The sequence below is a fragment of the Escherichia sp. E4385 genome (genome assembly GCF_963883145.1).
GTDB lineage: Bacteria > Pseudomonadota > Gammaproteobacteria > Enterobacterales > Enterobacteriaceae > Escherichia.
In genome coordinates this window covers 57,672-115,084 of the sequence record NZ_CAWOOJ010000009.1, presented here as the reverse complement: position 1 = coordinate 115,084, position 57,413 = coordinate 57,672, and the positions used below count along the sequence as shown (strand labels likewise).

At 50.8% G+C, this 57,413-nt stretch carries 56 protein-coding genes (2 of these 56 cut by a window edge); 33 read left to right on the top strand and 23 right to left on the bottom strand.

The window, feature by feature from the left end:
* The 3 genes from parC to ftsP all read left to right on the top strand — a co-directional run.
* Window positions 1-1,380 carry the 3' portion of a DNA topoisomerase IV subunit A gene (gene parC, locus AACS80_RS08570; RefSeq protein ID WP_130261289.1) on the top strand. 870 nt of this gene lie to the left of the window's left edge, so 1,380 of the gene's 2,250 nt are visible here — the last part of the coding sequence; its start codon lies beyond the left edge, outside the window; the stop codon is at window positions 1,378-1,380.
* A 234-nt stretch (window positions 1,381-1,614) separates the two neighbouring features.
* Window positions 1,615-2,352: a 1-acylglycerol-3-phosphate O-acyltransferase gene (gene plsC, locus AACS80_RS08565; protein ID WP_000965725.1), complete on the top strand. Its 738-nt coding sequence runs from the start codon at window positions 1,615-1,617 to the stop codon at window positions 2,350-2,352.
* Window positions 2,353-2,424: 72 nt separating this feature from the next.
* Entirely contained in the window at window positions 2,425-3,837 is a 1,413-nt protein-coding gene (ftsP, locus tag AACS80_RS08560) for a cell division protein FtsP (RefSeq protein ID WP_130210333.1), read from the top strand.
* A 91-nt stretch (window positions 3,838-3,928) separates the two neighbouring features.
* Here the strand turns inward: ftsP and AACS80_RS08555 are convergent, their stop codons facing one another.
* From AACS80_RS08555 to AACS80_RS08525, 7 genes are all read right to left on the bottom strand, one after another.
* Window positions 3,929-5,233, bottom strand: coding sequence for a TRAP transporter large permease (locus tag AACS80_RS08555; protein ID WP_130210331.1), 1,305 nt, complete (start codon window positions 5,231-5,233; stop codon window positions 3,929-3,931).
* Window positions 5,234-5,243: 10 nt separating this feature from the next.
* Window positions 5,244-5,726 (bottom strand): TRAP transporter small permease, encoded by a 483-nt coding sequence (locus tag AACS80_RS08550; protein WP_130210329.1) that lies wholly within the window; start codon window positions 5,724-5,726, stop codon window positions 5,244-5,246.
* A gap of 41 nt (window positions 5,727-5,767) precedes the next feature.
* A complete protein-coding gene (locus AACS80_RS08545) occupies window positions 5,768-6,751 on the bottom strand; it encodes a TRAP transporter substrate-binding protein (protein WP_135410460.1) in 984 nt (327 codons plus the stop codon).
* A 72-nt stretch (window positions 6,752-6,823) separates the two neighbouring features.
* On the bottom strand, window positions 6,824-7,834 hold the full coding sequence (locus tag AACS80_RS08540; RefSeq protein ID WP_130210325.1) for an Ldh family oxidoreductase: 1,011 nt from the start codon (window positions 7,832-7,834) through the stop codon (window positions 6,824-6,826).
* 10 nt (window positions 7,835-7,844) lie between these two features.
* Window positions 7,845-8,861, bottom strand: a complete 1,017-nt coding sequence (locus tag AACS80_RS08535) for a zinc-binding alcohol dehydrogenase family protein (protein ID WP_130210323.1) — start codon at window positions 8,859-8,861, stop codon at window positions 7,845-7,847.
* Window positions 8,858-10,330, bottom strand: a complete 1,473-nt coding sequence (locus tag AACS80_RS08530; protein WP_138183747.1) for a mannitol dehydrogenase family protein — start codon at window positions 10,328-10,330, stop codon at window positions 8,858-8,860. The genes AACS80_RS08535 and AACS80_RS08530 overlap by 4 nt, the downstream gene beginning before the upstream one ends.
* A gap of 376 nt (window positions 10,331-10,706) precedes the next feature.
* Complete coding sequence (locus AACS80_RS08525; RefSeq protein WP_130210319.1) at window positions 10,707-11,456, bottom strand: FadR/GntR family transcriptional regulator; 750 nt, start codon at window positions 11,454-11,456, stop codon at window positions 10,707-10,709.
* 249 nt (window positions 11,457-11,705) lie between these two features.
* Here AACS80_RS08525 and AACS80_RS08520 point away from each other — a divergent pair, with 249 nt between their 5' ends.
* Window positions 11,706-13,925 carry a YgiQ family radical SAM protein gene (locus tag AACS80_RS08520; RefSeq protein WP_000095187.1) on the top strand — a complete coding sequence of 740 codons (2,220 nt, stop codon included), beginning with the start codon at window positions 11,706-11,708 and terminating at the stop codon, window positions 13,923-13,925.
* 41 nt (window positions 13,926-13,966) lie between these two features.
* Here AACS80_RS08520 and yqhH read toward each other — a convergent pair whose 3' ends face one another.
* The 5 genes from yqhH to yqhD all read right to left on the bottom strand — a co-directional run bounded on the left by yqhH (window position 13,967) and on the right by yqhD (window position 17,790).
* The gene (gene yqhH / locus AACS80_RS08515; protein ID WP_130210313.1) at window positions 13,967-14,224 is read right to left on the bottom strand and encodes a lipoprotein YqhH; all 258 of its coding nucleotides are present in this window, start codon (window positions 14,222-14,224) and stop codon (window positions 13,967-13,969) included.
* Window positions 14,225-14,285: 61 nt separating this feature from the next.
* Window positions 14,286-14,534: an LPP leucine zipper domain-containing protein gene (locus AACS80_RS08510; protein WP_130210311.1), complete on the bottom strand. Its 249-nt coding sequence runs from the start codon at window positions 14,532-14,534 to the stop codon at window positions 14,286-14,288.
* 35 nt (window positions 14,535-14,569) lie between these two features.
* Window positions 14,570-15,496 carry a YbjP/YqhG family protein gene (locus AACS80_RS08505; RefSeq protein ID WP_135410458.1) on the bottom strand — a complete coding sequence of 309 codons (927 nt, stop codon included), beginning with the start codon at window positions 15,494-15,496 and terminating at the stop codon, window positions 14,570-14,572.
* A 199-nt stretch (window positions 15,497-15,695) separates the two neighbouring features.
* On the bottom strand, window positions 15,696-16,523 hold the full coding sequence (gene dkgA, locus AACS80_RS08500) for a 2,5-didehydrogluconate reductase DkgA (RefSeq protein ID WP_130259449.1): 828 nt from the start codon (window positions 16,521-16,523) through the stop codon (window positions 15,696-15,698).
* A gap of 103 nt (window positions 16,524-16,626) precedes the next feature.
* A complete protein-coding gene (gene yqhD / locus AACS80_RS08495) occupies window positions 16,627-17,790 on the bottom strand; it encodes an alcohol dehydrogenase (protein WP_130208043.1) in 1,164 nt (387 codons plus the stop codon).
* A gap of 193 nt (window positions 17,791-17,983) precedes the next feature.
* On the opposite strand from yqhD, the gene yqhC reads away from it, so the two are divergent.
* Window positions 17,984-18,883, top strand: a complete 900-nt coding sequence (gene yqhC / locus AACS80_RS08490) for a DNA-binding transcriptional regulator YqhC (protein WP_138158408.1) — start codon at window positions 17,984-17,986, stop codon at window positions 18,881-18,883.
* Between the two features lie 39 nt (window positions 18,884-18,922).
* On the opposite strand, the gene yghB is transcribed toward yqhC, so the two are convergent.
* Complete coding sequence (yghB, locus tag AACS80_RS08485; protein ID WP_064529651.1) at window positions 18,923-19,582, bottom strand: DedA family general envelope maintenance protein YghB; 660 nt, start codon at window positions 19,580-19,582, stop codon at window positions 18,923-18,925.
* Window positions 19,583-19,720: 138 nt separating this feature from the next.
* Window positions 19,721-20,908, bottom strand: a complete 1,188-nt coding sequence (gene metC / locus AACS80_RS08480) for a cystathionine beta-lyase (RefSeq protein WP_130208039.1) — start codon at window positions 20,906-20,908, stop codon at window positions 19,721-19,723.
* 251 nt (window positions 20,909-21,159) lie between these two features.
* Between metC and exbB the strand changes: the two genes are divergently transcribed.
* A complete protein-coding gene (exbB, locus tag AACS80_RS08475; RefSeq protein WP_130208037.1) occupies window positions 21,160-21,894 on the top strand; it encodes a tol-pal system-associated acyl-CoA thioesterase in 735 nt (244 codons plus the stop codon).
* Window positions 21,895-21,900: 6 nt separating this feature from the next.
* On the top strand, window positions 21,901-22,326 hold the full coding sequence (gene exbD / locus AACS80_RS08470; protein WP_130208035.1) for a TonB system transport protein ExbD: 426 nt from the start codon (window positions 21,901-21,903) through the stop codon (window positions 22,324-22,326).
* A 158-nt stretch (window positions 22,327-22,484) separates the two neighbouring features.
* Here the strand turns inward: exbD and yghA are convergent, their stop codons facing one another.
* Entirely contained in the window at window positions 22,485-23,369 is an 885-nt protein-coding gene (yghA, locus tag AACS80_RS08465; RefSeq protein WP_131162512.1) for an NADP(+)-dependent aldehyde reductase, read from the bottom strand.
* A 190-nt stretch (window positions 23,370-23,559) separates the two neighbouring features.
* Here yghA and AACS80_RS08460 point away from each other — a divergent pair, with 190 nt between their 5' ends.
* Window positions 23,560-24,054 (top strand): TIGR00645 family protein, encoded by a 495-nt coding sequence (locus AACS80_RS08460; RefSeq protein WP_000439331.1) that lies wholly within the window; start codon window positions 23,560-23,562, stop codon window positions 24,052-24,054.
* Between the two features lie 39 nt (window positions 24,055-24,093).
* On the opposite strand, the gene gpr is transcribed toward AACS80_RS08460, so the two are convergent.
* Complete coding sequence (gene gpr, locus AACS80_RS08455) at window positions 24,094-25,134, bottom strand: L-glyceraldehyde 3-phosphate reductase (protein WP_135410457.1); 1,041 nt, start codon at window positions 25,132-25,134, stop codon at window positions 24,094-24,096.
* A 156-nt stretch (window positions 25,135-25,290) separates the two neighbouring features.
* On the opposite strand from gpr, the gene yghX reads away from it, so the two are divergent.
* The 10 genes from yghX to hybG all read left to right on the top strand — a co-directional run bounded on the left by yghX (window position 25,291) and on the right by hybG (window position 33,318).
* Window positions 25,291-26,178 carry a YghX family hydrolase gene (yghX, locus tag AACS80_RS08450; protein WP_130208029.1) on the top strand — a complete coding sequence of 296 codons (888 nt, stop codon included), beginning with the start codon at window positions 25,291-25,293 and terminating at the stop codon, window positions 26,176-26,178.
* 118 nt (window positions 26,179-26,296) lie between these two features.
* Entirely contained in the window at window positions 26,297-26,584 is a 288-nt protein-coding gene (yghW, locus tag AACS80_RS08445) for a DUF2623 family protein YghW (RefSeq protein ID WP_001059136.1), read from the top strand.
* A gap of 188 nt (window positions 26,585-26,772) precedes the next feature.
* The gene (gene hybO / locus AACS80_RS08440) at window positions 26,773-27,891 is read left to right on the top strand and encodes a hydrogenase 2 small subunit (protein ID WP_130208025.1); all 1,119 of its coding nucleotides are present in this window, start codon (window positions 26,773-26,775) and stop codon (window positions 27,889-27,891) included.
* Between the two features lie 2 nt (window positions 27,892-27,893).
* Window positions 27,894-28,880, top strand: coding sequence for a hydrogenase 2 operon protein HybA (gene hybA / locus AACS80_RS08435; RefSeq protein WP_001081870.1), 987 nt, complete (start codon window positions 27,894-27,896; stop codon window positions 28,878-28,880).
* On the top strand, window positions 28,870-30,048 hold the full coding sequence (gene hybB, locus AACS80_RS08430; protein WP_000017694.1) for a Ni/Fe-hydrogenase cytochrome b subunit: 1,179 nt from the start codon (window positions 28,870-28,872) through the stop codon (window positions 30,046-30,048). Before hybA ends, hybB begins: the two co-directional genes overlap by 11 nt.
* Window positions 30,045-31,748: a hydrogenase 2 large subunit gene (gene hybC, locus AACS80_RS08425; RefSeq protein WP_000083065.1), complete on the top strand. Its 1,704-nt coding sequence runs from the start codon at window positions 30,045-30,047 to the stop codon at window positions 31,746-31,748. The genes hybB and hybC overlap by 4 nt, the downstream gene beginning before the upstream one ends.
* Window positions 31,748-32,242: a HyaD/HybD family hydrogenase maturation endopeptidase gene (locus AACS80_RS08420; RefSeq protein ID WP_001221940.1), complete on the top strand. Its 495-nt coding sequence runs from the start codon at window positions 31,748-31,750 to the stop codon at window positions 32,240-32,242. The genes hybC and AACS80_RS08420 overlap by 1 nt, the downstream gene beginning before the upstream one ends.
* On the top strand, window positions 32,235-32,723 hold the full coding sequence (gene hybE / locus AACS80_RS08415) for a hydrogenase-2 assembly chaperone (protein WP_000134014.1): 489 nt from the start codon (window positions 32,235-32,237) through the stop codon (window positions 32,721-32,723). Before AACS80_RS08420 ends, hybE begins: the two co-directional genes overlap by 8 nt.
* Window positions 32,716-33,057, top strand: a complete 342-nt coding sequence (gene hypA / locus AACS80_RS08410) for a hydrogenase maturation nickel metallochaperone HypA (RefSeq protein ID WP_000544956.1) — start codon at window positions 32,716-32,718, stop codon at window positions 33,055-33,057. The genes hybE and hypA overlap by 8 nt, the downstream gene beginning before the upstream one ends.
* A gap of 12 nt (window positions 33,058-33,069) precedes the next feature.
* Window positions 33,070-33,318: a hydrogenase maturation factor HybG gene (gene hybG / locus AACS80_RS08405; RefSeq protein WP_000334896.1), complete on the top strand. Its 249-nt coding sequence runs from the start codon at window positions 33,070-33,072 to the stop codon at window positions 33,316-33,318.
* A 123-nt stretch (window positions 33,319-33,441) separates the two neighbouring features.
* Here the strand turns inward: hybG and yghU are convergent, their stop codons facing one another.
* The gene (gene yghU, locus AACS80_RS08400) at window positions 33,442-34,308 is read right to left on the bottom strand and encodes a glutathione-dependent disulfide-bond oxidoreductase (RefSeq protein WP_131162508.1); all 867 of its coding nucleotides are present in this window, start codon (window positions 34,306-34,308) and stop codon (window positions 33,442-33,444) included.
* A 204-nt stretch (window positions 34,309-34,512) separates the two neighbouring features.
* Here yghU and gss point away from each other — a divergent pair, with 204 nt between their 5' ends.
* Both gss and pitB read left to right on the top strand, forming a co-directional pair.
* The gene (gene gss / locus AACS80_RS08395; RefSeq protein ID WP_130208023.1) at window positions 34,513-36,372 is read left to right on the top strand and encodes a bifunctional glutathionylspermidine amidase/synthase; all 1,860 of its coding nucleotides are present in this window, start codon (window positions 34,513-34,515) and stop codon (window positions 36,370-36,372) included.
* Window positions 36,373-36,674: 302 nt separating this feature from the next.
* Window positions 36,675-38,174: an inorganic phosphate transporter PitB gene (gene pitB / locus AACS80_RS08390; protein ID WP_130208021.1), complete on the top strand. Its 1,500-nt coding sequence runs from the start codon at window positions 36,675-36,677 to the stop codon at window positions 38,172-38,174.
* 47 nt (window positions 38,175-38,221) lie between these two features.
* Here pitB and AACS80_RS08385 read toward each other — a convergent pair whose 3' ends face one another.
* A complete protein-coding gene (locus tag AACS80_RS08385) occupies window positions 38,222-38,914 on the bottom strand; it encodes a dTMP kinase (protein ID WP_130208019.1) in 693 nt (230 codons plus the stop codon).
* A gap of 173 nt (window positions 38,915-39,087) precedes the next feature.
* Here AACS80_RS08385 and AACS80_RS08380 point away from each other — a divergent pair, with 173 nt between their 5' ends.
* Genes AACS80_RS08380 through lptG form a run of 7 tightly spaced genes read left to right on the top strand, consistent with a single transcriptional unit; the run spans window position 39,088 to window position 45,557 of the window.
* The gene (locus tag AACS80_RS08380) at window positions 39,088-39,801 is read left to right on the top strand and encodes a dTMP kinase (RefSeq protein ID WP_130259443.1); all 714 of its coding nucleotides are present in this window, start codon (window positions 39,088-39,090) and stop codon (window positions 39,799-39,801) included.
* 31 nt (window positions 39,802-39,832) lie between these two features.
* Window positions 39,833-40,591: a hypothetical protein gene (locus AACS80_RS08375; protein WP_064529665.1), complete on the top strand. Its 759-nt coding sequence runs from the start codon at window positions 39,833-39,835 to the stop codon at window positions 40,589-40,591.
* Window positions 40,592-40,637: 46 nt separating this feature from the next.
* A complete protein-coding gene (locus AACS80_RS08370; protein WP_130223985.1) occupies window positions 40,638-41,990 on the top strand; it encodes a lipopolysaccharide biosynthesis protein in 1,353 nt (450 codons plus the stop codon).
* Window positions 41,987-42,811, top strand: coding sequence for a hypothetical protein (locus AACS80_RS08365; protein WP_130257998.1), 825 nt, complete (start codon window positions 41,987-41,989; stop codon window positions 42,809-42,811). The genes AACS80_RS08370 and AACS80_RS08365 overlap by 4 nt, the downstream gene beginning before the upstream one ends.
* Window positions 42,812-42,822: 11 nt before the next feature.
* Entirely contained in the window at window positions 42,823-43,380 is a 558-nt protein-coding gene (locus AACS80_RS08360) for a YtfJ family protein (RefSeq protein ID WP_130258130.1), read from the top strand.
* Between the two features lie 30 nt (window positions 43,381-43,410).
* Window positions 43,411-44,481 (top strand): LPS export ABC transporter permease LptF, encoded by a 1,071-nt coding sequence (gene lptF / locus AACS80_RS08355; protein ID WP_135410456.1) that lies wholly within the window; start codon window positions 43,411-43,413, stop codon window positions 44,479-44,481.
* Complete coding sequence (gene lptG, locus AACS80_RS08350; protein ID WP_138183746.1) at window positions 44,478-45,557, top strand: LPS export ABC transporter permease LptG; 1,080 nt, start codon at window positions 44,478-44,480, stop codon at window positions 45,555-45,557. Before lptF ends, lptG begins: the two co-directional genes overlap by 4 nt.
* A gap of 36 nt (window positions 45,558-45,593) precedes the next feature.
* Here lptG and spt read toward each other — a convergent pair whose 3' ends face one another.
* Genes spt through AACS80_RS08330 form a run of 4 tightly spaced genes read right to left on the bottom strand, consistent with a single transcriptional unit; the run spans window position 45,594 to window position 49,678 of the window.
* Window positions 45,594-46,766, bottom strand: coding sequence for a serine palmitoyltransferase (gene spt, locus AACS80_RS08345; protein ID WP_135492282.1), 1,173 nt, complete (start codon window positions 46,764-46,766; stop codon window positions 45,594-45,596).
* Window positions 46,766-47,014, bottom strand: a complete 249-nt coding sequence (locus AACS80_RS08340; protein WP_001697422.1) for an acyl carrier protein — start codon at window positions 47,012-47,014, stop codon at window positions 46,766-46,768. Before AACS80_RS08340 ends, spt begins: the two co-directional genes overlap by 1 nt.
* Before the next feature lie 31 nt (window positions 47,015-47,045).
* Window positions 47,046-47,960, bottom strand: a complete 915-nt coding sequence (locus AACS80_RS08335; RefSeq protein WP_135492283.1) for an NAD-dependent epimerase/dehydratase family protein — start codon at window positions 47,958-47,960, stop codon at window positions 47,046-47,048.
* A complete protein-coding gene (locus tag AACS80_RS08330) occupies window positions 47,957-49,678 on the bottom strand; it encodes a fatty acyl-AMP ligase (RefSeq protein WP_240725744.1) in 1,722 nt (573 codons plus the stop codon). Before AACS80_RS08330 ends, AACS80_RS08335 begins: the two co-directional genes overlap by 4 nt.
* Window positions 49,679-50,049: 371 nt before the next feature.
* Here AACS80_RS08330 and yghO point away from each other — a divergent pair, with 371 nt between their 5' ends.
* On the top strand, window positions 50,050-51,192 hold the full coding sequence (yghO, locus tag AACS80_RS08325; RefSeq protein WP_171021407.1) for a protein YghO: 1,143 nt from the start codon (window positions 50,050-50,052) through the stop codon (window positions 51,190-51,192).
* A 6-nt stretch (window positions 51,193-51,198) separates the two neighbouring features.
* Here yghO and glcC read toward each other — a convergent pair whose 3' ends face one another.
* Window positions 51,199-51,963 (bottom strand): transcriptional regulator GlcC, encoded by a 765-nt coding sequence (gene glcC / locus AACS80_RS08320; RefSeq protein WP_130208005.1) that lies wholly within the window; start codon window positions 51,961-51,963, stop codon window positions 51,199-51,201.
* A 250-nt stretch (window positions 51,964-52,213) separates the two neighbouring features.
* On the opposite strand from glcC, the gene glcD reads away from it, so the two are divergent.
* The 5 genes in view from glcD to glcB are tightly spaced (at most 21 nt apart) and all read left to right on the top strand, a layout consistent with a single transcriptional unit that may run on beyond the window.
* Window positions 52,214-53,713: a glycolate oxidase subunit GlcD gene (gene glcD, locus AACS80_RS08315; RefSeq protein ID WP_135410455.1), complete on the top strand. Its 1,500-nt coding sequence runs from the start codon at window positions 52,214-52,216 to the stop codon at window positions 53,711-53,713.
* Entirely contained in the window at window positions 53,713-54,765 is a 1,053-nt protein-coding gene (glcE, locus tag AACS80_RS08310; RefSeq protein WP_135410454.1) for a glycolate oxidase subunit GlcE, read from the top strand. The genes glcD and glcE overlap by 1 nt, the downstream gene beginning before the upstream one ends.
* Before the next feature lie 10 nt (window positions 54,766-54,775).
* The gene (gene glcF / locus AACS80_RS08305) at window positions 54,776-55,999 is read left to right on the top strand and encodes a glycolate oxidase subunit GlcF (RefSeq protein ID WP_135410453.1); all 1,224 of its coding nucleotides are present in this window, start codon (window positions 54,776-54,778) and stop codon (window positions 55,997-55,999) included.
* Window positions 56,000-56,003: 4 nt separating this feature from the next.
* Complete coding sequence (locus tag AACS80_RS08300) at window positions 56,004-56,408, top strand: GlcG family protein (protein WP_000853256.1); 405 nt, start codon at window positions 56,004-56,006, stop codon at window positions 56,406-56,408.
* Between the two features lie 21 nt (window positions 56,409-56,429).
* Window positions 56,430-57,413, top strand: partial view of a malate synthase G gene (glcB, locus tag AACS80_RS08295; protein ID WP_135410452.1) — the 5' portion only. Its footprint extends 1,188 nt past the window's final position; 984 of the gene's 2,172 nt are visible here — the first part of the coding sequence; the start codon lies at window positions 56,430-56,432; the stop codon falls past the right edge of the window.

Genomic DNA, 57,413 nt, shown 5'->3' with positions numbered 1-57,413 from the left:
CACGAGAACCCGACCCGTCTGGTGATCGTGCCGCGTTCCAACCGCGTGGATATGGAGCAGGTGATGAATCACCTCTTCGCCACCACCGATCTGGAAAAGAGCTATCGTATTAACCTCAATATGATCGGTCTGGATGGGCGTCCTGCGGTGAAAAATCTGCGGGAAATCCTCTCCGAATGGCTGGTGTTCCGTCGTGATACCGTACGCCGCCGTCTGAACTATCGTCTGGAGAAAGTCCTCAAGCGCCTGCATATCCTCGAAGGTTTGCTGGTGGCATTTCTCAACATCGACGAAGTGATTGAGATCATTCGTAATGAAGATGAACCGAAACCGGCGCTGATGTCGCGCTTCGGCATTACGGAAACTCAGGCGGAAGCGATTCTCGAACTGAAACTGCGTCACCTCGCCAAACTGGAAGAGATGAAGATTCGCGGTGAGCAGAACGAGCTGGAAAAAGAGCGCGATCAGTTGCAAGGCATTCTGGCTTCCGAGCGCAAAATGAATAACCTGCTGAAGAAAGAGCTACAGGCCGACGCACAAGCGTATGGTGACGATCGCCGTTCGCCGCTGCAGGAACGCGAAGAAGCGAAAGCGATGAGCGAGCACGACATGTTGCCGTCTGAGCCGGTTACCATTGTGTTGTCGCAGATGGGCTGGGTGCGTAGTGCCAAAGGCCATGATATCGACGCCCCAGGTCTGAACTACAAAGCAGGTGATAGTTTCAAAGCTGCGGTGAAAGGCAAGAGTAACCAGCCTGTGGTGTTTGTAGACTCTACCGGACGCAGCTACGCTATCGACCCCATTACGCTGCCCTCAGCGCGTGGTCAGGGCGAACCGCTCACCGGTAAACTAACGTTGCCGCCAGGCGCTACCGTTGATCACATGCTAATGGAAAGCGACGATCAGAAACTGTTGATGGCTTCCGATGCAGGTTACGGATTCGTCTGTACCTTTAACGATCTGGTGGCGCGTAACCGTGCAGGTAAGGCACTGATTACTCTGCCAGAAAACGCGCATGTTATGCCGCCAGTGGTGATTCAGGATCCTTCCGATATGTTGCTGGCGATCACTCTGGCTGGACGTATGCTGATGTTCCCGGTCAGTGAGCTCCCGCAACTGTCGAAGGGTAAAGGCAACAAGATCATTAACATCCCGTCGGCAGAAGCCGCTCGTGGCGAGGATGGTCTTGCACATCTGTATGTCCTGCCTCCACAAAGTACGCTGACGATTCATGTCGGGAAACGCAAAATCAAACTGCGCCCGGAAGAGTTGCTGAAAGTGACCGGTGAGCGTGGCCGTCGCGGCACCTTGATGCGTGGTTTACAGCGTATCGACCGCGTCGAGATTGACTCCCCGCGGCGTGCTGACAGCGAAGAGTAAAATGCAAGAGAGGGCCGTACCTTCTCCTGTCAAAAAGGTGAACCGGATGAAACGTTGAAGTCGTCATCCGGTGCCGCATTTAGTCTGTATAAACAATAAAAATTCCCTTGAAACCGTTGTTTATTCATGCGTTGCGATTAACAATACGTTTTTCCAGAGAGCGGCTTTTAACAATGCCCTAACCTGATTTCAGGTGACGTACAATGCCAGTCTCTCAGATCTTCAGAGGGTGTTATGCTATATATCTTTCGTCTTATTATTACCGTTATTTACAGCATCTTAGTCTGTGTATTCGGCTCTATTTACTGCCTTTTCAGCCCGCGTAATCCGAAGCATGTGGCTACCTTCGGGCATATGTTTGGTCGTCTTGCGCCGCTGTACGGCCTGAAGGTCGAATGTCGCAAACCTGCTGATGCTGAAAGCTACGGCAATGCTATCTATATCGCTAACCACCAGAACAACTATGACATGGTGACGGCATCAAACATCGTGCAGCCGCCGACAGTCACTGTGGGTAAAAAGAGTTTGCTATGGATCCCCTTCTTTGGGCAGTTGTACTGGTTAACCGGTAACTTATTGATCGACAGAAACAATCGCACTAAAGCGCACGGCACGATCGCCGAAGTGGTGAATCATTTCAAAAAACGCCGTATCTCCATCTGGATGTTTCCGGAAGGAACGCGCAGCCGTGGTCGCGGTCTGCTGCCGTTTAAAACAGGGGCATTTCATGCTGCGATTGCCGCAGGCGTTCCGATTATTCCCGTGTGTGTTTCCACGACTTCGAATAAGATTAATCTTAACCGACTGAATAATGGTTTAGTGATCGTAGAAATGCTGCCGCCAATTGATGTCAGTCAATATGGTAAAGATCAGGTTCGCGAGTTGGCTGCCCATTGTCGTTCGATAATGGAACAAAAAATCGCCGAGCTCGATAAAGAAGTCGCAGAGCGCGAAGCCGCCGGAAAAGTTTAAGTCGGCAATCTGTTTTTTGCGGGAACACTTTCCTGCACGGTATTACTTTAGCCAGTTTTACATGGAGCAAATATGTCACTCAGTCGGCGTCAGTTCATTCAGGCATCGGGGATTGCACTCTGTGCAGGTGCTGTCCCCCTGAAGGCCAGCGCAGCCGGTCAACAGCAACCATTGCCCGTTCCGCCGCTGCTTGAATCTCGCCGTGGGCAACCGCTGTTTATGACCGTACAGCGTGCGCACTGGTCATTTACGCCAGGAACGCGCGCGTCGGTTTGGGGTATCAATGGTCGCTATCTTGGGCCGACTATCCGCGTCTGGAAGGGCGATGATGTTAAGCTGATTTACAGCAACCGACTGACAGAAAATGTCTCAATGACGGTGGCCGGGCTACAGGTGCCAGGCCCACTGATGGGCGGTCCGGCACGCATGATGTCGCCAAACGCTGACTGGGCGCCCGTACTCCCCATTCGCCAGAACGCAGCGACCTTGTGGTATCACGCCAATACCCCCAACCGCACGGCACAGCAGGTCTATAACGGCCTTGCCGGAATGTGGCTGGTGGAAGATGAAGTCAGCAAGTCGCTGCCAATCCCTAACCATTATGGCGTGGATGATTTTCCAGTCATTATCCAGGATAAAAGGCTGGATAACTTTGGCACGCCGGAATACAGCGAGCCAGGAAGCGGCGGCTTTGTTGGCGATACGTTATTGGTCAACGGTGTGCAAAGCCCGTACGTTGAAGTCTCGCGTGGTTGGGTGCGCTTGCGACTGCTGAACGCGTCGAACTCTCGTCGCTATCAACTACAGATGAGCGATGGTCGCCCGTTACATGTGATTTCTGGCGATCAGGGATTCCTGCCTGCGCCAGTGTCGGTGAAGCAACTTTCGCTGGCACCGGGCGAGCGCCGCGAGATTCTGGTGGATATGAGCAACGGTGATGAAGTGTCTATCACCTGTGGCGAAGCGGCGAGCATTGTTGATCGTATTCGTGGCTTCTTTGAGCCATCCAGCATTCTGGTTTCCACGCTGGTGCTAACGCTGCGCCCAACCGGTCTTCTGCCGCTGGTCACAGACAGTCTTCCGATGCGCCTGCTGCCAACCGAAATCATGGCCGGTTCGCCGATTCGCAGCCGTGATATCAGTCTGAGTGATGACCCGGGTATCAATGGAAAGCTGTGGGACGTCAACCGTATTGATGTCACCGCGCAGCAAGGAACATGGGAGCGCTGGACCGTACGAGCAGATGAACCGCAAGCGTTCCATATTGAAGGCGTGATGTTCCAGATCCGCAACGTTAACGGCGCAATGCCGTTCCCGGAAGACAGAGGCTGGAAAGATACCGTTTGGGTCGACGGACAAGTGGAGCTGCTTGTCTATTTCGGTCAGCCTTCCTGGGCGCACTTCCCGTTCTACTTTAATAGCCAGACGCTGGAAATGGCCGATCGCGGCTCGATAGGGCAGCTGTTGGTCAATCCGATACCGTAATGGACCAATTAAATCTCCTGGCGATATGCAGTCCTCACAGTGAGTAAAGACGTAAACAGACGGGCCTGAATCATTCAGGCCCGTCTGTTTGTCAGGTTGAAAATAACCCAGGCAGCATCAGACTGAGCTGCGGGAAATAACAAATCATTGCCATCACCACAAACAATGCCAGAAACATCGGCAGCAATGGTTTTATTACCTTGTCGATACTGACCTTGCCAATACTGCAACCAACAAACAGAATGGTACCGACAGGAGGTGTGCAAAGACCGATGGTTAAGTTGAAAACCATAATAATGCCGAAGTGAATCGGATCTATCCCCAGATGTTGGGCGATCGGCAGAAAAATAGGTGTAAATATCAGGATCGCTGGTGTGATATCCATAAAGGTGCCAACGATCAACAGAATGATATTAATGATAAGAAGAATGACCCATTTGTTATCCGAAACGCTGGTAATCAATTCGTTGATTAACTCAGGCACATCAGCATTCGTCATGGCCCATGACATCCCCATCGAACAGCCTACCAGTAACAGAACAATTGAACTGGTTACCACCGAATCTAACAGAATATCATTGAGCTTCTTAAGGGTGATTTCCCGGTAAATCATCGCCAGGGATAAACTATAAATTACTGCTATTGCCGATGCTTCTGTGGGCGTAAATACCCCCGCGATAATACCGCCAATAATGATAAAAATAAGCATCAGGCTGGGTATTGATTCACGGAATATTTGCAAAAACTGACGAAAATTGATGCGTTCTGCCACTGGATAATGGTTACGTCGTGCATAAAGAGCCGCCACAAACATTAAAGCAGCAGCGGTGAGAATGCCTGGCAAGTATCCAGCTAAGAACAACGCTGCAACAGAAGTGCCTCCACTGGCGAGGGAATAAACAATCAACACATTGCTCGGTGGGATCATCAGACCAATGGGGGCAGAGGCAATATTCACTGCCGCAGAGAACGCCGGATCATAGCCCTCTTTTTCCTGCAGTGGTGACATAATCCCACCTACCGCGGCGGCTGACGCAACAGCAGAACCTGAAATAGCACCAAACAGCGTGTTTGCAAGGATATTACAATGAGCCAGTGAGCCAGGCAGACGCCCAACTAATGCTTGCGCCAGGTTAACCAGCCGCCGGGCGATGCCTCCGGTATTCATAATGTTTCCGGCTAACACGAAAAAGGGAATGGCTAATAACGTAAAGCCATCCAGTCCCACTGTCATTTTTTGCGAAATCACAGAAATGGCGGCATCGGGAGGTAAGGCAGTAATAATAGATAACAGTGAAGAAAGGCCAATAGCAAAAGTAATTGGCACACCTATTGCCAGCATGACGGCAAAACTGCCAAATAAAATTAAGACGGGGTAGATATATTCAAAGTCCATACTTCCCTCGTTAATGAGAATTCCGTTTACGATAGTTGTCAATAATATTCATCACTGAATACCAGACCAGAATAAGCCCACTGGCAGGCATAACCCAATAGACCTTATCCATCGGCCATTTTAATACAGGAGAAATTTGTCCAACATGTTGTGCTTTTTCAACAACAATGTTTCCTCCATAGATCATGAAAATAACTGCAAAAACAGTAATAATAATTTGGATAAAACTGTCAAGCGTCAGAACAGATGCCGCAGGAAGTTTCTGCGCCAATAAATCAATCGCCAGATGTTTTTTTAACCCAGCGGTATATACACCGCCAAGTAAAATCATCCACATAAATAAAATCTGGGTAAATTCATCAAGCACGGTGCTGGGAGCGTTAAAAATAAAACGAGCAATAACTTGCCATGTTACGCAGAACACCATAATGGCGAGAATAATACAGCAGCATCCGGCAAGGATCTTATTAAGAATATGAGTGAGTGTGCGCATAAGTCTTCCATGAAAGGGCAGGGATTACCTGCCCATTAGGGTTACATACTTTCTACTTGCTCAAGGTTTTTGGCCGATTGTGCATCTTTCGCTTTAAATTCATCGTATAGCGGTTTTACGCGTTCTTTGAAAGCGGATTTATCAACATCAACCACTGTTGCGTTCATCTCTTTCATTTTGTCGTAGGCTTCTTTTTCAGCGGCAGGCCAGATGACATCTTTCATTTGCATCATTGATTCATCGGCTGCCTTTAATAATGCCGTACGCTCTTTGTCGCCAAGTTTATTCAACACATTGGTGCTAATAATTAACACATCAGGCACCATGGTGTGTTCATCACGTGAATAGACTTTTGCCACCTCGGCGTGACGCATATCAGAATAGACAACGGTATTGTTCTCTCCGCCATCAACAACACCTTGCTGGAGCGCAGTGTAAAGTTCTCCCTGAGCCATCGGTGTGGCGGCACCGCCAAGTGCTTTCATCATTGCAATGGCGCTGGGGCTTTGTTGAACCCTAATTTTCATTCCTGCTAAATCTTCAGGTTTTGTAATCGGTTTATTGGAATAAAAACTTCTCGCACCGCCGTCATAATACGTAATACCCACAAAACCTTTGCTTTCTGATGACTTGAGTATTTGTTTACCTAAATCGCTTTGCAGAACGCGATAATAATGCTCACGGTCGCGGAATAAGAAAGGCAGACTGAAAAGACTGTAATCCGGGGCGAAAGATTCCAGTGACGCAGCATTCACTTTCACCATCTGCAATGCGCCAGAGTTCATTAGTTCCAGTGATTCGCGCTCGTTACCCAATGTCGCATTTGGGTAAATACGAATAACTAGTTCACCATTAGAATATTCTTTGGTTTTATCAGCTAAATAGCTTAATGCTTTATGGACAGCATGGCTTTTATCCTGATTATGACTGAGTTTTAATGTTGTTTTTGCCAGTGTGGTATTGGAAATTAATAAACAACTGGTCAACAGCATAAGCGATGCCGTCAGAGGACGAAGTGCTTTCATATCCTGCTCCTGGTTAATATAACAGAAACGATAAATACAGCGCTTTTCTATCGTTAGAATAAAAAGAGATTATTAATTCTCTGTCAGATAATGGAAAATCCCTGCCGGAACGGGAATACCTTCCTGCTGACATTTTTCTTTATAGTGCATTTGTGGATCGTTCGGTGCTAATACTTTTTCAACGCCGGGAACCGGTTTAACGGCATGAAGTTCCGTGACCATTTGCGCCATAGTTTCAGCAAAAACAGGATTGCCGAGCTTTTTCGGATCGATGGCAATAACCAAACTTGCCAGCTTACGCATCTTGTCATAATCGCCATACATGCGAACAATATGGTTACCAAAATTCGCATTCATCAGCACGCCAGTCAGTGCATCTATAGCCAGCGCAATGCCTGAACCTTTGTGCTGACCGAAAGGTAACAGGTTTTCAATTTTATGCGGATCAGTGGTGCCATTACCGTCTTTATCTATCGCCAGTCCTTCACCAATATGTTTTCCGGTTTCCTTTGCATGAAGTATTTTGCCGAAAGCCGTGGCACTGGTCGCCATATCAACAATCATCGGATGGCTGTTTTCCACCGGAAAGCCAAAGGCGATGGGGTTAGTTCCCAAAAAGCGCCCGGCACCGCCATGAGGCGCTACGCAGGTATCGGTTTGCGTCATTACGATAGCAATCAATCCTTGGTTGGTGACCATCTCTGCAAAATAAGACAACGCGCCACAGTGAGAGGCGTTTTTAACGCTAACAAACCCAAGACCTTCTTCCTGTGCCAGTTTGATGGCGTGCTCTGTGGCGCTAATTAATGCTGAATGCCCCATCCCGTCATCAGAGTCGAGAATGGCCACTGACGGTGATATTTGCTCAATACTAAATTGCGCGGTTTTATTTAACCCTCCGGCAGCAAGGCGAGTGCAATAATGTTCGACACGCATAACACCGTGAGAATGCACACCGGTAATATCGGCATGTACTAAAACATCCGTAACTTGTTGTGCGGTGTTAGTATCCAGCCCGGCAGTATATAATTTGTGGTGTACCAGTGATTTTAAATTTGCTTCACCGACATAAACAGTTGTCATCTTTGTTCCCTTAAAAAGTGATCACACCCTTGACCATATTTTTATTTTCTACAACGTTACGTTGGTAATTTTCGCCAACATTAAAGAAATTAAATTCCTGGTTTTTCATTAAGTTTTCGTGAATTTTATTGCTGCGCATCAGTTCAATAACTAACGTGAAATCTTCCCGTGTGGCATTGCGACTACTGAGTAACGTTGTCTCTTTTTTATGGAAAGTCGGATCGTCAATAACGAGTTCACCGATATACAAACCGATGAAAACAATTTTGCCGCCATGACGAATAAGATTGACATCCTGACTCATCGAGGCTTTATTTCCCGTAGCATCAAGTACGACGCAAGCCAGTTCGCCGCCAAACACTTCACTAAGCGCGGCAATAAAACCTTCCTGTGTGGGATCGAAGGCATTAATAGCAAGATTATCCACAACGTGCTGGCGACGTTGACTATCAATATCAGCAACAACAACCTGCGCCCCTTTAGCCCTGGCGATGGCTGCCGTTGCCAGACCGATTGGCCCGGCGCCAATCACCAGTACGTTTTGTGCAGCCTTGATCTCAGCCCGACGAACGGCATGTGCACCAATGGCGAAGCATTCAACCAATGCGCCGGCGCTGTCGCTGACCTCGTCAGGGAGCGGCACAAGGTTGTCTTCACGTACCGCAAGGTACTCACTAAAACCCCCATCCTGATGCACGCCATACAGCGAAACACGTTCACAGCAGTTCGTTTTCTCTTCCCGACAGGCGGCGCACTCGCCACACGGAATGCATGGGATAACGGAATAGCGCTGGCCTGATTGTGCCGTTTGACACTGACTGCCTTGTGAAACTGCTTCGGCGCATATTTCATGACCTAATACACGTGGGTAGCTAAAAAAAGGCTGTCTGCCGGCAAATGCGTGAATATCCGTACCACAGATACCCACGGCTTTAATTTTTAATAGCACTTCGTTATCTGCTGGCACGGGAATATCTTTTTCCACATACTCCATAACACCAGGCTGCTGGCAAATTAATGTTTTCATTTCTGCTCGTCCGATAATAATTGGCTGATAGTGGCCTTGATGCCCTTGTTTTTTATATTTGCAAAGGCAATTTTTATTTCATTTATAAAGGGCTGATGATTACTTAATTCACCAAATATGGCGCTAAGGTGTAGTAATGCGAGCGCCTGTTGCCATGCGTCTTGTTGTTCCTTTATTAGCGCATGAAATTGTTCACTCATTGGATCAGCGACAGACTGGCTTTTCTCAACAGCTTCAATGACATAATGCAACCAACCAGCAACGAGCAGTGACAGAACAGCATTGTTTTGCTTTTGCTGATGCAATTTAAGCCAGGGAGTTAGCGCACGCTGGGGAAGCTTTTGCGAACCATCCATAGCGATTTGCCCCGTACGGTGTGCAACATTACGGTTGCTAAAGCGTTCAATTAACAGGTCGGCGTATTCCTGGACGTCGATATTTAAATCAGGATTAAGTGTTCGGGCTTGTTCATTGATCATCAGATGGCGGGTAATGGAACGAAAATTAGCGTCTTCCATGCATTGCCAGATAAATTCATAGCCTGCCAGTGAGCCGTTATAAGCCAGAAATGAATGGCTACCGTTTAACATGCGTAACTTCATCTCTTCATAAGGCTGAACATTGCTGACAAACATCGCGCCTGCTTTATCCCATTCCGGTCGCCCATGCACAAAATTATCTTCGATCACCCACTGGCGAAATGATTCGCAGACAATCCCGCAGGGATCGGCATAACCAGTTTTAGTTTCCAGTAAGGCGAATTGCGATTCGGTCATTGCCGGAACAATGCGGTCGACCATCGTGCCTGGAAATGAGACATTTTCTTCGATCCACTGAGCCAGGGGCAGGTCCAGTTGTCGGGCAAAACCGAGAACGGCATTTCGCGTCAGATGCCCATTGTCTGGCAAGTTATCGCAGGAGAGCACACTAAAAGCGGCAAGTCCGGCTGCTTTACGTTGTTGCAAAGCACAGACGATCAAGCCAATAGCCGACTGAGGCGCATCCGGGTTTTGTAGATCGTGTTTGATTAATCCATTGGTGAGATCAAGTGATCGCGTTTGCGAATCGAGGCAATAGCCTTTCTCGGTGATGGTTAATGAAACGATTTTTACCTGAGGTTCAGTCAATTTCTGGATTGCTGCGGCAATACCGTCCACGGGGGTATGGATACCGCCAGTCACCGAGCGTACAAGGCGTGAGGTAGATTGCGATGCAGACGTTTCCACCACCGAAAACAGCCCATTTTGCGCATTTAAGTTTTCGATCAGTTGAGCATCACCAAACAGGTTGATCTCAAAGATCCCCCAGCAGGTGTTCGAAAGCTGATTAGTAAGATCAGTATAGACAGCCTGGTGTCCGCGATGAAAAGCGCCAAAACCAATGTGGACAATATCAGCCTGTAACCCGTCTCGAGGCCAGGTGGTGACCTGATCATGGTGGGCGACAGTGATGCTCTCGTTCCCTGACATTATGTGCTTACTCCTGGTAGTTGGTGTGTGTAGACCAATTTACATAATTCATTAGACCAAAAACAGAGAGATGCATCACGCTTGCAGAGAAAGGTAAAAGTACGGAACAGAACAAGAGGAAGTGATTTGAGATGGATGACAAACGTAAAACTGCCTGATGCGCTACGCTGATCAGGCTGGCGATGATTGTGTAACGTATTTAATTTTAATTTTTTATGCCAGATTAGGTATTCACACTGCATTCGGCACGAGCAAAGCGCGCTTTATCATCAGTCCGTTGATAATTTATTAGACCAATTAACAAGATAGAGTGTACCAGATGAGGGGGGATGCAGAGCCAGCGTCATTTTTCACGTCAGCTCTGGATAAATGAAGGTTAACGAGCGAAGAAAAAGTCATCAAAGTCGCTAATGGAAGCGTCTTGTTTGAAGATTTTGATCAGTTCATTTTTGCTGTTTTCCAGATGGTTCCAGGACGCTTCTCTGGCAAGCTCTGAATCTTTCTGTTGCAGCGCAAGGACAATAGCCCGGTGATCTTCCAGCCATTGCAGACGCAAAGGCTTTTCGTGCAAATACTTGTAGTTCAGCTTCTTCCAGCGGGGGTTTTCTGTGCGCACTGCCCGCCATAATTCGGCGGCTTGTTTGATCAGCACACGATTTTGCGTTGCTTCGGCAATAAGGCTATGAAATCGGTGATCCAGCTCTTCAAATTTATCACTTTCCGCTGCGATCGCCTTTTCCTGCAAGCTAATGATTTTCTTTAATTCTTGTAATTCGTTAAAGCTGATCTGGCTGGCTGCAAAACCGGTAATATTGCTCTCGATCACCTGGCGTGCCTGCAACAGTTCGAACGGGCCAATTTCTGAATAAGGCATTAATGATTTCTGATTGAGCTTATCGGTGGAATCGACAAAGAAGATCCCTGACCCTTGCTTCACATTCAGTACGCCTTTGAGTTCCAGCATAATGATGGCTTCACGAATGGTAGTCCGGCTGGTATTAAACCGCTCGCTCAGTTCACGTTCTGAAGGTAAGCGCTCTCCGGCTTTGAATACGCCTGAATACAGCAACTCTTCAATTTGTAGACCAATATCGTAATAGCGGCGCTTTGTAATAACCTGTTCCATACCTTGCCTTACTGTGGGTGTCCTCGGATAGCCGATCGTCGTGCAACATGACCTGAACGTTGCTGATCGGCATAAATAGTAGCGGCAGTTGCCACGATACCGCTAGCCTTAAATGTGTTTGCCCCGATCGGCAGTGAAAACTTCACCAGGGTATTTCGTCACCGTTTATCAACATCACTTCATTTCCGCGCGTGATACAGCGTATAATCCCCGGCCTTTGATTATTTTTTTACCATTTCTGGAAGCAAAATGAGCTCTATCTCCCTGATCCAACCGGATCGCGACCTGTTCTCCTGGCCGCAGTACTGGGCCGCCTGTTTTGGACCGGCACCGTTTTTGCCGATGTCTCGTGAAGAGATGGATCAACTTGGCTGGGATAGCTGCGACATCATTTTGGTTACTGGCGACGCGTATGTCGATCACCCAAGCTTCGGGATGGCGATTTGCGGTCGTATGCTGGAAGCGCAGGGCTTTCGCGTTGGGATCATCGCCCAGCCGGACTGGAGCAGCAAAGACGATTTCATGCGTCTGGGTAAACCGAATCTGTTTTTCGGCGTTACCGCAGGCAATATGGACTCGATGATCAACCGTTACACTGCCGATCGCCGTTTACGTCATGACGACGCTTACACGCCGGATAACGTCGCAGGTAAGCGTCCGGATCGCGCCACACTGGTTTATACCCAGCGTTGTAAAGAGGCGTGGAAAGATGTGCCGGTGATCCTCGGCGGTATCGAAGCCAGCCTGCGTCGTACCGCGCATTATGATTATTGGTCTGACACCGTGCGCCGCTCGGTGCTGGTGGATTCTAAAGCCGACATGCTGATGTTCGGTAACGGTGAGCGTCCGCTGGTGGAAGTGGCGCACCGTCTGGCAATGGGCGAGCCGATTAGCGAAATCCGCGATGTGCGTAATACCGCGATTATCGTGAAAGAGGCGCTGCCAGGCTGGAGCGGCGTGGATTCCACCCGTCTCGATACCCCGGGCAAAATCGACCCGATCCCGCATCCGTATGGCGAAGATTTGCCGTGCGCGGATAACAAACCGGTGGCGCCGAAAAAACAAGAAGCCAAAGCCGTTACCGTGCAGCCACCGCGCCCGAAACCGTGGGAAAAAACCTACGTGTTGCTGCCTTCTTTCGAGAAAGTGAAGGGCGATAAAGTCCTGTACGCCCATGCTTCGCGTATTCTGCACCACGAAACTAACCCAGGCTGCGCCCGAGCATTGATGCAAAAACATGGCGACCGCTATGTGTGGATCAACCCGCCTGCTATTCCTCTTTCTACCGAAGAGATGGACAGCGTCTTTGCGCTGCCGTATAAGCGCGTGCCACATCCGGCTTATGGTAACGCCCGTATTCCGGCTTACGAAATGATTCGTTTCTCGGTCAATATTATGCGCGGCTGCTTTGGCGGCTGCTCTTTCTGCTCTATTACCGAGCATGAAGGGCGCATTATTCAGAGCCGTTCGGAAGATTCGATCATCAATGAGATTGAAGCGATCCGCGACACCGTTCCTGGCTTTACTGGCGTGATTTCCGATCTCGGTGGGCCAACTGCCAACATGTATATGTTGCGCTGCAAATCGCCACGCGCCGAGCAAACTTGTCGCCGTTTGTCGTGCGTTTACCCAGATATTTGTCCGCATATGGACACTAACCACGAACCGACCATCAATCTCTATCGCCGTGCTCGCGATCTCAAAGGTATCAAGAAGATCCTGATCGCTTCCGGCGTGCGTTACGACATTGCCGTGGAAGACCCGCGCTATATCAAAGAGCTGGCGACCCATCACGTCGGCGGTTATCTGAAGATTGCCCCGGAACATACCGAAGAAGGGCCGTTATCGAAGATGATGAAGCCGGGCATGGGCAGTTATGACCGCTTTAAAGAGCTGTTCGATACCTATTCCAAACAGGCAGGTAAAGAGCAGTATCTGATCCCCTATTTCATCTCCGCGCACCCGGGTACGCGTGATGAAGATATGGTGAACCTGGCGCTGTGGCTGAAAAAGCATCGCTTCCGTCTCGACCAGGTGCAGAACTTCTATCCGTCGCCGCTGGCTAACTCGACCACCATGTATTACACCGGGAAAAACCCGCTGGCGAAGATTGGCTATAAGAGCGAAGACGTTTTCGTACCGAAGGGCGACAAACAGCGTCGTTTGCATAAAGCGTTGTTGCGTTACCACGATCCGGCAAACTGGCCGTTAATCCGCCAGGCGCTGGAAGCAATGGGTAAAAAGCATCTGATTGGCAGCCGTCGCGATTGCTTAGTGCCTGCGCCAACCATTGAAGAGATGCGTGAAGCTCGTCGCCAGAACCGCAATACCCGTCCGGCGTTGACCAAACATACGCCGATGGCGACCCAGCGTCAGACGCCTGCTACGGCAAAAAAAGCGTCGTCTACGCAATCTCGTCCGGTGAATGCTGGCGCGAAGAAACGCCCTAAAGCAGCGGTCGGACGTTAAAAAAAATCCCCGGTAACAGAATGCTGCCGGGGATTGTTTTGTCATTCCGCATACATACGCAAGCAGCGCAGGCAATCGAAATAGTCCTGCGCATCAAGACGCGTATTGGCTCTGTTAGCTTCAGATTTTGCCGCATAGATTTGTGGGCGTAATGCTTTCATATCCTGCTCAAGTCGGGTGATTTTGGCATTTAATGTTTGCACATTGCTCGCCAGTTGATTGACCTTTTGCTCATTGACGCACCCATTTAATAAGCCAGTTACCAGAATTAGTGTTCCCACGCTGAAAGTCTTTTTCATTATTTATTTCTCCCTGTTTTTTATTGTTATGATTAATGGTTGATTGATGTTTAGTGGAGTATTACCACCGTGGCGGGTGCGCCCAAATTCCGTCTGGCCATCTTCCGGCATCATCCAGCCGTGTGTTAACTTTTTCTGCCGCTTCTTTCGCTACCTGAATTTCCTGACGTAAAGCGTTGATATCCTGTTGGAGTTGATCGACTTTTATATTTATCAGATGAATATCATTTTCTACATGACTGATTTTTTCATTACTGACGCAGCCTGTGAGTATGAACATTAGAAAAAAGAGTAACAGTTGATTATTCATTTCCAGTTTCCTTTATCTGGTATTAATTATTCCGCTCACCGCTGTAATCTGGCGGCAGTCTTCGCTTCAATCTGTTTAAGTAAACTTCCGCCGCCTGGGCGGATAAAATCGGCAATTTCCCACTTACCTTCACGCCGCTGTAAAACAAATTCTTGCTCTTCGCTGTTGCCATTGGTCAATGCAAAACGAACATAAATACGAGCGGAGTCGGAAGTTTTCTCCAGCACACGAATTTCATCAACGCGTGAAAATAACGACTCTTCGCCAAAACAGATTGGGTTGTCGTAGATAAATTGCCGCTCTAATTGCATATCTTCATCGGAGTTGCTGCCAGTCTTGAAGGTGGTTTTATAGAAGGCATTAACAGCCTGGCGATAGGTGTTGGAAACAACCCACGTCCAGGGCCAGCTATAATGAGTGATATGGTCAAACAACTCGGCGACAAAGGCTTCAGGTTGCTCTTTTTGCAGCGATGCCAGTAGCGCCAATATTTTTTCATTCTCACCATTAACCGACTGCCAGACGCTGCCATGATTGCTGACAATATCGTCAATCACCCAACGACCATTTTCTGCCACCATCTTCAGTGTTTGCGTGGTCTTTTCTTTATCGTCTTTATAGGGACGAAAGCGCACAAGGGCATCTACGTGATCGGCATCCGTTTGAGTAACCGCGACACTTTCTAACACCAGATCGCCGTAATCCTGACAATCGCAAACCGGATCGTAATCCAGCCAGCCAATATTACCCGGCAGTGTGAGATTGTCATTCAAGGTTAGTGCCTTTTGCATTCGCGTTGATGTTATTGCTTGCTCACTGTTATCAGCGAAATAAGGAACACTAGCCCCACCGGTATAGTGTTGATAAATCTGCCTGACTGTTTGTTCAGCGGTTAGCGAGGGGGATTGCGCCTGGAGGGTAAAACTTAAAAAGGCTGCCAAAAACAGAACCATTATTTTCATCTGTTTTTCACCTCTCCATCGCGTTTATCCCTGGTGTAGATGAGTTGTTCCTTTAAGAGCTTCCAGCTCCGCATGATGATGTCCTTATATTTGGTGTTCCTGAACAGGGGAGAGTAACAACGGGCGGGAGGCGAGGGGAATAAATGATTTCTGAAAAGTCCGGTAGCGGAACATTACCGCTACCGGGAGAATTTGTGCGTTAGCCGCTGAACTGGTCGGGATCGGGGCCGAGGCGTTTACCCTGGTCGAGTTTTGCAATGTCACCAAGTTCGTCTTTGTCGAGACGGAAATCCCAGACATCGAAGTTTTCAGCAATTCGTGAAGGGGTGACCGATTTCGGGATTACGACCAGACCGTTATCCAAATGCCAGCGGATAACAATCTGTGCCGGGGTTTTGCCATACTTATCTGCCAGATCGCGAATGATTTTCTGATCGAATACGCCTTTCCCGCCCTGGGCTAATGGGCTCCAGGATTCGGTCTGGATTTTGTGTGTGGCGTTCCAGGCATGCAACTGACGTTGCTGCATCAGCGGGTGAAGTTCTATCTGGTTAATAACAGGCGCCACGCCAGTTTCATCAATCAGGCGCTGAAGATGGTGGATCTGGAAATTGCAGACGCCGATACTTTTGATTAATCCCTCTTTTTGCAGCTCAATCATTCCTTTCCATGCTTCGACATAATGGTCGATTGCGGGAACGGGCCAGTGCATTAAGTAGAGGTCGATATAATCAAGCTGGAGTTTTTTCAGACTGTTGAGTAGGGCTTCGCGGGGGCGCTTGTGGTTGTCGTTCCACAGTTTAGTGGTGATGAACAGATCTTCTCTGTTAAGTGCGGAATTTTTCAGGGCTTTACCGACACCTTCTTCGTTCTTGTAGGCTGCGGCGGTATCAATCGAACGATAACCAACTTCTAACGCTTTTTGAATAGCGGTGATAACTTCCTCATTACTTGCTTGCCAGACGCCCAGTCCCAGCTGGGGCATGACATTGCCGTCCTGTAGCTTAATAACGGTTGGATTAGCCATACGTTCCTCCTTATATGAACTCACCGGAGCAGGCTCCGGTGAGATGTTGTGAACTTAAGTCTGGACGAAATGCCCGAAAACGAAAGTTTGAGGCGTAAAAAGCTTAACGGGCGGCTTCGTAGATGCGGCGGCTGACTTCCAGCGTAATGTCATGATTTTCGCCCAGTTGGGTCATGCCGTGTTCTTCCAGTTTTTTCAGCAATGCCGGGATAGAGCTGCCGTCCAGACCGTAGTCGGAAAGATGCGTCGGCACGCCTAATTGCTCGAAGAAGTTACGGGTAGCGGCAATCGCGGCGTCAATGCGCTCGTCGTCGGAACCTTCGGTGATGTTCCAGACGCGTTCAGCGTATTGCAGCAGTTTCGCACGCTTGGTGTCGCGTTTTTCATTCCACAGAGCAGGCAGGACGATAGCCAGAGTTTGTGCGTGATCCAGACCGTGCATAGCGGTCAGTTCGTGGCCCAGCATATGCGTTGCCCAGTCCTGAGGTACGCCAGCGCCGATCAAACCGTTCAGCGCTTGGGTCGCCGCCCACATAACGTTGGCGCGCACATCGTAGTTTTCTGGTTCTTTCAGGGCCTTCGGACCATCTTCGATCAGCGTCAGCAAAATACCTTCTGCGAAGCGATCCTGGATTTTGGCATCAACCGGTTTGGTCACATACTGTTCTACGGTGTGCACAAAGGCGTCCACTACGCCGTTAGCCACCTGGCGCGGCGGCAGGGTATAGGTATAAACCGGATCGAGTACGGCAAATACCGGCTGAACATGGGCAGAATGGAACGCCTGTTTGTCGCCAGTGGTTTTACGGGAGATAACCGCGCCCGCGTTAGATTCAGAACCGGTCGCTGGCAGCGTCAGCACACAGCCCATCGGGATAGCGCTTTTAATCTCTTTACCGCCCGTTTGCAGAATGTGCCACGGATCAATATTTTCCGGATAGTTAGCCGCTGCGGCGATAAATTTGGTGCCATCCAGCACGGACCCGCCGCCAACCGCCAACAGGAAAGTCACTTTCTGTTCGCGAACCAGTTTTACGGCGTTCATCAGCGTTTCATAAGACGGGTTTGGTTCGATACCGCCAAACTCCAGCACGTCCATACCTTTCAATGCATCCAGAACTTGATCGAGGACGCCGGTTTTTTTCACACTACCACCGCCGTAGGTAATCAATACGCGGGCGCCATGAGGAATTTGCTCGCGTAAACCAGCGATTGCGCCTTTACCAAACAGAATGCGGGTTGGGGTGTGCAGATTAAAGTTGTTCATTACTTGCTCCCTTTGCTGGGTCAATATGAGGGCAGAGATCGGTCTGCCTGATGTTTTTCATTGTGGTCGCCTGCGTCGTGGCTCTCAATGCTCATTTCTGCCAATGTCTTGCCTATTTCTCCAGAGTGCTGGAGAAATGGTACAAAATTGCGCACAATCAAATTGCCGCATTATTCCTAAGAAATTACGCGATATGAAACGTGAAGAGATATGCCGCCTACTGACGGATAAAATTAATAGACTGAAAGATAAAGAAAATAGTTTGTCAGATATGTTGCCTGATGTGCGCTTATTGTATGGTGAGAACCCCGGTGCGCGTACGCCAGTGATGTATGAACCTGGCATCATAATTCTCTTTTCCGGGCATAAAATCGGTTATATCAATGAACGCGTGTTTCGCTATGACGCCAATGAATACCTGCTGCTGACGGTGCCGTTGCCGTTTGAGTGCGAAACCTATGCCACGCCAGAGGTGCCGCTGGCGGGGGTGCGTCTCAATGTCGATATTTTGCAGTTACAAGAGCTGTTGATGGACATTGGCGAAGATGAACATTTCCAGCCGTCGATGGCTGCCAGCGGTATAAATTCCGCTACATTGTCCGAAGAGATTTTATGCGCGGCGGAGCGGTTACTGGATGTGATGGAACGACCGCTGGATGCGCGCATTCTCGGTAAACAGATTATCCGCGAAATTCTTTACTATGTGCTGACGGGGCCTTGCGGCGGCGCGTTACTGGCACTGGTCAGTCGCCAGACGCATTTCAGCCTGATTAGCCGCGTGCTGAAACGAATTGAGAATAAATACACCGAAAACCTGAGCGTTGAGCAACTGGCAGCAGAAGCCAATATGAGCGTTTCGGCGTTCCACCATAATTTTAAGTCTGTCACCAGTACCTCGCCGTTGCAGTATCTGAAGAATTACCGTCTGCATAAGGCGCGAATGATGATAATCCACGACGGCATGAAGGCCAGCGCGGCGGCGATGCGCGTCGGCTATGAAAGCGCGTCGCAATTTAGCCGTGAGTTTAAACGTTATTTCGGTGTGACGCCGGGAGAAGATGCCGCCAGAATGCGGGCGATGCAGGGGAGTTAAATGCGTTCCCGGCATGGCCACCGGGAACGGAGGAAATCGTCAGGCACTAGAGTACTTTTTTTTAATCACCACGAACAGCGTGCCTAACAAGCCAGCGGTTAGCAAGGCAATCGGCAGGATCATCAGGAACGTCATCACCTGATCTTCATGGCGTTTTACAAACGGGATCATGCTTAAGGCATAGCCGAAACTGGTTACCACGCTGACCCATAACAACCCGCTTAACCAGTTGAAAAACTGGAAGCGGCGGTTTGGCAGTCCGGAAATCCCCGCCATGGTTGGCAGCAGCGTGCGGACAAAGGCGAGAAAACGTCCAGCAAGCAGCGCCAGCAGACCGTGGCGGTCAAACATACAGGTGGCGCGCTGGTGATATTTGGCCGGAAGCTGCGCCAGCCAGCCTTTCACCGTTTTGGTATTACCCAGCCAGCGCCCCTGAATGTAACTCAACCAACAACCCAGGCTGGCTGCGGCAGTCAGAATCGTGATTGTTGGCAGAAAATCCATAACCCCCTGGGCAATCAATGCGCCAGCCAGAATCAACAAGCTGTCGCCAGGCAAAAATGAGGCGGGCAGCAGGCCGTTTTCTAAAAACAGCGTGGCAAACATGACAAAGTAAACAACGCTAACAATGTGAGGGTCCGCCAGCGCGGCAAAGTCATGTTGCCAGAGCGCAGCGATAATATCTTGAATAACAGCCATGGACTTTCCTGTGGAACAGCGTTTAAGCCTTAATTTGACTATTGTACTCCTGAATCGTCCGGGACGCCTTGATCCCGGACGCAACAATTTAAGACTATTCACAATTAAATGTCTGCAAAATTGTCCAAATTGGCAACGTTACACAATTCGCGCGAAGCCGGCGTCCAGATCGGCAATCAGATCGTCGACGTTTTCCAGACCAATATGCAGGCGAATCAAGGTGCCGCTAAAATCGATCTTACCTTGTGGGCGGATGGCGGCGAGATGTTCTGGCTGGTTCGCGAGGATCAAGGATTCATACCCGCCCCATGAGAAGGCCATGCTGAATAACCTGAAGTTATCCAGATAGTTCGCCAGTTCTTCATCATTAAGTTTTTTCTTCAGTACAAAGGAAAATAGTCCGCTGCTACCTGTAAAGTCTCGTTTCCAGAACTCATGGCCTTTACTGCCTGGCAGAGCAGGGTGGTTAACTCGCTCAACCTGCGGATGTGCGGCCAGCCATTCTGCCACTTTCAGGCTGCTTTCATGATGTTGGCGCAGACGCACGCCCAGTGTACGCAGGCCACGACTGGTCATATAGGCGGTATCGGCGTCGACCATCTGCCCCATCAGATAGGCATTTTCCCGCAGTTGCTCCCAGCAACGGGCATTGCACACAGCAGTGCCAATCATCGCATCCGAATGCCCTACCAGATATTTGGTGGCGGCCTGAATAGAAACATCAATACCAAAATCAAGAGCTTTGAACAGCACTCCGGCAGCCCAGGTGTTATCGATCATAATGATGGCGTCCGGCACCACACTGCGTACGGCGGCAACAATCGCCGGAACGTCGTGGACTTCCATGGTGATGGAGCCTGGCGATTCCAGAAACACGATTTTAGTGTTTGGCTGCAGATGTTTAACGATATCGGCACCAATCAGCGGATCAAACCATGATGTCGTTACGCCCAACTTGCTGAGGATTTTGCTACAGAAATCCTGGCTCGGCTCGTAGGCGGTATTGGTCATCAACACATGATCGCCCTGTTCAACAAAAGCAAGAATGGAATTGGCAACCGCTGCCGCCCCGCAAGGAAACAGCGCGCAACCTGCGCCACCTTCCAGTTCGCACATCGCTTCTTGTAAGGAGAAATGGGTTAACGTTCCGCGCCGTCCATAGAACAACTCGCCATTGGCGCGATTGCGCGTCGCATGTTTTTTGGCTTCCACACTGTCAAAGACCAGCGAAGAGGCGCGCTGAATCACGCTATTTACCGCGCCGAGGGTGTATTTTTTGCTACGTCCTGCATTGACCAGTTGAGTATCAAGTTGTTTGTCTGCCATGTTGGGATTCCTGTTTTTATACGTCTGGATGTCTAAACTAGCACGAATGAGGTCATGCGCATCCTGAAGAATTGGCATAAAGCAGAAAAATTTCGCAAAAGGTGTACTGGTGACTTTTTTACTGCGTAAACGCAAAGAAAAGAAAGCAAAGGTACGGCAGTATGCAAATAGTAATGAGAACGACTATCAATTCGACGTCGTTTTGATATTATTGTGCGCAGATTTTGTGACTTGCGTCCTGGAGATACACAGTGGGTAATAATTTAATGCAGACGGACCTTTCCGTCTGGGGTATGTATCAGCACGCCGATATTGTCGTTAAGTGCGTGATGATTGGGCTGATTCTGGCCTCCGTAGTCACCTGGGCAATCTTTTTCAGTAAGAGCGTAGAGTTCTTCAACCAGAAGCGTCGCCTGAAGCGCGAGCAGCAACTGCTGGCTGAAGCACGCTCTTTAAACCAGGCCAGCGATATCGCCGCTGATTTTGGTAGCAAAAGCTTAAGCCTGCATTTGCTCAATGAAGCGCAGAACGAGCTGGAACTGTCAGAAGGCAGCGACGATAACGAAGGTATTAAAGAGCGTACCAGTTTCCGCCTTGAGCGTCGGGTCGCCGCAGTAGGTCGTCAAATGGGCCGCGGTAACGGTTATCTTGCTACCATCGGCGCAATTTCGCCGTTCGTTGGTCTGTTTGGTACGGTCTGGGGCATCATGAACAGCTTTATTGGTATCGCGCAAACGCAAACTACCAACCTGGCAGTGGTTGCACCGGGTATTGCAGAAGCGTTGCTGGCAACGGCAATCGGTCTGGTGGCAGCGATTCCGGCGGTCGTTATCTATAACGTATTTGCACGCCAGATTGGCGGCTTTAAAGCGATGCTTGGCGATGTCGCAGCGCAGGTATTGTTGCTGCAAAGCCGTGACCTGGATCTGGAAGCCAGCGCCGCTGCGCATCCGGTTCGTGTTGCACAAAAATTACGCGCAGGATAATGTCCGATGGCAATGCATCTTAACGAAAACCTCGACGATAACGGCGAAATGCATGATATCAACGTGACGCCGTTTATCGACGTGATGTTGGTTCTGCTGATTATCTTTATGGTGGCGGCACCGTTAGCGACGGTAGATGTGAAGGTGAACTTGCCTGCTTCTACCAGCACGCCGCAGCCGCGCCCGGAAAAACCGGTTTATCTGTCGGTGAAGGCGGACAACTCAATGTTTATCGGTAACGATCCGGTCACCGATGAAACGATGGTTACGGCGCTGAATGCGTTAACCGAAGGCAAGAAAGATACCACCATCTTCTTCCGTGCAGATAAGACCGTCGACTACGAGATGTTGATGAAGGTAATGGATAAGCTGCATCAGGCAGGTTACCTGAAGATTGGTCTGGTCGGCGAAGAAACTGCCAAAGCGAAGTAAAGCGAATTGCCTGATGCGCTACGCTTATCAGGCCTACAAAATCTATCGCAACGTGTTGAGTTTTCATGAGTTTGTAGGTCAGATAAGGCGTTTACGCCACATCCGGCAAGGTTAAAAGCACAATGATGCCCGGTTGCTATCACACAACCGGGTATTTTTTAGCCTAAATGTTCGCCGCCACACACGCCGTGCACTTCTGCGGTGACATAGCTCGACTCCTGACTTGCCAGATAAACATATACAGGGGCCAGCTCCGCCGGTTGCCCCGCACGTTTCATCGGTGTTTTCTGACCAAACTGCGGGATCTTATCCTGCGTCTGTCCGCCGGAAATTTGCAGTGCTGTCCAGATAGGGCCTGGCGCGACAATATTCACCCGAATACCTTTCTCCGCGACTTGTTTTGCCAGGCCACGGCTGTAGTTCAGAATCGCCGCCTTCGTAGCCGCATAGTCCAGCAAATGCGGGCTTGGCTGGTAGGCCTGGATTGACGAAGTGGTGATGATACTGGCGCCTTTCGGTAGCAGGGGAATTGCTTCCTGGGTTAGCCAGAACAGCGCGAAAACGTTAATGGCAAAGGTCTTTTGAAACTGTTCGCTGGTGAGGTCTGCAATATCAGGAATGGCAACCTGTTTCCCGGCGACCAGCGCCATAATATCCAGCCCGCCTAATGCCTTATGCGCGTCGTGAACCAGCGAACGGGCAAATTTCTCATCGCTTAAATCGCCCGGCAGCAGAATGGCTTTGCGTCCGCATTCTTCAATGATCTTTTTCACATCCTGAGCATCTTCTTCTTCCACGGGAAGATAACTGATCGCCACGTCAGCGCCTTCACGGGCGTAAGCGATGGCGGCAGCGCGACCGATTCCGGAATCGCCCCCTGTCACCAGTGCTTTACGATCTTTCAGGCGACCGCTACCGACATAGGTTTTCTCGCCGCAATCTGGCACGGGCGTCATCTTCGCCTGGATGCCGGGCGCTGGTTGTTTCTGTTTGGGATATTCACCAGTGTAATACTGTGTGGTCGGGTCTTTTAAATGAGACATCGCTTTTCTCCCTTCAGGTTCAACGTCCTTTAAGGGTAGACGCACGCGCCACGGTAATCAGGGAACCAGGAAGATCCCTAAACCTCGGATTTATGCGATAACGGGTTAACGTATATGTTGATTTGTTGTTGCGTGCTGTTAACTCAATTGCGATATACTGTTGCCCGTTTTAACTACACGACAGGAATGTATGGAACGTTTTCTTGAAAATGCAATGTATGCTTCTCGCTGGCTGCTTGCCCCCGTGTACTTTGGCCTTTCGCTGGCGCTGGTTGCCCTGGCGCTGAAGTTCTTTCAGGAGATTATTCACGTCCTGCCGAATATCTTCTCAATGGCAGAATCAGATTTGATCCTCGTGTTGCTGTCGCTGGTGGATATGACACTGGTTGGCGGTTTGCTGGTGATGGTGATGTTTTCCGGTTATGAGAATTTCGTCTCGCAGCTGGATATCTCCGAGAACAAAGAGAAACTGAACTGGCTGGGGAAAATGGACGCAACGTCGCTAAAAAACAAAGTGGCAGCGTCGATTGTGGCAATCTCTTCCATTCACTTACTGCGCGTCTTTATGGATGCGAAAAATGTCCCGGATAATAAACTGATGTGGTACGTCATTATCCATCTGACGTTTGTGCTTTCTGCATTTGTGATGGGCTATCTTGACCGACTGACTCGTCATAATCACTGATCTGATTCGGGCGCGGTTCTCGCGCCCGGTATTAACTTGTTATTTATCGGAAGATGCTTGCCACAGGTTTAGCTCGCCATCGGCGATATGCTGGTCAATCTGCGCCAGTTCTTCGGCACTAAACGCCAGATTATTCAATGCCTGCACGTTCTCCTCCAGTTGCTCTGGACGACTGGCACCAATCAATACCGACGTCACTCGCTCATCTTTCAGCAACCAGCTTAACGCCATTTGCGCCATCGACTGACCGCGCTGCTGCGCCATTTCATTCAATAACCGCAGGCTGTTGAGGTTAGCGTCGGTGAGCATTTTCGGTGTCAGGCCGCGCACTTTATGACCTTCGCGATGCATCCGTGAATCTTCAGGAATGCCGTTGAGATATTTTCCGGTCAGCAATCCCTGGGCCAGTGGAGTGAAGGCAATGCAGCCCACGCCGTTATTTTGCAGGGTATCCAGCAGGCCACTTTTATCCACCCAGCGGTTCAGTAAATTGTATGAAGGCTGATGAATTAACAGCGGAATTTTCCACTCGCGCAGCAACTCGACCATTTTTTGCGTCCGCTCTGGCGAGTATGAAGAGATCCCAACATACAGCGCCTTACCACTTTGCACCGCATGGGCAAGCGCAGAGGCGGTTTCTTCCATTGGCGTATTTTCATCGACACGGTGCGAGTAAAAGATATCGACATATTCCAGCCCCATACGCTTCAGGCTTTGGTCGAGACTGGCAAGCAGGTATTTACGCGATCCGCCAGAGCCGTAAGGGCCGGGCCACATATCGTAGCCAGCTTTAGTGGAGATGATTAATTCGTCACGATAAGCAGCAAAATCTTCCCTCAGCAGACGACCAAAGTTCTCTTCTGCGCTTCCTGGAGGTGGCCCGTAATTGTTGGCTAAATCAAAGTGCGTAATGCCTAAATCAAACGCTTTACGCAGGATCGCACGCTGTGATTCCAGCGCGTTAACGTGACCGAAATTGTGCCATAAACCGAGCGATAACGCGGGCAGGCGTAAACCGCTTTTTCCGCAATACCGGTACTGCATCTGCCCGTAACGTTCGGGATTCGCTAACCAGACCATGACATCTCCTTTCCACCATTCAATTTCGAAACAATGTTTCTAGTCTAGCGATTTACCTGGACGTATCCCGTAGCATCGCTCACAGAGTGACGAAAAACTGGGCAAAAACACACGCTTATGCTTTGCTTAAAAAAACAACAGTTGAGGAGTAAAACGATGCCGCGTTTGACCGCCAAAGATTTTCCGCAAGAGTTGCTGGATTACTACGACTATTACGCTCACGGGAAAATATCGAAACGTGAGTTCCTCAACCTGGCAGCGAAGTACGCGGTGGGCGGGATGACGGCGTTAGCGTTGTTTGATTTGCTCAAGCCAAATTACGCGTGGGCGACCCAGGTGGAGTTTACCGACCCGGAGATTGTCGCTGAGTACATCACGTATCCTTCGCCAAATGGTCACGGCGAGGTTCGTGGTTATCTGGTGAAACCTGCGAAGATGGGCGACAAAACACCCGCTGTGGTGGTCGTGCATGAAAATCGTGGGCTGAATCCGTATATCGAAGATGTAGCACGGCGGGTGGCTAAAGCGGGATACATCGCTCTGGCACCCGACGGTTTAAGTTCCGTTGGTGGTTACCCGGGAAATGATGATAAAGGCCGCGAACTGCAACAGCAGGTTGATCCAACCAAACTGATGAATGATTTCTTTGCCGCAATTGAGTTTATGCAACGCTATCCCCAAGCCTCGGGCAAAGTTGGCATAACCGGATTTTGCTATGGCGGCGGCGTCTCGAACGCTGCTGCCGTGGCGTATCCGGAACTGGCCTGTGCGGTGCCTTTTTATGGTCGCCAGGCACCTACTGCCGATGTGGCGAAGATCGAAGCGCCTTTACTGCTCCACTATGCTGAACTGGACACCCGAATCAATGAGGGCTGGCCCGCTTACGAGGCGGCGTTGAAGGCCAATAACAAAGTCTATGAAGCGTATATTTATCCGGGGGTTAACCATGGATTCCATAATGATTCCACGCCACGTTATGACAAATCAGCCGCCGATCTTGCCTGGCAAAGGACGCTGACATGGTTCGATAAATATCTTTCCTGATGTGTTTATCCCTTAAAGGATAACGTCCTACATGTGCAGGAAAAAATAGCGTGCGTAAAAGTCGGAGTTTGCCTAAAATATCGCTATATATATTGATATATAGCGTTTGAGGTAAACGATGAATAACCATTTCGGTAAAGGCTTAATGGCGGGATTAAAAGCAACGCATGCCGACAGTGCAGTTAATGTGACTAAATTTTGTGCCGATTATAAACGTGGTTTTGTATTAGGCTACTCGCACCGGATGTATGAAAAGACCGGCGATCGCCAGCTCAGCGCCTGGGAAGCGGGTATTCTGACGCGCCGTTATGGGCTGGATAAAGAGATGGTAATGGATTTCTTTCGTGAGAATAATTCCTGTTCTACGTTGCGCTTTTTTATGGCTGGTTATCGCCTCGAAAATTGATCAAACATACGTATTATCTTGCTTTAATTAATTACACTAATGCTTATTCCCTTCGTTTTAGCGCCCCGCCGCAGTATCATTGTAATGATAACCATAATAAATGTGTGGTAAATGGCGCATCGATCGCATTATTGATTTTGCGGTTGAGGCAAAATATATGCCAGGTCTTCGCAACGGAATAACAATAAATGACTGGAGATAACACCCTCATCCATTCTCACGGCATTAATCGTCGTGATTTCATGAAGCTTTGTGCAGCATTAGCCGCCACCATGGGGTTAAGTAGCAAAGCCGCCGCAGAGATGGCCGAATCGGTCACTAACCCGCAGCGCCCGCCGGTTATCTGGATTGGCGCGCAGGAATGCACCGGTTGTACGGAATCTCTGCTTCGTGCGACGCATCCAACGGTAGAAAACCTCGTGCTGGAGACTATCTCTCTGGAGTATCACGAAGTGCTTTCTGCCGCCTTCGGCCATCAGGTTGAAGAGAACAAACACAACGCGCTCGAGAAATACAAAGGGCAGTATGTGTTGGTTGTGGATGGTTCCATCCCATTAAAAGATAACGGTATTTATTGCATGGTTGCCGGTGAGCCGATTGTGGACCACATCCGCAAAGCGGCAGAAGGCGCAGCAGCCATTATCGCTATCGGTTCCTGCTCCGCGTGGGGCGGCGTCGCCGCTGCCGGGGTTAACCCGACTGGCGCGGTCAGCCTGCAAGAAGTTCTGCCAGGCAAAACCGTTATTAACATTCCAGGCTGCCCGCCAAACCCGCACAACTTCCTCGCGACCGTTGCGCACATCATCACTTACGGTAAACCGCCGAAGCTGGATAACAAAAACCGCCCGACCTTCGCTTATGGTCGTCTGATTCACGAACATTGCGAACGTCGTCCGCACTTCGATGCTGGTCGTTTTGCCAAAGAGTTCGGCGATGAAGGCCACCGCGAAGGCTGGTGCCTGTACCACCTCGGCTGTAAAGGGCCAGAAACTTACGGCAACTGCTCAACGCTGCAATTCTGCGACGTTGGCGGCGTGTGGCCGGTGGCAATCGGTCACCCATGCTATGGCTGTAACGAAGAAGGTGTCGGCTTCCATAAAGGCATCCATCAGCTTGCCAACGTCGAAAACCAGACGCCGCGTTCACAAAAACCGGATGTCAACGCTAAAGAAGGCGGCAACGTCTCTGCGGGCGCTATCGGTTTGCTCGGCGGTGTGGTTGGGCTGGTTGCCGGTGTCAGCGTGATGGCGGTGCGTGAACTGGGTCGTCAGCAAAAGAAAGATAACGCTGACTCACGGGGAGAATAACCGTGAACAGACGTAATTTTATTAAAGCAGCCTCCTGCGGGGCATTGCTGACGGGCGCACTGCCGTCTGTCAGTCATGCGGCTGCTGAAAACCGCCCGCCAATTCCGGGATCGCTGGGTATGTTGTACGACTCGACCTTGTGCGTAGGCTGTCAGGCTTGCGTCACCAAGTGTCAGGATATCAACTTCCCTGAACGTAACCCGCAAGGGGAACAGACCTGGTCGAACAACGACAAACTGTCGCCGTATACCAATAACATCATTCAGGTGTGGACCAGCGGCACGGGCGTCAACAAAGACCAGGAAGAGAACGGCTACGCGTACATTAAGAAACAGTGTATGCATTGCGTCGATCCGAACTGTGTCTCCGTGTGTCCGGTTTCTGCACTGAAAAAAGATCCGAAAACCGGCATTGTCCATTACGACAAAGATGTGTGCACCGGCTGCCGTTACTGCATGGTTGCCTGTCCGTACAACGTGCCGAAGTACGACTACAACAACCCGTTTGGTGCGCTGCATAAGTGCGAACTGTGCAACCAGAAAGGTGTGGAACGTCTCGATAAAGGCGGTCTGCCTGGCTGCGTAGAAGTATGCCCGGCGGGGGCGGTGATTTTTGGTACGCGTGAAGAGCTGATGGCGGAGGCGAAAAAACGTCTGGCGCTGAAGCCTGGCAGCGAATACCACTATCCGCGTCAGACGCTGAAATCTGGCGACACTTACCTGCATACGGTGCCGAAATATTATCCGCATCTGTACGGCGAGAAAGAGGGCGGCGGTACTCAGGTTCTGGTACTGACGGGTGTGCCTTATGAAAATCTCGACCTGCCGAAACTGGACGATCTTTCTACCGGTGCGCGTTCCGAAAATATTCAACACACCCTGTATAAAGGCATGATGCTACCACTGGCTGTGCTGGCGGGCTTAACCGTGCTGGTTCGTCGCAACACCAAAAACGACCATCACGACGGAGGAGACGATCATGAGTCATGATCCACAACCGCTGGGCGGCAAAATCATCAGTAAACCGGTCATGATTTTTGGACCGTTAATCGTCATCTGTATGCTCCTGATTGTGAAGCGTCTGGTGTTCGGTCTGGGCTCTGTCTCCGACCTGAACGGCGGCTTCCCGTGGGGCGTGTGGATCGCGTTTGACCTGTTGATCGGCACCGGCTTTGCCTGTGGCGGCTGGGCGCTGGCGTGGGCGGTATACGTCTTTAACCGTGGGCAATACCATCCGCTGGTGCGTCCGGCGCTGTTGGCAAGTCTGTTCGGTTATTCACTGGGCGGCTTGTCGATCACTATCGACGTGGGTCGCTACTGGAACCTGCCGTACTTCTACATTCCGGGTCACTTCAACGTGAACTCGGTTCTGTTTGAGACGGCGGTCTGTATGACCATCTACATCGGCGTGATGGCACTGGAGTTTGCTCCGGCACTGTTTGAACGTCTGGGCTGGAAGGTTTCTCTCAAGCGTCTGAACAAGGTGATGTTCTTCATCATTGCACTTGGCGCGCTGTTGCCGACCATGCACCAGTCTTCAATGGGGTCGCTGATGATCTCGGCGGGCTACAAAGTGCATCCGCTGTGGCAGAGCTATGAAATGTTGCCGCTGTTCTCGCTGCTGACGGCGTTCATCATGGGCTTCTCGATTGTCATCTTTGAAGGTTCGTTGGTGCAGGCGGGTCTGCGTGGCAATGGTCCAGATGAAAAGAGCCTGTTCGTCAAGCTGACCAACACCATCAGTGTGTTGCTGGCGATTTTCATCGTGCTGCGCTTTGGCGAGCTTATCTATCGCGACAAGCTGTCGTTAGCGTTTGCCGGTGACTTCTACTCCGTGATGTTCTGGATTGAAGTCCTGCTGATGCTCTTCCCGCTGGTGGTTCTGCGTGTGGCGAAGCTGCGTAATGATTCCCGCATGCTGTTCCTGTCAGCACTGAGCGCGCTGTTAGGTTGTGCAACCTGGCGTCTGACCTATTCGCTGGTGGCATTCAACCCGGGCGGCGGTTACGCCTACTTCCCGACCTGGGAAGAACTGTTGATTTCTATTGGTTTTGTGGCTATTGAGATTTGCGCTTACATCGTACTCATTCGTCTACTGCCGATACTTCCTCCTTTAAAACAAAACGATCATAATCGTCATGAGGCGAGCAAAGCATGAGCCAGAGAATTACTATTGATCCGGTAACCCGAATTGAAGGGCATTTACGCATCGATTGCGAAATCGAAAATGGCGTCGTTTCGAAAGCATGGGCTTCCGGTACCATGTGGCGCGGCATGGAAGAGATCGTGAAAAACCGCGATCCGCGCGATGCATGGATGATTGTGCAACGTATCTGTGGCGTATGTACTACTACTCACGCACTGTCTTCCGTTCGTGCGGCAGAGAGTGCGCTGAATATCGACGTTCCGGTTAACGCGCAATACATCCGTAACATCATTCTGGCTGCACACACCACGCATGACCATATTGTTCATTTCTATCAGCTTTCGGCGCTGGACTGGGTGGACATCACTTCTGCACTGCAAGCTGATCCAACCAAAGCCTCCGAAATGCTGAAAGGCGTTTCGACCTGGCATCTGAACAGCCCGGAAGAGTTCACCAAAGTTCAGAACAAGATCAAAGATCTGGTTGCCAGCGGTCAGTTGGGTATTTTCGCCAATGGCTACTGGGGTCACCCGGCGATGAAACTGCCGCCGGAAGTGAACCTGATTGCGGTAGCGCACTACCTGCAAGCGTTGGAGTGCCAGCGTGACGCTAACCGCGTCGTGGCGCTGCTGGGCGGTAAAACGCCGCACATTCAGAACCTGGCGGTAGGTGGTGTCGCTAACCCAATCAACCTCGACGGTCTGGGTGTGCTGAACCTTGAGCGCCTGATGTACATCAAGTCTTTCATCGACAAGCTGAGCGACTTTGTTGAGCAGGTTTACAAGGTTGATACCGCAGTTATCGCCGCGTTCTACCCGGAATGGCTGACGCGCGGTAAAGGTGCGGTGAACTACCTGAGCGTGCCGGAATTCCCGACCGACAGCAAAAACGGCAGCTTCCTGTTCCCGGGCGGCTACATTGAGAATGCGGATCTGTCCTCGTATCGTCCGATCACTTCCCATTCCGATGAATACCTGATCAAAGGGATTCAGGAAAGCGCGAAGCACTCCTGGTATAAAGACGAAGCGCCGCAGGCACCGTGGGAAGGCACCACCATTCCGGCTTACGACGGCTGGTCTGACGACGGTAAATACTCCTGGGTGAAATCGCCGACTTTCTACGGCAAAACGGTAGAAGTGGGTCCGCTGGCTAACATGCTGGTGAAACTGGCGGCAGGTCGCGAGTCTACCCAGAACAAACTGAATGAAATCGTTGCGATTTATCAGAAACTGACTGGCAACACGCTGGAAGTGGCGCAGCTGCACTCCACGCTGGGCCGTATTATTGGTCGTACCGTTCACTGCTGCGAATTGCAGGATATCCTGCAAAACCAGTACAGTGCACTGATCACCAATATCGGCAAAGGCGATCACACCACCTTTGTGAAACCGAACATTCCGGCAACGGGCGAGTTCAAAGGCGTTGGCTTCCTTGAAGCGCCGCGCGGTATGCTCTCTCACTGGATGGTGATCAAAGACGGTATCATCAGCAACTACCAGGCCGTTGTTCCATCAACCTGGAACTCTGGCCCGCGTAACTTCAATGATGACGTCGGTCCTTACGAGCAGTCGCTGGTGGGTACACCGGTTGCCGATCCGAATAAACCGCTGGAAGTGGTGCGTACCATTCACTCCTTCGACCCGTGCATGGCCTGTGCGGTACACGTAGTGGATGCCGACGGCAACGAAGTGGTTTCAGTGAAGGTTCTGTAATGCGTATTTTAGTCTTAGGGGTCGGCAATATTTTGCTGACCGATGAAGCCATCGGTGTGCGGATTGTTGAAGCGTTAGAGCAACGATACATTCTGCCGGATTATGTTGAGATCCTCGATGGCGGCACGGCGGGAATGGAGCTGCTTGGCGACATGGCAAATCGCGATCATCTGATTATCGCCGATGCCATTGTGTCGAAAAAGAACGCGCCGGGAACGATGATGATCCTGCGGGATGAAGAAGTTCCGGCGTTGTTTACCAACAAAATCTCTCCGCATCAGCTTGGCCTGGCCGACGTATTGTCGGCCCTGCGCTTCACCGGTGAGTTTCCGAAAAAGCTGACCCTGGTCGGCGTGATCCCGGAATCACTGGAGCCGCACATCGGCTTAACGCCGACGGTTGAAGCAATGATTGAACCTGCGCTTGAGCAGGTTCTGGCTGCGCTGCGCGAATCAGGCGTGGAAGCTATCCCACGGGAGGCAACTCATGACTGAAGAGATAGCAGGTTTCCAGACCTCCCCGAAGGCGCAAGTACAGGCAGCATTTGAAGAAATTGCCCGGCGTTCGATGCACGATCTCTCTTTTCTGCATCCTTCAATGCCGGTGTATGTTTCCGACTTTACGCTGTTCGAAGGTCAGTGGACGGGGTGTGTGATCACCCCGTGGATGCTGAGTGCAGTTATCTTCCCCGGCCCGGATCAACTTTGGCCGCTGCGCAAAGTGAGTGAAAAAATCGGTCTGCAACTGCCGTATGGCACTATGACCTTTACCGTTGGCGAACTGGACGGTGTGTCGCAATACCTCTCCTGCTCGCTGATGTCGCCGCTTTCGCACAGCATGTCGATTGAAGAGGGCCAACGCCTGACGGATGACTGCGCGCGAATGATCCTTTCGCTGCCAGTCACTAATCCGGATGTACCACATGCAGGGCGTCGCGCCCTGCTGTTTGGTCGCAGGAGTGGCGAAAATGCATGAGTTGTCGCTTTGCCAGAGCGCCGTTGAGATTATCCAACGGCAGGCGGAGCAGCACGATGTTAAGCGCGTCACCGCCGTGTGGCTGGAAATTGGCGCGCTCTCCTGCGTTGAGGAGAGCGCCGTCCGTTTTAGTTTTGAAATTGTCTGCCAGGGAACGGTGGCGCAAGGGTGCGATTTACATATCGTCTATAAACCCGCCCAGGCCTGGTGCTGGGATTGCAGCCAGGTGGTGGAGATTCATCAGCACGATGCGCAGTGTCCGATCTGTCATGGCGAGCGGTTGCGTGTCGATACCGGCGATTCGCTGATCGTCAAAAGTATTGAAGTTGAATAACCGGAGTTAACAATGTGTATTGGCGTTCCAGGCCAGGTGCTGGCTGTCGGTGAAGATATTCACCAGCTTGCGCAGGTTGAAGTATGTGGTATCAAGCGCGACGTGAATATCGCCCTGATTTGCGAAGGTAACCCTGCCGATCTGCTGGGCCAGTGGGTACTGGTGCACGTCGGATTTGCCATGAGCATCATCGACGAAGACGAAGCCAAAGCCACATTAGACGCGCTGCGCCAAATGGATTACGACATTACCAGCGCGTGATGATTAAAGTTTCGTAGGCCTGATAAGACGCGCGAGCGTCGCATCAGGCATTGTGCTTGATTGCCGGATGCGGCGTGAACGCCTTATCCAGTCTACATGGCTTGCTGCGACGAACGCCAACCATTACCCCTGACGCTTATCTTCCGTATTTGTCTCGAAATCACTGGCGTCATGGCGCTCATGCAACTGCTCGTTCAGCGGCCCGTTGGTGCGGTTAACAATACGCCCACGTTTCACTGCCGGACGTTCGCCCACTTCTTTCGCCCAGCGTTGCACGTGTTTATAACTACCTGCATCAAGAAACTCTGCAGCATCATACACACCACCTAACACCACGTTGCCAAACCACGGCCAAATCGCCATATCCGCAATGGTGTACTCATCGCCCGCAACAAACTTATGCTGCGCCAGCTGCTTATCCAGCACGTCGAGAAGACGCTTGGCTTCCATGGTAAAGCGGTTAATGGCGTACTCAATTTTCACTGGCGCGTAATGATAAAAGTGACCAAAACCACCGCCGAGGAACGGCGCAGCCCCTTGTAACCAGAACAGCCAGTTCAGCGTTTCGGTACGCTTTGCCAGATCCTGCGGCAGGAAGTAGCCAAATTTCTCGGCCAGATAAAGCAGAATCGATCCTGACTCAAACACGCGGATTGGCGGGTTATGCGTATGATCGCGCAGAGCGGGAATTTTCGAGTTCGGGTTCACTTCGACAAAACCGCTGGAGAATTGATCGCCATCGCCAATGCGAATCAGCCACGCGTCGTACTCTGCGCCGGTGACGCCCAGCGCCAGCAGCTCCTCAAGCATAATCGTTACTTTCTGACCGTTCGGCGTTCCCAGCGAATAGAGTTGCAATGGGTGTTTGCCTACGGGCAGCGTTTTTTCATGTGTCGGACCAGAAACCGGGCGATTGATATTGGCGAACGCGCCGCCAGCGGATTTATCCCACGTCCAGACTTTCGCGGGCTGATAAGTATTGTCTGCCATAGTGAGTTGCCTTCTGAGTGGTAGTGTTGAAGCAGTGTAGCAGGTCACTTGCTGTACAGAATGTGAATTTTTTAACCCTTTGCGCCAGCCGCTGCGTTGAGGTGTATGATAAGTCTAACCTCTGTCCGGTTAATGTCGCTGAGCAGGTAATCAGAGCACAACAATTACGCCAACTGCTTAGGTTGTATTGTTAAAGGTAAAGTGATGAGCAAAGGAACGACCAGCCAGGATGCCCCGTTCGGGACGTTATTGGGCTACGCCCCCGGTGGTGTAGCAATCTACTCTTCAGATTACAGTTCTCTCGATCCGCAGGAATACGAAGATGATGCCGTATTCCGTAGCTATATCGACGACGAATATATGGGCCACAAATGGCAATGCGTTGAGTTTGCTCGCCGTTTTCTCTTTCTGAACTACGGTGTGGTCTTCACTGACGTGGGCATGGCGTGGGAGATTTTCTCGCTGCGCTTCTTGCGTGAAGTGGTTAATGACAACATTCTGCCATTGCAGGCATTTCCTAACGGTTCGCCGCGTGCGCCGGTCGCGGGCGCACTTCTTATCTGGGATAAAGGCGGTGAATTTAAAGACACCGGCCATGTCGCCATCATTACGCAATTACATGGCAACAAAGTCCGTATTGCCGAACAGAACGTGATTCATTCCCCGTTGCCGCAAGGGCAACAGTGGACGCGCGAGCTGGAGATGGTGGTAGAAAACGGCTGCTATACCCTCAAAGACACCTTTGATGACACCACTATTCTGGGTTGGATGATTCAGACGGAAGATACCGAATACAGCTTGCCACAGCCGGAAATTGCAGGCGATTTGTTGAAGATCAGCGGAGCGCGCCTGGAAGATAAAGGCCAGTTTGACGGTAAATGGCTGGATGAAAAAGATCCGCTGCAAAACGCCTACGTGCAGGCGAACGGTCAGGTGATCAATCAGGATCCGTATCATTACTACACCATTACGGAGAGCGCCGAACAGGAGCTGGTTAAAGCCACCAACGAGCTGCATCTGATGTATCTTCACGCTACCGATAAAGTGCTGAAAGATGACAACCTGCTGGCACTGTTCGATATTCCGAAAATCCTCTGGCCGCGTTTGCGCCTCTCCTGGCAGCGTCGTCGTCACCATATGATCACCGGTCGTATGGATTTTTGTATGGATGAGCGTGGCCTGAAGGTCTATGAATACAACGCCGACTCCGCCTCCTGTCATACTGAAGCGGGCTTGATCCTCGAACGTTGGGCGGAGCAGGGCTATAAAGGCAACGGCTTCAATCCGGCGGAAGGTCTGATTACCGAACTGGCTGGCGCGTGGAAACACAGTCGCGCGCGTCCGTTTGTCCATATCATGCAGGACAAAGATATTGAAGAGAACTATCACGCTCAGTTTATGGAGCAGGCGCTGCAACAGGCGGGCTTTGAAACGCGTATCTTGCGCGGGCTAGATGAACTGGGCTGGGATGCTGCCGGACAACTGATTGATGGGGAAGGGCGACTGGTTAACTGCGTATGGAAGACCTGGGCGTGGGAAACGGCGTTTGATCAGATTCGCGAAGTCAGCGACCGTGAGTTTGCTGCGGTCCCGATTCGCACTGGTCATCCGCAAAATGAAGTGCGCCTGATTGACGTTCTGCTACGCCCGGAAGTGCTGGTTTTTGAACCGCTTTGGACGGTGATCCCTGGCAACAAAGCGATTCTGCCAATTCTCTGGTCGCTGTTCCCGCATCATCGTTATCTGCTGGATACCGATTTCACTGTTAATGATGAACTGGTGAAAACCGGTTACGCCGTGAAACCGATTGCCGGTCGCTGTGGTAGCAATATCGACCTGGTCAGCCATCATGAAGAGGTGCTCGACCAAACCAGCGGTAAATTTGCCGAGCAGAAAAATATCTACCAGCAACTGTGGTGTCTGCCAAAAGTGGACGGTAAATACATTCAGGTATGTACTTTCACCGTGGGCGGCAACTACGGTGGGACGTGTTTGCGCGGCGATGAATCTCTGGTCATCAAAAAAGAGAGTGATATTGAACCGTTAATTGTGCTGAAAGAGTAATAGACTTTTTCGCAACCCCGTGCTGATTATCAAAAATAGTCAGCACGGAAAATCGTTCATGGAATGCTCAAAATATTGAATATTGAAATACATTAAGTTAATAAATTCACAATATGAATGTATTAATGATTGAAATGATTCGACATTAATTATTTCTTAAAACTTTGAATGGCAACTTATTATCTGATACTAAAGAAATAACACTCTTTTTATCGTTAAAAGATGATATTTCACTTTGCCCGCGCCGTTAAAGTCACTGATAATGCGTCCGTTCGTAAATTCAAAATGGCGTAATCTAATATATGCTAAATTTATTTGTTGGCCTTGATATATACACGGGGCTTTTGTTATTACTTGCTCTGGCATTTGTGTTGTTCTACGAAGCAATCAATGGTTTTCATGACACGGCGAATGCGGTGGCAACCGTTATTTATACTCGTGCCATGCAGCCACAACTTGCCGTGGTGATGGCGGCATTTTTTAACTTTTTTGGCGTATTGCTTGGCGGACTTAGCGTCGCCTATGCCATCGTCCATATGTTGCCAACTGATTTGTTGCTGAATATGGGGTCAACCCACGGTCTGGCGATGGTCTTTTCCATGCTGCTGGCGGCGATTATCTGGAACCTGGGAACGTGGTTCTTTGGTTTACCGGCCTCCAGTTCACACACATTGATTGGCGCGATTATCGGCATCGGCTTAACCAACGCGCTATTGACCGGCTCGTCGGTGATGGATGCGTTAAACCTGCGTGAAGTGACCAAGATTTTCTCCTCGTTAATTGTCTCCCCCATCGTCGGCCTGGTCATTGCGGGTGGTCTGATTTTCCTGCTGCGCCGTTTCTGGAGCGGGACGAAAAAGCGTGACCGTATTCACCGCATTCCTGAAGATCGCAAAAAGAAAAAAGGCAAACGTAAGCCGCCATTCTGGACGCGTATTGCGCTGATTGTTTCCGCTGCGGGCGTGGCGTTTTCGCACGGCGCGAACGACGGGCAGAAAGGGATCGGCCTGGTGATGCTGGTACTGGTGGGGATTGCCCCTGCTGGTTTCGTTGTCAATATGAACGCGTCCGGCTATGAAATTACCCGTACCCGCGATGCCGTCATCAACTTCGAACACTATCTGCAACAGCATCCTGAACTGCCGCAGAAGTTGATTGCGATGGAACCTCCATTGCCTGCGGCATCGACTGATGGTACGCAAGTGACGGAGTTCCATTGTCATCCGGCAAATACCTTTGATGCGATTGCGCGCGTTAAAACGATGCTGCCGGGCAATATGGAAAGCTACGAGCCGTTAAACGTGAGTCAACGCAGTCAGCTACGCCGTATTATGCTTTGCATCTCTGATACCTCTGCGAAGCTGGCGAAACTGCCAGGCGTTAGCAAAGAAGACCAGAGCCTGCTGAAAAAACTGCGCAGCGATATGTTAAGCACCATTGAGTACGCTCCGGTGTGGATCATCATGGCGGTGGCTTTAGCACTCGGTATTGGCACCATGATTGGCTGGCGCCGTGTAGCGATGACCATCGGTGAGAAAATTGGTAAGCGCGGCATGACTTATGCGCAAGGGATGGCGGCGCAGATGACGGCGGCGGTATCTATCGGTCTTGCCAGCTATATTGGGATGCCTGTTTCCACAACTCACGTACTCTCTTCTGCGGTGGCGGGGACGATGGTGGTAGATGGCGGTGGGTTACAGCGTAAAACGGTAACCAGTATCCTGATGGCGTGGGTGTTTACCTTACCGGCAGCAATTTTTCTGTCTGGTAGTCTGTACTGGATTGCATTGCAGCTTATCTAACCTTCCTGTTAATGCCCGGTCCTGCGATCGGGCATTATCACTTCTGACTAGCGATAACCTCGCGCTGTCATAAAATCCATTATCGCTTTTTCCGCATCAACCAGCACTTGTTCCAGCGGTTGGTTGGCATCGATATCAACCAGTTGCGCGCCTCCAAAGGTTAACTTTGGCGTTATGGCAATTTTCTTCGCCAGAGATTCTCGTTTGTGGTCAGGCTTACGTGCGCAGGCCACGTCCAGGGAGACATTGAGTTTGATGACCAGATCGGGCTTATGGCTCGCCATCCAGTGAAATGCTTTACGTTCCTGACTTGCCAACCATGACACAAACCGGCCACCTTCAACGTTAGGCGGGAACACCGTACCATCATAAGCGCCAGGAATCTGGTCCTGTGGATAACGGTCGGTCAAAACAATTAACCCGCGACGACGACAGGCAAGCATATGACGAAAGCGCAGTAAGCGGCGGGCGACAAACGCTGTAATTACCAGCGCCGGAACTGGCCCAGGCAATTTTTTCGCTGTTTTCACTTTATTGCGTTCAATTGATTTATTAAGCGATTTTCCCATTAAGGGCAGTTTTACCACTGCACGACCGACATTTCCGGCTTGCTTTCCTAAATGAACTCTTTCTGCGGCACCATATTTTTCGACAACGGTAATGAGATGTTCACAAACCGTTGACTTGCCTGAACCATCACTACCAATAACGGCTATTAATGGAGGTGTTATAGACTGCATGAATATATCCTTAAATTTAAATATCCATCTCAAATATTTATCTGGTTAATATGTTTTAATGAAAGCGTAATTCAGGTCAATGTCACAATTAACCATTGTCACAATAAGGTTGAACGGATATTCTGAGCACGGACCACGTAATATTCAATACATTATTTGCTGCCGGGTTTTTCGTGAATCAACGTAATATGTCAATAATTAATTCCATGCCAGTGCGTGTTATTGCCATTGTGGGATGTGATGGTTCAGGTAAATCGACCCTCACGGCAAGCCTGGTGAATGAACTGGCAGCAATAATGCCAACAGAACAAATTTATCTTGGGCAGTCTTCCGGACGAATTGGCGAATGGATTTCACAGTTCCCTATAATTGGCGCCCCTTTTGGGCGTTATCTGCGGGGTAAGGCAGCTCATGTACATGAAAAGCCCTCAACACCGCCTGGCAATATTACCGCGCTGGTTATCTATTTGCTTTCCTGCTGGCGGGCGTACAAGTTTCGCAAAATGTTGAGAAAAAGCCAGCAAGGCTTTTTGTTGATTACCGACCGCTACCCGCAGGTTGAAGTCCCTGGCTTTCGTTTTGATGGTCCACAACTGGCTAAAACTAAAGGCGGTAATGGCTGGGTAAAAATGTTAAGGCAGCGCGAGCTGAAGCTGTACCAATGGATGGCGTCTTATTTGCCCGTATTGTTGATTCGTCTTGGCATTGATGAACAAACCGCGTTTTCGCGTAAACCTGACCATCAACTGGCGGCGTTACAGGAAAAAATCGCCGTTACGCCGCAACTGACTTTCAACGGCGCCAGGATCCTTGAACTGGATGGTCGGCAACCAGCCGATGAAATCCTGCAAGCGTCACTACGTGCAATTCACGCCGCACTTTCCTGATCACTAAAATGGATAGGGGATGATTTAAAGAATGGATGCACTACAAACGCAAGCTGTTAACAGCACTACCGCGCCGCAGCCCAGCTACATTCCGGGGCTAATTGCGGTGGTCGGGTGCGATGGCACCGGCAAATCCACGCTGACCACCGATCTGGTGAAATCATTGCAACAGCACTGGCAAACCGAGCGGCGCTATCTGGGGCTACTGTCCGGTGAAGACGGCGACAAAATCAAACGATTACCGTTGGTTGGTGTCTGGCTGGAGCGGCGACTGGCGGCAAAATCCTCGAAAACCCAAAGCATGAAAACTCGCTCTCCGGCGCTCTGGGCGGCGGTGATTATGTACTGCTTCTCGCTGCGAAGAATGGCGAACCTTCGTAAGGTTCAGCGACTGGCGCAAAGCGGCGTACTGGTGGTAAGCGATCGCTTTCCGCAGGCGGAAATTTCCGGTTTTTATTATGACGGGCCGGGGATTGGTGTCGAGCGCGCGACCGGGAAAATCAACCAATTTCTGGCGCAGCGCGAGCGACAGTTATACCAACAAATGGCGCAGTACCGTCCTGAATTAATCATTCGTTTGGGGATTGATATTGATACTGCCATCTCCCGCAAGCCTGACCATGACTATGCCGAGTTGCAGGACAAAATCGGCGTCATGTCGAAGATTGGCTATAACGGCACAAAAATTTTAGAGATTGATTCCAGAGCGCCCTACAGCGAGGTGCTGGAACAGGCACAGAAAGCGGTTTCTCTGGTTGCCATCGTTTCTGACCGCCGAAGCTTGACTTAAGGCAGACGGGATATTTTTCATTTTTCAACGATAAGGTCAGGCTGAATTGGCAGGTTTTAACATCAAACATTGGTTTGCAGATGGAGCCTTTCGCACCATTATTCGTAACAGCGCCTGGTTAGGCTCCAGCAATGTCGTGAGTGCCTTGCTGGGCTTACTGGCGCTTTCGTGCGCCGGTAAAGGAATGACGCCAGCGATGTTTGGTGTACTTGTCGTCATACAGTCTTATGCCAAGTCGATTAGTGATTTTATTAAGTTTCAGACATGGCAGTTGGTGGTGCAGTACGGAACGCCAGCATTAACCAACAATAATCCTCAGCAATTCCGTAATGTTGTCTCATTTTCCTTCTCGCTGGATATCGTCAGCGGCGCGGTGGCGATTGTCGGCGGCATTGCCTTACTGCCATTCCTTTCCCATTCATTAGGTCTGGATGACCAAAGCTTTTGGCTGGCGGCGCTCTATTGCACACTTATTCCTTCAATGGCTTCCTCCACGCCGACCGGCATTTTGCGTGCGGTTGATCGCTTCGACTTAATTGCTGTACAGCAGGCGACGAAACCTTTTCTGCGTGCGGCGGGCAGCGTAATCGCCTGGTATTTTAACTTTGGCTTTGCCGGATTTGTTATCGCCTGGTACGCATCGAATCTGGTTGGCGGCACCATGTACTGGTGGTTTGCCGCGCGCGAATTACGCCGCAGAAATATCCATAACGCGTTCAAATTGAATCTGTTTGAGTCTGCCCGACACATCAAAGGCGCATGGAGTTTTGTCTGGTCAACCAACATTGCCCATTCCATTTGGTCGGCGCGTAATTCATGTAGCACGGTACTGGTGGGGATCGTATTAGGGCCAGCTGCTGCCGGGTTATTTAAAATCGCCATGACATTCTTCGATGCCGCAGGGACGCCCGCCAGTTTGTTGGGTAAGAGTTTTTACCCTGAAGTCATGCGCTTAGATCCACGAACTACCAGACCGTGGCTCCTGGGCGTGAAGTCTGGATTACTGGCTGGTGGGATTGGCATTCTGGTGGCGCTGGCCGTGTTAATCGTTGGCAAGCCACTTATTTCACTGGTGTTTGGTGTTAAGTATCTCGAAGCGTATGACCTGATCCAGGTGATGCTCGGAGCCATTGTTATTTCGATGCTGGGCTTCCCACAGGAGTCATTATTGCTAATGGCAGGGAAACAGCGTGCTTTTCTCGTGGCGCAAACCATCGCCTCTATCGGCTACATCGTGTTGCTGTTCATGTTCTGCCATCTGTTTGGCGTGCTGGGGGCAGCATTTGCTTACTTCGGTGGGCAATGTCTTGATGTGGTGCTCTCGTTAATTCCGACATTAAAGGCGTTCTTTCAACGCCATTTATTGGCCTATAACGCAGTGGGAGAAAAATCCCAATGATGAAAAAATATTTTCCACTTGAGGTCAGTGAGCGTTTATTTATCGCGGTCGAAGAAGATGATGTTGTTGACGCTCAAGTTAGCTTACCACCAACGATCGCACTGCGTTGTTCATCGGAAATTATTCATGATAATTATGCATTATGCCTGAGATTCTGGTTGGACGGAGTCAATCGCAAGGCGTTACTCCACCTGACCCTGAAGCAGGCTAAAGGTGACCCTCTTACCGACGAAGAACGCAAACAGTATAAATACATGCGAGCGCGCTACAAGCATCTGCGTTTTGCGCAACGGCTGTATTTAAAGAAGCATCAGGCTGGTTTTTTATTTGGCAAAACGACCGTTTTTCTGGGGCGTTTTCAGGATGGTTTTCGTAACGGTAAGAAAAATATTGTGTCGTATTACGGCAACCTGTTACGTATTTATTTAAGCTCTCCTGTCTGGTGGCTGGTGAACTATTCATTACGCCATAGCCAGCTAGAAAGCGTTAATGGTTTTATCGCTTATCGCCAGAAGCAAATGCGCATCCTGAAAGAAATTATTGCCAGGCCGCAGCTAACCGGCAGGGAATTTCATGATGTGCGAAAAATCATCAGTCAGCAGGTTTCTTATTACGACACTCTAAGATCGCTTGATCCCGAAAATACAGAGGCGTTGCAGATTTCCCGCTTCCTGGCGGCCATTAATGGCCTGATGGGGGATAAGCACGACGACATGGTGGCGGATGATTTGGAAAATCGCCAATCGTATGATGCGCCAGTGGCACTCGACAGCGATATTCGTCAGCGCTTAGAACTGCTGATTTCGCGTTTTCCGCTATAACCGGAGTAATGATGCCCTCTCGTCTGATTACTGCGCTGATATTTTCACTCTTCTCGTTCGGCGCTACTGCGCACAATTTCGTCATCGGAAAACCGGTTACACCTGTTTATATTCAGGACGGTGGTGAATTGCTGCTCAAAAATGACGAAATTTACTATCAAAAGTGGAACAGCACGCAGCTGAAGGGAAAAGTCCGCATTATTCAGTATATCGCCGGACGAAAGTCAGCGAAGAAGAAGAACTCTCTGTTAATCAAAGCAGTAGAAACAGCAAACTTTCCTCAGGATCGTTTTCAGCCCACCACCATTGTGAACACCGATGATGCCATCTTCGGCACCGGCTATTTTGTGACAGGTAAAATTGAAAAAAATAAACGTCGTTATCCGTGGGCGCAATTCGTAATCGACGGCAGCGGTCTGGGGCGCGTTGCCTGGCAACTGCCGGAACAGAGTTCAACCATTCTGGTGCTGAATAAATACGGGCAAATTCAGTGGGCGAAGGACGGCAGCCTGACGCCAGAAGAGGTTGATCAGGTCATTGCGTTGGCGCAGAAGCTGATCAATGAATAAAAAACTCAAAGGATTGAGGGCGTTAGTGAGATGAAGCTGGTTGAACACTACATCATGCGTGGTACGCGCCGTCTGGTGCTGATTATCGTTGGTTTTTTGATCTTTATCTTCGCCAGTTACTCTGCACAGCGTTACCTGACCGAAGCAGCCAATGGGACTTTAGCGCTTGATGTAGTACTTAATGTTGTTTTCTACAAAGTGCTGATAGCGCTTGAAATGTTACTTCCAGTGGGCCTGTATGTGTCGGTTGGTGTGACACTTGGGCAGATGTATACCGACTCGGAAATTACCGCTATCTCTGCGGCGGGCGCCAGTCCCGCGCGTTTGTATAAAGCCGTTCTGTATCTGGCAATTCCATTAAGTATTTTTGTCACGCTGTTGTCGATGTATGGTCGGCCCTGGGCTTATGCGCAGATTTATCAACTGGAACAACAGTCGCAGTCGGAGCTGGATGTTCGCCAGTTGCGGGCAAAGAAATTTAACACTAACGATAACGGACGAATGATCATTTCGCAGACGGTTGATCAGGATAATAATCGCCTGACTGACGCGCTGATTTATACTTCTACTGCCAATCGAACCCGTGTTTTCCGCGCCCGTTCGGTTGATGTGGTTGACCCATCACCCGAGAAACCGACCGTTATGTTGCACAACGGGACCGCCTATCTTCTTGATCATCAGGGGCGTGACGACAACGAACAGATCTACCGTAATCTGCAATTACATCTTAATCCACTGGATCAAAGTGCCAACGTCAAACGTAAAGCGAAATCGGTCGCGGAACTGGCGCGCTCTGTATTTCCTGCCGATCATGCCGAACTGCAATGGCGACAAAGCCGTGGCCTGACAGCGTTGTTGATGGCTCTGCTGGCCATCTCTTTAAGTCGGGTAAAACCGCGGCAAGGGCGATTTTCAACGTTACTGCCACTGACGTTGCTGTTTGTTGCCATTTTTTATGGCGGTGACGTCTGCCGTACGCTGGTGGCTAACGGCACGATTCCCCTCATTCCTGGTTTGTGGTTAGTGCCCGGACTCATGCTAATGTGCCTGTTGATGCTGGTCGCACGCGACTTCTCCTTGCTGCAGAAATTTTCCCGATGAATGTTTTCAGTCGCTATTTAATCCGCCATCTCTTCCTCGGTTTTGCTGCCGCTGCCGGGCTACTGCTGCCGCTTTTTACCACCTTCAACTTGATTAACGAACTGGATGATGTCAGTCCGGGTGGTTATCTCTGGACTCAGGCGGTGCTGGTGGTACTGATGACCTTACCGCGCACACTGGTCGAACTTTCGCCGTTTATCGCGTTATTGGGTGGGATTGTTGGTCTCGGGCAGTTATCGAAAAATAGTGAACTTACCGCCATTCGCAGCACGGGGTTTTCTATCTTCCGTATTGCACTGGTGGCGCTGGTCGCCGGGATACTGTGGACTGTTTCGTTAGGCGCGATAGATGAGTGGGTGGCGTCGCCATTGCAGCAACAGGCGCTGCAAATCAAATCTACCGCGATAGCGTTGGGGGATGACGATGACATTACCGGCAATATGCTGTGGGCCAGGCGCGGTAATGAATTTGTGACGGTGAAATCGCTGAACGAACAGGGCCAGCCGGTAGGCATAGAGATATTTCACTATCGCGACGATCTCTCGCTCGAATCCTACATTTATGCACGCAGTGCCGCCATTGAAGACGACAAAACGTGGATCCTGCACGGCGTGAATCATAAAAAATGGCTGAATGGCAAAGAAACGCTGGAAACATCAGATAATCTTGGCTGGCAATCGGCCTTCACCAGTATGAATCTTGAAGAGTTATCGATGCCGGGGAATACTTTTTCTGTCCGTCAGCTCAATCATTACATCCATTATTTGCAGGAAACCGGACAACCCAGCAGCGAATACCGCCTTGCACTGTGGGAGAAGCTGGGGCAACCCATTTTAACTCTGGCGATGATTTTACTTGCTGTGCCCTTTACCTTTAGCGCCCCGCGCTCACCAGGGATGGGTAGCCGTCTCGCTGTAGGCGTCATCGTTGGCTTGCTTACCTGGATTAGCTATCAAATCATGGTCAATCTGGGATTGCTATTTGCGTTGAGTGCGCCCGCTACCGCACTCGGTTTACCAGTAGCGTTTGTGCTGGTGGCGTTAATGCTGGTGTATTGGTACGACAGGCAACATTAATAATCCCGCCGTGGGGTAACACCACGGCGGCCAATATTACTGCTTCAGGGTCGCAAATGCCTGAATGATGGCATCGATTTGTTCACAACTGTGGGCAGCGTTTACGCTACAGCGCAACAGCGTAATACCCGCAGGCGCGGCAGGTGGCAGGATAAGATTCACATACACGCCCAGCGAAATAAGCTCACGCCAGATGCGTAAACCTTCCTTTTTCGAACCGATTATTACCGGCACTACCGGACTAATATGTGAGCTTAACTCGTAACCCAGTTTTTGCAGCCCGTCATACAGATGGTTGGCATTATCCATCAGTTTTTGCCGCAGCTCTGGTTGAGTGGCAATGGTTCTTAACGACGAGCGCACGGTTGCAATGCAGGAAGGAGAAGGGGAGGCGGTAAAAATATACGGACGGCTGCCGTAGCGCAGCACTTCCATCGCTTCCGAACCCACGGCAAAACCACCAATAGAAGCCAGGCTTTTACTGAAGGTGCCAACGATAATATCCACATCATCTTCAACGCCAACGGCTTCAACCAGTCCGCGCCCCGTTGCGCCTAACACGCCAAATGAATGCGCTTCATCGACAATCAAATAACCGCCGAGACGACGTTTGATATCAACGATTTCCGCCAGCGGTGCGACGTCACCGAGCATACTGTAGATGCCTTCAACGATGATAATCGCCTCTTTTGCCCGTTCACCGAGGCGCACCATGCGACGTTCCAGATCGTTGGCGTCATTATGGCGGAAACGAATAATTTCCGCGCCGCCGAGAGAACAGGCGTCATAAATACTGGCGTGGCTGTCAGCATCCAACAACACCACGGCGTTATGGTCGGCAAGTGCGCTGATGACACCTAAATTAGCGGTATAACCGGTTGAAAAAACGATAGCGGTAGGACGATTGAAAAACTCGGCGATCTCTTTCTCTAACGCCAGATGCGGCGCATAACTACCATTAGCCATACGTGAACCGGTGGTGCCGGTGCCCTGCGTCGCTAACGCTGCCTGACCATCGGCGATGGCATTATGATTGAAGGTTAAACCGAGATAATTATTGGTCCCGGCCAGAATCACTTTTTTATCGCCAATGCGCCCTTCGGTGGCGGAATACACTTCATCAATACAGGTGCCAAACGGCGTTAACCCGTTATCGCTAAATTGCAGTCGCTCGCCCGCAAGACGCGCATATTTATCGTATAGCCCCATTATTTATTCTCCAGCCATGGAAGTAGTGTTTCCATTAATTGCACAGGGGTTTTGACATCCAGCAGAATATTAATAGGAATGGAAATATCAAATCTGTCTTCCAGCATCATTAAGAGATCCATCACTTTAATCGACTCCAGGCCGAGATCGTTGACGAGATCGCTGTCAGGCTTAATTTCCACACCGTTTTCGACCAAATCCTGTAAACAGGAAAGGATGTAATCCATTACTATTTCACGATTTACCATAGAAACGTTAACACACCTTTAAACAAGACAATCAAAATAGCCCGTTGCGTAATGCGTGTTCCAGGCTAATCCCGGGAAACCAATTAATATCTTCAGAAATACGGTTATTACTTGCCGACCAGTCGGCGTGGGTTAATTCACGAATTTTCGAGCGGGTCAGCATAGGTTCTTTACCTGCCAGGCGACTCAACGCGGTACTGACATCTGCAAGGCAGGTGAGCAACGGCAGAGGAACGCCGACCATCCGTACAGCTCCTTGACGGGCGGCTGCGGCCAGTTGTTGCACGCGCTGCCAGTCATAGCCACCGGCGACACCATCACATAATTCATACGTTTGCGCCTGTACGGAATCGGCGCTTAACCACTGACCCACAGCTTGCGCGAAATCGGTGACGTGCAGGAAAGAGAGCTGTGTATCTGGTGCGCCCAGCCGCGGCAGCAGGCCACGCAGCATCCAGTCAAACAGTGGTTTTAACTCTTTATCGCCGGGGCCATAGACTGCTGTTGGGCGAAAAATGCCCAGCGTAATTTCGTCCGCCATTGCTGCTAGTCGTTGTTCGGCGACGTGTTTGGATTTCGCGTACCAGGAGAGTTCGGGATGGCGCGCCGCCAGCGAAGAGATAAAAAGAAAACGTTGGCAAAAGCCACTCTCTTTTGCCGCCTGCATCAGGCGCAGACTGCCGTCAACGTTACAGCGAGTAAAGACATCCTCTTTGTGTCCGCGTACTTGCCCGGCGCAATGGACCACAGCACCGGCACCAGCAACCAACTCGCTAAGTGAATGCGTATCTTCCAGCGAACCGCGCACCCAGATGAGATTGTCATTGACGTGAGCGCGGGAAGTACGCGTCAATGCGCGGACGTGAAAGCCGCGGGCGAGCAGGTTATCGACAATATATTTACCGATAAACCCGGTAGCGCCCGTTACCGCGACAGTTTGATTCATGCGAGAGATTCCTGCACATGGAAACTGGCGGCAACGGCTTTCTGATAACGTTTTTTGGCTTCTGCGCGGGCGGGCTTGCCGGAAGATGTGCGAGGAATGCTGTGGGGCGGTAACAGGTCGATAGCCGCGGTTACGCCAAATTCGCTTTGTATCCGCGCCGCCAGCGAGTGGATAAGCTGCGTGCGGCGCTCTGCGTCGCTGATCCGACACTGGATCTGCAAAATGATTTTTTCCTGGGCGGTAACAAACGCAATGGCATCGCCAGAGTGAATTTCTGGCTCCTGTTCCGCAATGTATTCAATATCCTGCGGCCAGATATTACGCCCACGAATAATAATCAGGTCTTTAATGCGCCCGGTGACATACAGATAACCGTCCAGCAGATAGCCGAGATCGCCGGTATCTAACCAGCCCGTCGCGGTAATTTCGTCTTGTGAAGCCTGATCGCCAAAGTAACCGCTCATCAGGCTGGGGCCGGAGATGCAAATATGGCCCACCACACGTTCCGCTACTGGTATACCTGCTTCATTACGGATTTCAATGCCATGTTCCGGCAACGCCTTACCACAGTTGACGAAAGTTGATACGGCACGTGTTTCAACACCTGGCGTCACGGCTTTACCCTGGTATTCGAGGATATCGCGATCCACTTCGTTGACCACAACTCCGGAGGCTTCATCTGAGAAACTGACAGCCAGCGCGTTTTCTGCCAGTCCGTAGCAGGGCATAAACGTTTTATCGTCAAAGTTAACCTGACGGAAACATTCAGCAAATTGATGGAGTTGTTCTGCGGAGATGGGTTCAGCGCCAATACCCGCGACGCGCCAGCAGGAGAGATCCAGTTCAGCGAGATCTTTTTCATTCACGCGGCGCTGGCACAATTCATAGCCAAACGGCGGCGCAACGGAAACAGTGCCACGATTTTTACTGATCAATTTAAGCCATTGCAGTGGGCGCATGGCGAAATCCTGGGTGCGCAAATAATCCACCGAAAGCTGCGTGGCAACAGGCGTCAGGAGAAAACCGACCAGCCCCATATCATGGTAGAAAGGCAGCCAGGAGACACAGCGGTCGCCAGGGCGTAATTTAATGCCATCGTGGCTGATGGCGCGTAGATTAGCCATCACTTCGCGGTGAGTGATGATAACGCCACGGGGAAAACGGGTGCTGCCGGAGGTGTACTGCAAATAGGCGATATCGTCCGGAATTGGACGCTGGAGCGCAACATCGGCTTCCGGTAATGCCTTAAACCAGGCGTGGCTTAAAACATGTAATTCGGGGTTATCATGCGTCGCGGCATTGACCAGCGGCAACCATTCATCGCCAGTGATTATCGCGGCTGGTTGGCAGCTTGCCAGTAAACCTTGCAGTTTGGTGCTCCAGGAATCCCTCTGACCGACGCCCATTGGAATCGCCAATGGTACGGCAACTAATCCAGCATACTGGCAGGCAAAAAATGCCTCGACAAACCCGCTACTGGTTTCGGCAATCAGCGCCACGCGATCGCCTTTTTTCAGGTTCAGCGATAGCAGCCGCCTGGCTCCCGTTTCCGCGCGCACTTTTAAAGTGTGATATTCCAGTTCATCTTCAAGCTGGCTACGCCTGTCATAAAAATTCATTCCGGCGTTACTCAGAGCGGCATAGTCCAAAGCATCAACCAGCGTTGGAAAATCGGCATAGCGCATAGGCAAAGAATGCGTAAAGATTTTATTGGACATATACACCACAAGAAAATTGGATATCAAAAATAAAATGACAATAATGCGGTGGATTATATATGCATAAAAGATAAATGAGATAGTATTTTCATCGTTGTGATATTGAACATTGATTAAAATAATAAGTTCTGCTCTGTTATTTTTTATTGTGAATAATATTTAATTTATGAATGTATTAAGGTGATGCCTTGTCGGGTCGCTTAAGTCTATAAGAGACATTATTGACTGTTTAACGCAGTCACTGGTTTTATCAACATCATTAATAAATATTGTTTTGTCTTCGTTTGTATTCATTGGGTGGATTATTAAGGTGCCGTTCGTTGTGGTTACTGCCTGTTTTTCACCGTTAATTATTTGTTATCCACGTAAATATGGAATGCGATCTGCTGATGATTAAAATTGAAAAAGTAATAAATAAAAACGACTTAAAAGCATTTATCGCTTTTCCGTCGTCACTTTATCTCGATGATCCAAACTGGATCCCTCCTTTATGCATTGAACGCAGTGAGCATCTGTCACAAAAGAATCCGGGAACGGACCATATCATCTGGCAGGCATGGGTGGCGAAAAAAGAGGGGCAGGTAGTAGGGCGCATTACCGCGCAAATCGATACCTTACACCGCGAGCGTTACGGCGAGGATACCGGTCATTTCGGCATGATTGACGCCATTGATGATTTGCAGGTTTTTAAAGCTTTATTTGGCGCAGCGGAAGCATGGCTGAAGTCACAAGGTGCACGCAACATCACCGGGCCTTTTAGCCTGAATATCAATCAGGAAAGCGGATTACTGATTGAAGGTTTTGACACACCACCCTGTGCGATGATGCCGCACGGTAAACCGTGGTATGCCGCGCATATTGAACAACTGGGTTATCACAAAGGTATTGATTTACTGGCGTGGTGGATGCAGCGAACCGATCTCACTTTCTCTCCGGCGCTAAAAAAACTGATGGATCAGGTGCGCAAAAAGGTGACCATTCGCTGTATTAATCGTCAGCGGTTTGCCGAAGAGATGCAGATCCTGCGCGAGATTTTCAACTCCGGCTGGCAGCACAACTGGGGATTTGTGCCGTTTACCGAACATGAATTTGCGACCATGGGCGATCAACTTAAGTATCTGGTGCCGGACGATATGATCTACATCGCCGAGATTGATTCTGCACCCTGCGCGTTTATTGTCGGCTTACCGAACATCAACGAGGCGATTGCCGATCTGAACGGATCGCTCTTTCCCTTCGGCTGGGCAAAATTGCTGTGGCGCTTGAAAGTCAGCGGTGTGCGGACCGCGCGAGTGCCGCTAATGGGGGTTCGCGACGAGTATCAGTTCAGCCGCATCGGCCCGGTGATTGCTCTGTTATTGATTGAAGCCTTACATGATCCGTTTGCTCGCCGGAAGATCGATGCGCTGGAAATGTCATGGATCCTCGAAACCAATACAGGCATGAATAACATGCTGGAACGCATTGGGGCGGAGCCGTACAAGCGTTACCGCTTGTATGAAAAGCAGATTTGACTCCAGCTAACTCTGGTTCATTTCCAGCGGCACCGCCGAACGAATCAAATGGTGGCCTTCCAGTTCGATATCGTGGAGATTCTTTTTCACGGTCATCACATGATCGCGGGCGGCGCGCTGGGCGACATGCGGGAGTCGCTGCAACACCGCGTTATAGATCCGCGCATGCTGGCGATCGATCTGCTTTTTTTGCTGTGGTCGATGGTAGAGATTATTCACGCTGGCAAACACCGAATTAAACATTAGATCGGTCAATGATTGCAGCGTAAACACCAGCACCTGATTGTGGGAAGCCTGACAAATGGCGAGATGGAAAGCGTGATCCAGCTGTGCATGTTCGATCAGCGAAAGCTCTTTGTTGTGCTCACTGGCAGCGAGCATTTTTTCATAACAGCGGGTTATCAAAACAAAATCAGCCTGGGTTCCCAGCGTAGCTGCCAACCTTGCCGATTCGCCTTCCAGCAATGCGCGGACATCAAGCAGATCGTACAGCGTTCGCGGCTGCGTGCTGAACAGATGAATTAGCGGGCTGGTGTCCTGGACCCGATTAAGCCGTGCAACACGAGAATCGCGACCCTGCGCTGTTTCAATAATCCCGCGCCCGCGTAGCACGGTCAGCCCTTCACGCAGTGCGGAACGCGAGAAGCCGAGCTTTTCGCACAGCCGACGCTCCGAGGGAAGCGGCTGACCGACCTTCAGTACGCCGTCGATAATTAACCGTTCGATACTCTCAGCAACTACTTCGCAAATAGGGCGACGTTCATCTTTCATTCCCGGACCTCGTGCACAGGTAGGACCAATTTTTCTGTTCTTAACTCGCGAAACACGTACATCACGTAAGTGATTATGTTACATCAATTTAACATTGAGTTAACCAACGCGAAGTCACAGAGATGGAAAAAAAATGGTCTGACCGGTAGCTAAAGAGATAGACGAAAACGAAAACCCCGCTTAATAACTGTTCACAGAAGCAGCGCGCAAAAATCAGCTGCCACACAACACAACAAAGCGAACCCTACTCATGAGCATCTTGTACGAAGAGCGTCTTGATGGCGCTTTACCCGATGTCGACCGCACATCGGTACTGATGGCACTGCGTGAGCATGTCCCTGGACTGGAGATCCTGCATACCGATGAGGAGATCACTCCTTACGAATGTGACGGGTTGAGCGCGTATCGCACGCGTCCATTACTGGTTGTTCTGCCTAAGCAGATGGAACAGGTGACGGCGATTCTGGCCGTTTGCCACCGCCTGCGTGTGCCGGTGGTGACCCGTGGCGCAGGCACCGGGCTTTCTGGCGGCGCGCTGCCGCTGGAAAAAGGTGTGTTGTTGGTGATGGCGCGCTTTAAAGAGATCCTCGACATTAACCTCGTCGGGCGCCGTGCGCGCGTGCAGCCGGGCGTGCGTAACCTGGCGATCTCCCAGGCCGTAGCACCGCATAATCTCTATTACGCGCCGGACCCCTCCTCACAAATTGCCTGTTCGATTGGCGGCAACGTGGCGGAAAACGCGGGGGGCGTCCACTGCCTGAAATATGGGCTTACTGTACATAACCTGCTGAAAATTGAAGTGCAAACGCTGGACGGCGAGGCGCTGACGCTGGGATCGGACGCGCTGGATTCGCCTGGTTTTGACCTGCTGGCGCTGTTCACCGGATCGGAAGGTATGCTCGGCGTGACCACCGAAGTGACGGTAAAACTGCTGCCGAAGCCGCCCGTGGCGCGTGTGTTGTTAGCCAGCTTTGACTCGGTAGAAAAAGCCGGACTTGCGGTTGGTGACATCATCGCCAATGGCATTATCCCCGGCGGGCTGGAGATGATGGATAACCTGTCGATCCGCGCGGCAGAAGATTTTATTCATGCCGGTTATCCCATCGACGCCGAAGCGATTTTGTTATGCGAGCTGGACGGCGTGGAGTCTGACGTACAGGAAGACTGCGAGCGAGTTAACGACATCTTACTGAAAGCGGGCGCGACTGACGTCCGTCTGGCACAGGATGAAGCAGAGCGCGTACGTTTCTGGGCTGGCCGCAAGAACGCTTTTCCGGCGGTGGGGCGCATCTCTCCCGATTACTACTGCATGGACGGCACCATCCCACGCCGCGCGCTACCTGGCGTACTGGAAGGCATTGCCCGTTTATCGCAGCAATATGATTTACGCGTCGCCAACGTCTTTCATGCCGGAGACGGCAACATGCACCCGTTAATCCTTTTCGATGCCAACGAACCCGGTGAATTTGCCCGCGCGGAAGAGCTGGGCGGGAAGATCCTCGAACTCTGCGTTGAAGTGGGCGGCAGCATCAGTGGGGAACACGGCATCGGGCGCGAAAAAATCAATCAAATGTGCGCCCAGTTCAACAGCGATGAAATCACGACCTTCCATGCAGTCAAGGCGGCGTTTGATCCCGATGGTTTGCTGAACCCAGGAAAAAACATTCCCACGCTACACCGCTGCGCTGAATTTGGTGCCATGCACGTGCATCACGGCCATTTACCTTTCCCTGAACTGGAGCGTTTCTGATGCTACGCGAGTGTGATTACAGCCAGGTACTGCTGGAACAGGTGAATCAGGCGATTAGTAATAAAACGCCGCTGGTGATTCAGGGAAGCAATAGCAAAGCCTTTTTAGGCCGTCCTGTCACCGGGCAAACGCTGGATGTGCGTTGTCATCGCGGCATTGTTAATTACGACCCGACCGAGCTGGTGATTACCGCGCGTGCCGGAACGCCGCTGGTGGCGATTGAAGCGGCGCTGGAAAGCGCGGGGCAAATGCTCCCCTGCGAGCCGCCGCATTATGGTGAAGAAGCTACCTGGGGCGGGATGGTCGCCTGCGGGCTGGCGGGGCCGCGTCGCCCGTGGAGCGGTTCGGTCCGCGATTTTGTCCTCGGCACGCGCATCATTACCGGCACAGGAAAACATCTGCGTTTTGGCGGCGAAGTGATGAAAAACGTTGCCGGATACGATCTCTCGCGATTAATGGCCGGAAGCTACGGTTGTCTTGGCGTGCTCACTGAAATTTCAATGAAAGTGTTACCGCGACCGCGCGCCACCCTGAGCCTGCGTCGGGAAATCAGCCTGCAAGAAGCCATGAGTGAAATCGCCCAGTGGCAACTTCAGCCGCTACCCATTAGTGGCTTATGTTACTTCGACAACGCGTTGTGGATCCGCCTTGAAGGCGGTGAAGGATCGGTGAAAGCGGCGCGTGAACTGCTGGGGGGCGAAGAGGTTGCGGGTCAGTTCTGGCAGCAATTGCGTGAACAACAACTGCCGTTCTTCTCGTTACCAGGTACCTTATGGCGCATTTCATTACCCAGTGATGCGCCAATGATGGATTTACCCGGCGAGCAACTGATCGACTGGGGCGGGGCGTTACGCTGGCTGAAATCGACAGCCGATGACAATCAAATCCATCGCATCGCCCGCAACGCTGGCGGTCATGCGACCCGCTTTAGTGCCGGAGATGGCGGCTTTGCCCCGCTACCGGCTCCTTTATTCCGCTATCACCAGCAGCTTAAACAGCAGCTCGATCCTTGCGGCGTGTTTAACCCCGGTCGCATGTACGCGGAACTTTAAGGAGCAGGCTATGCAAACCCGGTTAACCGAAGAGATGCGGCAGAACGCGCGAGCGCAGGAAGCCGACAGCATCCTGCGCGCCTGTGTTCATTGCGGATTTTGTACCGCAACCTGCCCAACTTATCAGCTATTGGGCGATGAACTGGACGGGCCGCGCGGGCGCATCTATCTGATTAAACAGGTGCTGGAAGGCAACGAAGTTACGCTTAAAACACAGGAGCATCTCGATCGCTGTCTCACTTGCCGCAATTGTGAAACCACCTGTCCTTCTGGTGTGCGCTATCACAATTTGCTGGACATCGGGCGTGATATTGTCGAGCAGAAAGTGAAACGCCCTCTGCCGGAGCGAATGCTGCGCGAAGGATTGCGCCAGGTAGTGCCGCGTCCGGCGGTCTTTCGCGCATTGACGCAGGTAGGGTTGGTGCTGCGACCGTTTTTGCCAGAACAGATAAGAGCAAAATTACCCGCTGAAACGGTGAAAGCCAAACCGCGTCCACCGCTGCGCCATAAGCGCCGGGTTTTAATGCTGGAAGGTTGCGCCCAGCCTACACTTTCGCCCAACACTAACGCGGCAACCGCGCGGGTGCTGGATCGTCTGGGGATCAGCGTCATGCCAGCTAACGAAGCAGGATGTTGTGGCGCGGTGGACTATCATCTTAATGCGCAAGAGAAAGGGTTAGCGCGGGCGCGAAATAACATTGATGCCTGGTGGCCCGCGCTTGAAGCAGGTGCCGAGGCAATTTTGCAAACCGCCAGCGGCTGCGGCGCGTTCGTTAAAGAGTATGGGCAGATGCTGAAAAACGATGCGTTGTATGCCGATAAAGCGCGTCAGGTCAGTGAGCTGGCGGTCGATTTAGTCGAACTTCTGCGCGAGGAACCGCTGGAAAAACTGGCAATTCGCGGCGATAAAAAACTGGCCTTCCACTGCCCGTGTACCCTACAACATGCGCAAAAGCTGAACGGCGAAGTGGAAAAAGTGTTGCTTCGTCTTGGATTTGCCTTAACCGATGTTCCCGACAGCCATCTGTGCTGCGGGTCGGCGGGAACATATGCGTTAACGCATCCCGATCTGGCGCGCCAGCTGCGGGATAACAAAATGAATGAGCTGGAAAGCGGCAAACCGGAAATGATCGTCACCGCCAACATTGGTTGCCAGACGCATCTGGCGAGCGCCGGTCGAACCTCTGTGCGTCACTGGATTGAAATTGTAGAACAAGCCCTTGAAAAGGAATAACAAAATGAAAACTAAAGTCATTCTTAGCCAGCAAATGGCGAGTGCAATTATTGCCGCAGGTCAGGAAGAAGCGCAGAAAAATAACTGGTCTGTTTCCATTGCTGTTGCCGATGACGGCGGTCATCTGCTGGCGTTAAGTCGCATGGACGATTGCGCGCCGATAGCGGCCTACATCTCTCAGGAGAAAGCGCGTACTGCCGCGCTGGGGCGTCGCGAAACTAAGGGCTATGAAGAGATGGTGAACAACGGACGTACCGCGTTCGTGACTGCGCCGTTACTGACGTCGCTGGAAGGTGGCGTACCGGTTGTTGTTGATGGACAAATTATTGGTGCCGTGGGCGTTTCTGGTTTAACCGGAGCACAGGATGCGCAGGTCGCGAAAGCGGCAGCAGCGGTGTTGGCGAAATAAGCGAAAACGAGGAGATAAACAATGAGTCAAACCATAACCCAGGGCCGTTTACGCATTGACGCCAATTTTAAACGTTTTGTGGATGAAGAAGTTTTACCGGGAACAGGGCTGGACGCTGCGGCGTTCTGGCGCAATTTTGATGAGATCGTTCACGATCTGGCGCCAGAAAATCGTCAATTACTGGCAGAGCGCGATCGCATTCAGGCGGCGCTGGACGAATGGCATCGCAGCAATCCGGGGTCGGTAAAAGACAAAGCGGCTTATAAATCTTTCCTGCGTGAACTGGGCTATCTCGTGCCGCAGCCGGACCACGTTACGGTGGAAACCACGGGCATCGACAGTGAAATCACCAGTCAGGCGGGGCCACAGCTGGTGGTTCCGGCGATGAACGCCCGCTACGCGCTGAACGCGGCAAACGCTCGCTGGGGCTCACTGTACGATGCGTTATACGGCAGCGACATCATCCCACAGGAAGGGGCGATGGTCAGCGGCTACGATCCGCAGCGCGGTGAGCAGGTTATCGCCTGGGTTCGGCGTTTCCTTGATGAATCTCTACCGCTGGAAAACGGCAGCTATCAGGATGTGGTGGCGTTTAAGGTGGTCGACAAACAATTACGTATCCAGTTGAAAAATGGTAAAGAAACCACGTTACGTACTCCGGCACAGTTTGTCGGTTACCGTGGTAATGCCGCTGCGCCGACCTGCATTTTGCTGAAAAATAACGGCCTGCATATTGAGCTGCAAATCGATGCCAACGGGCGAATTGGCAAAGACGATCCGGCGCACATCAACGACGTTATCGTTGAAGCCGCCATCAGTACCATTCTCGACTGTGAAGATTCGGTCGCTGCGGTTGATGCGGAAGATAAAATCCTGCTGTACCGCAACCTGCTGGGCCTGATGCAGGGGACTCTGCAAGAGAAAATGGAGAAAAACGGTCGGCAAATCGTGCGTAAACTGAATGACGATCGTCAGTACACCGCCGCCGATGGCTCTGAAATTTCT

Bases quoted from the DNA above. Each gene is read 5' to 3' on its own strand.
- metC (WP_130208039.1), bottom strand. From the start codon at position 20,908: ATGGCAGACAAACAACTTGATACTCAACTGGTCAATGCAGGACGTAGC.
- AACS80_RS08535 (WP_130210323.1), bottom strand. From the start codon at position 8,861: ATGAAAACATTAATTTGCCAGCAGCCTGGTGTTATGGAGTATGTGGAA.
- AACS80_RS08520 (WP_000095187.1), top strand. From the start codon at position 11,706: ATGAGCTCTATCTCCCTGATCCAACCGGATCGCGACCTGTTCTCCTGG.
- hypA (WP_000544956.1), top strand. From the start codon at position 32,716: ATGCATGAGTTGTCGCTTTGCCAGAGCGCCGTTGAGATTATCCAACGG.
- dkgA (WP_130259449.1), bottom strand. From the start codon at position 16,523: ATGGCTAATCCAACCGTTATTAAGCTACAGGACGGCAATGTCATGCCC.
- AACS80_RS08525 (WP_130210319.1), bottom strand. From the start codon at position 11,456: ATGGAACAGGTTATTACAAAGCGCCGCTATTACGATATTGGTCTACAA.
- AACS80_RS08420 (WP_001221940.1), top strand. From the start codon at position 31,748: ATGCGTATTTTAGTCTTAGGGGTCGGCAATATTTTGCTGACCGATGAA.
- AACS80_RS08530 (WP_138183747.1), bottom strand. From the start codon at position 10,330: ATGTCAGGGAACGAGAGCATCACTGTCGCCCACCATGATCAGGTCACC.
- AACS80_RS08330 (WP_240725744.1), bottom strand. From the start codon at position 49,678: ATGTCCAATAAAATCTTTACGCATTCTTTGCCTATGCGCTATGCCGAT.
- AACS80_RS08335 (WP_135492283.1), bottom strand. From the start codon at position 47,960: ATGAATCAAACTGTCGCGGTAACGGGCGCTACCGGGTTTATCGGTAAA.
- yghX (WP_130208029.1), top strand. From the start codon at position 25,291: ATGCCGCGTTTGACCGCCAAAGATTTTCCGCAAGAGTTGCTGGATTAC.
- hybC (WP_000083065.1), top strand. From the start codon at position 30,045: ATGAGCCAGAGAATTACTATTGATCCGGTAACCCGAATTGAAGGGCAT.
- AACS80_RS08550 (WP_130210329.1), bottom strand. From the start codon at position 5,726: ATGCGCACACTCACTCATATTCTTAATAAGATCCTTGCCGGATGCTGC.
- yghA (WP_131162512.1), bottom strand. From the start codon at position 23,369: ATGTCTCATTTAAAAGACCCGACCACACAGTATTACACTGGTGAATAT.
- AACS80_RS08385 (WP_130208019.1), bottom strand. From the start codon at position 38,914: ATGCAGTCTATAACACCTCCATTAATAGCCGTTATTGGTAGTGATGGT.
- AACS80_RS08300 (WP_000853256.1), top strand. From the start codon at position 56,004: ATGAAAACTAAAGTCATTCTTAGCCAGCAAATGGCGAGTGCAATTATT.
- yghB (WP_064529651.1), bottom strand. From the start codon at position 19,582: ATGGCTGTTATTCAAGATATTATCGCTGCGCTCTGGCAACATGACTTT.
- glcF (WP_135410453.1), top strand. From the start codon at position 54,776: ATGCAAACCCGGTTAACCGAAGAGATGCGGCAGAACGCGCGAGCGCAG.
- yqhD (WP_130208043.1), bottom strand. From the start codon at position 17,790: ATGAACAACTTTAATCTGCACACCCCAACCCGCATTCTGTTTGGTAAA.
- AACS80_RS08365 (WP_130257998.1), top strand. From the start codon at position 41,987: ATGATGAAAAAATATTTTCCACTTGAGGTCAGTGAGCGTTTATTTATC.
- pitB (WP_130208021.1), top strand. From the start codon at position 36,675: ATGCTAAATTTATTTGTTGGCCTTGATATATACACGGGGCTTTTGTTA.
- glcE (WP_135410454.1), top strand. From the start codon at position 53,713: ATGCTACGCGAGTGTGATTACAGCCAGGTACTGCTGGAACAGGTGAAT.
- AACS80_RS08545 (WP_135410460.1), bottom strand. From the start codon at position 6,751: ATGAAAGCACTTCGTCCTCTGACGGCATCGCTTATGCTGTTGACCAGT.
- AACS80_RS08460 (WP_000439331.1), top strand. From the start codon at position 23,560: ATGGAACGTTTTCTTGAAAATGCAATGTATGCTTCTCGCTGGCTGCTT.
- AACS80_RS08555 (WP_130210331.1), bottom strand. From the start codon at position 5,233: ATGGACTTTGAATATATCTACCCCGTCTTAATTTTATTTGGCAGTTTT.
- yqhH (WP_130210313.1), bottom strand. From the start codon at position 14,224: ATGAAAAAGACTTTCAGCGTGGGAACACTAATTCTGGTAACTGGCTTA.
- AACS80_RS08510 (WP_130210311.1), bottom strand. From the start codon at position 14,534: ATGAATAATCAACTGTTACTCTTTTTTCTAATGTTCATACTCACAGGC.
- glcD (WP_135410455.1), top strand. From the start codon at position 52,214: ATGAGCATCTTGTACGAAGAGCGTCTTGATGGCGCTTTACCCGATGTC.
- lptG (WP_138183746.1), top strand. From the start codon at position 44,478: ATGAATGTTTTCAGTCGCTATTTAATCCGCCATCTCTTCCTCGGTTTT.
- hybG (WP_000334896.1), top strand. From the start codon at position 33,070: ATGTGTATTGGCGTTCCAGGCCAGGTGCTGGCTGTCGGTGAAGATATT.
- exbD (WP_130208035.1), top strand. From the start codon at position 21,901: ATGGCAATGCATCTTAACGAAAACCTCGACGATAACGGCGAAATGCAT.
- gss (WP_130208023.1), top strand. From the start codon at position 34,513: ATGAGCAAAGGAACGACCAGCCAGGATGCCCCGTTCGGGACGTTATTG.
- spt (WP_135492282.1), bottom strand. From the start codon at position 46,766: ATGGGGCTATACGATAAATATGCGCGTCTTGCGGGCGAGCGACTGCAA.
- yqhC (WP_138158408.1), top strand. From the start codon at position 17,984: ATGAAACGTGAAGAGATATGCCGCCTACTGACGGATAAAATTAATAGA.
- AACS80_RS08540 (WP_130210325.1), bottom strand. From the start codon at position 7,834: ATGACAACTGTTTATGTCGGTGAAGCAAATTTAAAATCACTGGTACAC.
- AACS80_RS08360 (WP_130258130.1), top strand. From the start codon at position 42,823: ATGCCCTCTCGTCTGATTACTGCGCTGATATTTTCACTCTTCTCGTTC.
- plsC (WP_000965725.1), top strand. From the start codon at position 1,615: ATGCTATATATCTTTCGTCTTATTATTACCGTTATTTACAGCATCTTA.
- hybO (WP_130208025.1), top strand. From the start codon at position 26,773: ATGACTGGAGATAACACCCTCATCCATTCTCACGGCATTAATCGTCGT.
- AACS80_RS08340 (WP_001697422.1), bottom strand. From the start codon at position 47,014: ATGGTAAATCGTGAAATAGTAATGGATTACATCCTTTCCTGTTTACAG.
- yghW (WP_001059136.1), top strand. From the start codon at position 26,297: ATGAATAACCATTTCGGTAAAGGCTTAATGGCGGGATTAAAAGCAACG.
- lptF (WP_135410456.1), top strand. From the start codon at position 43,411: ATGAAGCTGGTTGAACACTACATCATGCGTGGTACGCGCCGTCTGGTG.
- hybB (WP_000017694.1), top strand. From the start codon at position 28,870: ATGAGTCATGATCCACAACCGCTGGGCGGCAAAATCATCAGTAAACCG.
- hybE (WP_000134014.1), top strand. From the start codon at position 32,235: ATGACTGAAGAGATAGCAGGTTTCCAGACCTCCCCGAAGGCGCAAGTA.
- yghU (WP_131162508.1), bottom strand. From the start codon at position 34,308: ATGGCAGACAATACTTATCAGCCCGCGAAAGTCTGGACGTGGGATAAA.
- ftsP (WP_130210333.1), top strand. From the start codon at position 2,425: ATGTCACTCAGTCGGCGTCAGTTCATTCAGGCATCGGGGATTGCACTC.
- yghO (WP_171021407.1), top strand. From the start codon at position 50,050: ATGGAATGCGATCTGCTGATGATTAAAATTGAAAAAGTAATAAATAAA.
- gpr (WP_135410457.1), bottom strand. From the start codon at position 25,134: ATGGTCTGGTTAGCGAATCCCGAACGTTACGGGCAGATGCAGTACCGG.
- glcC (WP_130208005.1), bottom strand. From the start codon at position 51,963: ATGAAAGATGAACGTCGCCCTATTTGCGAAGTAGTTGCTGAGAGTATC.
- AACS80_RS08505 (WP_135410458.1), bottom strand. From the start codon at position 15,496: ATGAAAATAATGGTTCTGTTTTTGGCAGCCTTTTTAAGTTTTACCCTC.
- AACS80_RS08375 (WP_064529665.1), top strand. From the start codon at position 39,833: ATGGATGCACTACAAACGCAAGCTGTTAACAGCACTACCGCGCCGCAG.